Raw genomic sequence first — 57671 nt, 5'->3', positions numbered from 1 at the left:
CTATCAAACAATCTGCAGCGTCATGCCGACCAGTTCCAGGTAAAAAACGCTGAATAGTGAATATTATGTTGGATTCGATTCAACTAAACGAAAAGGAGTAAACTAAAATGGAGCATTCGCTAACGTAGCGAATGCTCCATTATTATGTTATGAAAGCCGAGCAGAGTTCACCTTTATCCGAGTAGGTGCATACATATAACCTAGAAGTGTGTATTCAAGCATCCCAGAATCATACCCGTTCTTATGATGGGGGTAGCGCCGCTGTTTTCACCTGTTTCGTATAAGAAGGATAACCTCCCGTATGCTGGAGCATTTCGATTTCACGCAAAATACGCGGCAAGTCAGCGACCGAGTTCATCACGATGTGGGCTCCTGCTCTTTTCAAACCATATACACTCTGTCTGCGCCGTTCCTCAGCCACTCTGTCGTCCGCTTCATGGCTGGTCGTTTGAGCTGCGGTCGTCACGCTTTCGTTATGGTTCAAGACACCAATCGTCCATACACCGGCGTTCCGTCCTTCTTGCATATCGGCTGCTGTATCTCCTACTTTCACAATATCGCTCAGCGGAAATACCTGCAAGCGATGTGCAATTTCATAGATCATCCACGGATATGGCCTCCCCTGCGAAACTTCACAAGGGGCTACCATACAATCCAGCGTATAGGGTGACTGTGCAGGCGTAAATACGTGACTGAGCATCTCCATCGGACAGGATGCAGTGGCACCTGACTGAATACGACGATCCTGCAACTCCTGCAGCGCCCTGTCTATACCGATAGCAGGCTCAGCCCCTTGGATCAAGGAGCGGAGAACAGGGACAAGCTCGAGATAAATATGCTCAATATCCACTCTGCCAGGATGCGCACCAAAGCACTCCAGCCATTTTTTCCGAACCTCTGAAAGTCCCAGCACATTCGCAATATGATCCCGGATCGGCATTCCTCGCCCATGAGATACCTGTTCTTCAGTTACCTGTATACCTTTCCATCTGAAAATGTCACGCATTCCCTGGGTTAAGCCTCGTCCTCCGGGGTCTAACAATGTACTTTCGAGATTAAAAACAACCGCCTGTATCATGCAATCCCCGCCTTTCCGTACCGCGGCTATCCGCAATCTTTATTTTGCTTAGGAACATGATACACAGCTAACGTAAACTGAAATGTCGTAAACGGTAAGCGGATTGTAATTGAAAATAAATTCCTTGATTGGTTGTGAATACCGAGTGTGATAAGAGGAGGAGTCGCAACATGAGACAGCCTTGGAATGAATTTAATTCCAAAATGCCTTGGCGGATGGAGCTTGGTTGTTATGCGCTGAATAAACTAGCCTGTGGAGGATTAGTTTTTGGTCTCTTATGGATCTACTGCTATCTGACAGAGGAAATAACAGGAATTCCTCTGACTATAGCAGGCAATAGTGGTGAACTGACCGCGCAGCTGTGGGCCTATGGTTTTGCCCTTCCTGCCGCTCTTGCCGCTGATGCGCTACGCGATCTTTTACCCTGGCTTCGCAAGCCCGAGCAGCTCACCCTATACCTCGCTGCAGGATTCAGTGTCTTTCTCCTACTAGGTTCTTTGATGTCGCCTGCCGGAACGGGCATTTTATGGAGCAACGGCATAGCAGGTGCAGGGATTACACTGCTGTATTATGGAGGAAGGCACTGGCTGAACCGTGAATATGGATTACAGATCATGCTGGCCTTCCTCCTGCCACTGCTGCTATGGCCTATAGGGCTTCAATAATGTCGCCAGCGATCACAGAGGCAGGATGCTGGCGATGACGTGCGGCTGTTTCTCCAGCCGCACCATGCAGATACACGCCAAAAGCTGCTGCCTGCGAAGCATTCAAGCCCTGAGCCAGCAAACCTGCGATGATGCCTGTTAGCACATCGCCCGCACCGCCTGTCGCCATCCCAGCATGGCCTGTAGTATTGACGTAGGCCGTTCCGTCGGGACAAGCGATGACCGTGCGCGCTCCTTTGAGCACCAGCGTGACCCCACGTGTCCGGGCGTACTCCCGGGCATGGGTGATGCGGTCACGCTGCACCTCTGCTGTCGGTATGCCCAGCAGACGAGCCATTTCACCGGGGTGCGGCGTCAGTACGACCGCTGCACTTCTCGGCTTCCAAGCCTCCAGCTCAGGCCCCGCCGAGGCGAGGATGTTCAAGGCGTCCGCATCAAGCACGAGCGGACCGCCGTATTCCTCCCACAGGCGGCGCAGCCAGCCGGTGTCCCCTGCAAAGCGGCCGAGGCCGGGGCCGACGGCCAGTACATCACGTGCCTGCGCGAGCTGTAGCAGCTCGTCTGCGGAGTCCGCATTCCATTCGCCGTATCCGCCTGCTGCTGCGGCAGCGAGCATCAGTTCCGGCGCGGCGCCAATGACACGTGGCAACAACGCCTCGGGCACCGCCCACGTGACAAGGCCGCTGCCGATGCGCAGGGCGGCACGTGCGGCCAGCAGGCCCGCGCCGCTCATGCGCAGGCTTCCGGCCGCGACCAGAACGTGGCCGTAGGTGCCCTTGTGCCCGTCCGGCACGCGGCTGCGGCTTACATCCACGTCCAGCGCAGCGCGCAGCGTGTCACGGGTCAAGAGCCGCAGCTGCACGCCGCACTCACGGGCAAGGCCGGGTGGAATACCGATGTAGCGTACCACCACATCGCCTGCGGTCCCGGCGCCCGGATATTGGACGAGCCCACGCTTCAAGTAAGCGAGGCATACGGTAACGCGCGCACGAATGCATGGCTCGTGCAGCGCACCCGTGTCGGCGTCGAGGCCGCTAGGCACGTCTACCGACACGAGCGGCGCGCCGCTGGCATTGGCCTCGCGGATCAGCGAGGCGTAGGGTTCGCGCGGCGGGCCTTGCGTGCCCGTGCCCAGCAGGGCATCGACGATGCCGGAGGCACCGCGCAGGTCGAGGGTATCCCGGCCATAGAGAATCACCGGGATACCCAGAGCCGCGATAATATCGCGTTGCGCAGCCGCTTCATCGCGTAGCGTGTCTGGCGACTCGACGTACACAACGGTGACGCGTAGCCCTGCATCGGTCAGATGGCGGGCTGCCACCAGTCCGTCACCACCGTTGTTGCCTTTGCCTACGAGGATATACCAGTGTTCTCGTTCCCGTAAGTCATGTCGTCCTTGACTCCACGTCTCTGTCCGTATAACACCGCCATGTCCCGGTATATCCCCCGGACCTGTGTGTGTAACCTCTTCTGTCCACTGCAAACCCAACACTTCAGCACGATCATTTCCACGTGTTAGATCAGCAGTGCCTACTGAGAAGCCGCCGCCATTGCTCTTCCCACTTCTTTCGGCACATAGCTTCAACACCTCGTCAGCTACCGCGCGCCCGGCATTTTCCATCAAGGTAAGGACCGGAATACCCAGCTTGTCAATTGTATAGCGATCCAATTCTCGCATTTCTTCGGCGGTCACCATATACATGCTTTTCGCCTCCCGTATGGCTGTCCCTGCTTATTAATATCCAACCGTAAAACGGGAATTGACAAACTCCCCTTCTACTAACTCATCAATCAGGGCTACCGCATAATCTTCGACCGAGATACGGCTATGGCCTAATTCGTCAACCACCAAATGATCCAAACCAATACGGAACTGCCCTGTACGTTTTCCCAATTCAATTATTCCGGCAGGACTACAATAGGTCCAGTCTACATCCGCAGCGCGGTACAGCTCCAGTGCATCTGCATGGGCAGCCGCCAGTGGCTTCACTTCCTCCGGAAACTCGGCGGTATCCATGAGGCGTTCACCGTTTTCTGTTTTCAGACTTCCCGCTCCGCCAACGACAAGTATGCGCTCCGCGCCGGACCGCCGAGTTCCTTCCAGCAAAGAACGAGTCGCTTCGAGCAGTTCTTCCTCTTCTCCAAACTTGGGACCGTATGCGCTAATGATAGCATCGTGCCCTTTGGCCACATCCGTAACGGAATTCGGATTTAGAATATCCGCTTGAACCACCGTCAAATATTCACTTTGCTCCGTCACACGTTGCGGGTCGCGCACCGCCGCCGTCACCTGATACTTACGCTTGATAGCTTCCTTTACTAACGCTTTGCCGATTGTCCCTGTTGCCCCGAAAATAATAACCTTCATATTCACTGCCTTCTTCCTGTCTATAATTTTCTTACTGTTATTTATCCGTTTTATGTTCAACTCAAACTCGTACAGGATTTCAGTTTACAGTCCTCCCGGCTGTCGCCAGTACATCCCTTCTGACCTCGGGCTAACCAACTGGAAGCCGAACTGTGCATACAATTGATCGGCTGGTTTATCCGCAATCAGCGTTGCAAAGCTGCCCGCCGGAACCTCCCGTCTTAAATACTCCATAATCTCTTCCATAAGCTTACGCCCATAGCCTTTTCCCTGATGGGAAGGCTTGACTGCAATATCCGTAACCAGAAAAAAGACACCGCCATCACCGCTCACACGGCCCATCCCGATCAATTCCTGTCCAAGCCGCAATGTCACAGCAAATAAACTGTTCGGCAGGCCCTTGGCTGCCGCTTCTTCTGTAATTTGCGACAAACCAGCTTCCTTGCGCAAAGCCCGATATTCCTCGACGGATGGAATGGAGTAATCTACACGAAGAAGCTCATACGGTTGATTCGATGTCTCATGATGTTCTGTTGCATTTTCTATATTTTTATTCATACCGAATCTCCTCTTCCTGCTTGTAATCTTGTCTATTTTACCAAAAAATACTTCATATATCTTGGTCAGAGATATACAAGCCCTTGAAATGCCTGTGTGGTCTGTGCAATAGTGTAGAAAGAACAATGGAAGGAGGGATTGCGGGTGTCCCCGACGGACTTCGCGGCGTTAGCCGCATATATCTCACCCGGTCTGATTGCCTTCCTGCTGGCGTTGTCTTTGCTGGTATGGCTGTATGTTCACAGTGCAGCCCAGCTTCGAAATTCACGTCAGCAGCGGCTGGAAGAATTACAGGAATCGCTGCGTATCTATGGACGATTAGCTGGTTGTCTCCAAACCGCTACCCAGAACGGGTTCAATAACAGCGAAAAGCAGTACCAGAACGGACTCATCCACGCTCTTCAGGAAGCCAAAGCTGCTCCCTATTTGACCCCTCACCTTCAAGAGCAGGTTCAAGCATCCCTTCGGGAGTGTGATACATTCCGCAGAGAATTGCTTCTCAAATCACTGGAGCGTGAAATGAACAAACTCATCGAGGAACGGCGTCTTGTTCTGCTGGAATCTCATGCTCCGGGCTGGGGAACAGCATTGTGGAAGCTATTGCGCCCAGCAGCTGGTCCGTTGGCGCTGGCAGGAATCGTCTGGTTGGTCACAAGGCTGGTTATGGAACTAATAGCCTCCAGCCATGTCGATGTTAGTCTGCCCGATACTGCACAATCTGCCTCATGGCTCATAGGGTGTGCATGGATGAGGTTCGTTTCCGGCTTGATCGCCCTACTGTATGTTTACCGGCTGATGACCCTGCGTAGGCAAAATGATCTGGACGTGACGGCATCCCATTTTCCAACAAGCCTGTTGTGCTTAGTGATCGCCGCTGTCGCTCTGTTTCAATGGATCGGACCGGAAGCATCTCCCTACATACTGGCTGTTCAGCTTGTGCTGTTCTTGATTGGCTTCCGACTTACCCGAGGCCGCTCGCGCAGTGATCGTCCTTATGTTGGTCATCCCGGCTTGATCAAGGCAGATGCTTCTCAACATCAGGATTTACACGCAGCAGATAAAGATAAAACGGCTGACTCTTCTTTGGCAGAAGAACATATCCGGTCCTAAACACCAATGGCACAGGATTCTATTCCCGTATCCACCCTGCATATCACATACCATCACAGGACATCCCAACAACAAAGAAAGAGTTTATGGGGTGTCCTGTTTTTTGAACAATTTTTGGCTTTTTGAGGGGTTAGGCTTGTGCCAGTGATCAAGGAAAGGGTATATTGTTTATATAAATGTAAATCATATCGTTTTTTATGTATGAATATTGAAAAAAATCCATATATGTTAAACTACCATCAATTTATGATGTGCGTTAGAATTGGAGGAACTATGCAACTGGACATTTCTGAAAAATCACTTCCCGTTTATGAAGCGCTGGCCAGTGAGGTTCGGCTAAACATGATTGTTCTGCTTGCGGAGAAGCCTATGAATATACGTGAGCTGGCGGAAGCGTTGGGGCTCAGCAGTGCGATTATGACGATGCATGTCAAGAAACTGGAGAGAGCGTCCATTATTTCGACCAAAATGCTGCCTGGGCGAGGCGGAGTACAGAAAGTGTGCTCACTGGCTACAGACAAAATTGAAATCGCCATGCCACGCTACCAGCAGGATGTACGACAATTCCATCAGACGGAGATTTCTGTGGGACACTTTACAGATTTTGAAATACAGGCGACCTGCGGACTGGCTACCGTCGAAAAAATCATTGGTGAATTCGATGAGCCTCGTTCGTTCTTGGACCCTGAGCGCTTCAATTCCAAAATTCTATGGTTCAGCCAAGGATATATGGATTATAAGGTGCCGAATTTCCTACTGTCCAGCCAAAAAGCCGAGGAACTGGAAATTTCGATGGAACTATCATCCGAGGCCCCTTTTACCAATGATAATTGGCCTTCAGATATCACTTTTTTCCTAAATGATGTGAATTTGGGTACATGGACCAGCCCAGGGGATTTCGGGGATAACCGGGGTAAATACACACCTGCATGGTGGCCTGATTTTATCAATCAATATGGTCTCCTTAAAAGACTTCGCGTTACCTCCGAAGGTACCTTTATGGATGGCAAGCAAATATCCGACGTGACTTTAAGCCAAGTACTGATTGATCAGAAGCAATGGAAATTCCGTATTGCCATATTGGATGATGCCCAGCATGTTGGAGGGGTTACTCTGTTCGGTACCGGATTTGGTAACTACAATCAGGACATCCTGTTCCGTTTGTACTACAAACATGCAGAAAATCATACCAAAACAGTAACGGTAGAAGCTGGCGATAACAGCAAATAGCTTTTAGACCACTTCAAGACCTGAACACGGCGTTTTGCCCATGCCTTTCATGGGAAACAAAGCGCCGTGTTTTATTTTTTTATCCACTTATATCGTACTCTTTTGCCACATGCTATGCGATTAGCGTATAGGTTCAATACACACAGGTGAAGGAACCTCCAGCACATATCCCGTTCGGGTCAGCCGTCCATCCTCACTATGGATGGCAAAGGATACGATGTTGTTCCCATCCTGATTCGCTACTACCAGATAACCGGACAAGATGTTGAAGTTACGCGGTGTGCTGCCCAAGGTTTCCACCCATTCCACCGTCTTCAGCTTGCCGCTGTCCAGATCGACATGGTATAGCACGATGCTGTCATGACCGCGGTTTGACACATACAAAAAGCGTCCACAGAGCGTAATCCGAATATCGGCTGCTGTATTTTCTACATCTATAATGCCTTCTGGCAGTGTGGACAGGCTTTGCATCAATGTAAGCTCACCATTACGTTCGTTATAACTAAATACAGCGACTGTATTGTTCAACTCATTGGCGACAAAAGCATATGGACGCGAAGGATGAAAAACCAGATGACGCGGTCCAGAACCAGGTGGCAAATCTGTCTCACGATGGGTCACCAGTTTTCCATCCTCTGTCAAACGGTATACCACAATCTGATCCAGTCCCAGATCACATACCAGGGCATACTGTCCTGAAGGATCTGGAATAATCGAATGCGGATGTGCCGCATCCTGGCGGTCCTGGCGAATACCTGAGCCGGTATGCTGAACTTGCCCCGACATGTCTCCTAATCCTCCAGCTTCCGTCGCAGGGAACACAACGGCATTGCCGCCTGAATAGTTGGAAGCCAGCACATATCGTCCATCGGATGTTACGGAAACATAGCAAGTATGCGCTCCCTCCGTCCCTTTTCGATCCAAAGGGTGTAATTCCCCCGTCTGGGCTTTTACCTGATACGCATACAGCTCGCCTCCTTCTGTTTCACTGGCAGCGTACAGCTTCGTCCCATCCGGGTGTAGCGCGAGAAAAGAAGGCCTTTCAATCCCTTCCACACCACCAACAATGCGCAGATCACCATTGGTCACACGCAAAGCACATACATATATTCCTCTTTCCTGACGAGACGCATAAGTTCCTGTATAAAATAACTGCTCATTTCGTTCATTCATTCAGCTTACGCCTCCCTCCGATTGCTGCTTTGTCTTGCATTATTACCCATAATCGACTCCAAAGTGCACTTTGATTCTCTTTACACAAACTTCTCGTTTTGTTATATTGTTAAAGTTAATTGTCAACCATATTAAATTCTATTTGGTTGACAATTAAAATAATAGATTGGCGAAGGATGGTGATCATCATTACGCACTATGAACGTCTCGCCGCCATGAATAAGGCGCACTTATGGCTTCCCTTTACTCAAATGAAAGATTACAACAAGTTGGACCCTCTTATTATTGAACGTGGTCAAGGTGTCAAACTGTATGATATCCAGGGTCGGTCTTTTTATGACGGATTCTCGTCTGTTTGGCTTAATGTACACGGGCACAATGTACCGGAACTGAATCAGGCAATCACTGATCAGTTAGATCGGGTCGCCCACTCTACACTGCTGGGAATGGCGAATATACCTGCCATCGAACTGGCTGAGAAGCTGGTGAGAATCACCCCCAAGGGATTAAACAGAGTGTTTTACTCCGATTCAGGAGCAACCGGTGTTGAAATCGCAATCAAAATGGCGTTTCAATACTGGCACAACCGCGGAGTACATGAGAAAAAGACATTTATTACGATGAATCAAGCGTACCATGGGGATACAATCGGGGCAGTCAGCGTCGGCGCGATTCCCCTGTATCATGATGTGTTTCGACCTATGTTGTTTCCCACAGAGACTATTCCTTATCCTTATGCTTACCGCCACAAAGGCAGCGCAGCGGGTGCAATGGAGTCTACTTTAACCGCTTTACGCAATCTGCTTGAGACTCGTGGGGATGAAATAGCAGCTCTCATGGTGGAGCCGATCGTGCAGGGAGCGGCAGGAATGATTATCATGCCGCCAGGCTGTTTGCGGGAAATAGCCTTGCTTTGCCGTAAACACCACGTACTTCTCATTGCGGACGAAGTTGCAACAGGCTTCGGTCGTACAGGAGCCATGTTTGCCTGCGATCTGGAAGGCGTTTCGCCTGATCTGATGGTTGTCGGCAAAGGACTCACTGGCGGCTACTTGCCCGTCGCCGCGACACTTGCGACTGACGAGATATACGATGCCTTCTATGCCGATTATCAAGAGCAAAAAACATTTTTCCACGGACACTCCTTTACTGGAAACCCACTTGGCTGTGCCGTTGCTTTAGCCAGTCTAAAACGAATCGAGGAGCGGGATATGCTAACAGGCGTAATAGCAAAGGCCTCATTGGTCCAGCAAAAGCTTATGGCACTTAAAGAACGGCCACATGTCGGTGAAATTCGGCAAAAGGGTCTGATGATCGGGATCGAACTCGTACGTGATAAGGCTTCACGCGAGCCATACGATTGGGCAGATCGGATCGGCGTTCGCGCTGCCGAGCGTGCAAGAGAACTTGGAATGCTTACAAGACCGCTTGGCAATGTTGTCGTATTTATCCCCCCTCTTGCTAGCACAGAGGATGAGTTAGATGCCATGACAGATATTTTGGCAGCATCCATTATTGACGTCACCGAAAATGGATTAACGACATGAGCACACTACGGGGAATGTTTATAACCGGTACGGATACCAGTGTTGGGAAGACAATTGTGACATCGGCGCTTGCCGCTACGCTGCGTACAGAAGGCCTGAATGCAGGTGTCTGGAAGCCGGTGCAGTCCGGCGGCCTTCTTGGCAGCGGAGCAACGGATGCCGAACGTCTGCTGCAAAGCACAGGCATCTGTGAACGCCCCGAGGCTGTAGCACCTTTTACGTTCGAAGCATCGCTGGCCCCAATGCTTGCCGCCAAGCAGACGGGTGTGACGCTTAGTCTTAAGGAGATTATCGCCGCAGGAGAACCACTTATCAAACGTTATCAAGCACTGCTTATTGAAGGGGCAGGCGGGGTCGCTGTACCACTGACCGATGACGCGCTGGTGATTGACCTGATTTCCATGCTTCACGTACCCGTTCTGATCGTGGCCAGATCCGGTCTGGGTACAATTAATCATACACTTTTGACCATTTCCTCCTTACGGCAGCGCGGAATCCCGATTGTAGGCATCATTATGAACAACAGCGAATGTATTGACGCCCTGGATGATCCAAGTGCCGCGACAAATACAGAACTCATCGAACGCTACAGCGGCGGCCTGAAGGTCCTTGGACATTTTCCATACTTACATGACGAGGCAAATACCGAGATGCTTATCCATTCTGTTCGAAGAACCATTCAATTAGCACCGATCAGGCAAGCATTGTCCATATAATCCTCTCGGGGAATGATGGACATAACAACAATTGAGGTCTCAGGCTTTGAAATGGAAATGAAATTAGATGCTCTACAAGGCGGTGATGATCATCCTTTGGATGAAAAAAGAACTTGAGGCATTACACCACGCATCAATGGAACGCCGCTTGCATACCCATGTCCCTATCTCCGAAAGTCCTGGTTATGTGATGCATGGCGGACGAGCACTACTCGACTTATCCTCGAATGACTATCTGGGGCTTGCCCAGCATCCTGCCATTATTGAAGCGATGCGTGATGCACTCCTCAAGGAAGGAGCCGGCGCCGGTGCCTCCAGGCTTGTAACTGGCAATCGGCAGCCATATGCACAGCTTGAAAAAGCGTTGGCAGAATGGCAAAACTGTGATGCGGCACTTGTCTTCGCAAACGGGTATACAGCCAATGTTGGTGTCATTAGCGCGCTTGTGGGCCGCGGCGATGTGGTATTCAGCGACCAGTTCAACCATGCCAGCATAGTCGACGGCATTATTTTGAGCCGCGCCGAGCATGCACGGTATCGTCATAATGATATTGAGCATTTGCGTGCCTTATTGCATAAATTCCGTGATAAACGGCGGAAGCTAATCGTAACGGACGCAGTCTTTTCCATGGATGGTGATCAGGCGCGCCTGATCGACCTTATTGCGCTCAAACGGGAGTATAATGCTCTGCTGATGGTTGACGAGGCACATAGCGGAGGGATTTACGGTTCACGTGGCGAAGGATTGATCTCTGCACTTAGGGTAACAAGTAATGTGGATATTCATATGGGAACGCTCAGCAAATCGTTTGGGATCTACGGAGCTTATGTTTGTGGAAACGAGACGCTCATCAGATGGTTGATAAATAAGGCCAGGCCGCTTATCTATTCAACGGCACTCCCCCCTTCGCTTATAGCTGGGGCTGCCCAAGCATTGAAGCTGATACAAACAGAACACTGGCGTCGTGAACGGCTGATCGCGGCAAGCGAATTTTTTCGTTCCTCATTATGTGATGCGGGTTTTAACATCGGTAACGGAGATTCTGCAATTGTGCCCGTGATCCTAGAACATAATCATGAGGCTCTGCTATTTAGCAGTGCTCTGGAAAATGAAGGTATTGCAGCGATAGCGATTCGTCCTCCAACAGTACCCGAGGGTACTGCGCGAATTCGCTTCTCTTTATCGGCTGTACATTCCCTGGAGGAGCTGACAGATGCCGTTACGAAAATTTGCAGACTAGGACTTCAACTGGGGGTTTTGGAATCATGCCGTCAGAATTAGGTGGCACCATCCTGTGGCTGACCGGGTGGAGTATGTCGAATAAGGTCTTTGATCAGCTTCGCGGGCTTCTCCCTGATTTTCATCATATTTCTGTAGATTACAGCGCTGCCGCTTCCTCCGAGGAGATACTGAATTTGACCGAAACTGCAGCGAAAGGTCTGCTTTCCTCATGCTCCGGTCCTTTTCTGATAGGAGGCTGGTCACTGGGCGGGTTATTGGCATTGAAACTCGCGGATCAGAAACTGGCAGATGGACTTGTTCTTTTTTCAGCAACAGCCAGGTTTACCCGTCCTAAAGAACAACATAATCGCGGCTGGGCAGACATCTATGTTAGGCAGATGATCATCGGACTCCAAAGAGATCGGCAGGCTATAGAGAGCAAATTCAGTCAGATGATGTTTACGGACTTGGAAACAGCATCGGATCTCAGGAACCATCGTTCCCTCATAGGCAACTGGACAACTCCGGCACTCATCGCGGGGCTTGAAACCCTCCGTCATGTGGAATGCCTCTCTCGACTTCCGGCAATTCATTGTCCGGTTCTTCTTATACACGGTACCGAAGATCAGATTTGCCCTTACGAGGCAGCAGAGGAGTTGCTCATGCAATTGCCTCAGGCAAAACTACTAGCCATACCCGATAGCGGACATGCTCCGTTTTTGGGAAGGGAGGCAACTATGGCTGAATTAATTAGGAGTTGGTGGCATGATCAGTAGAAAAGCAACTATTGCACGGCAATTTAACCACAGCGCGGCAGGGTTGTATGATACTCATGCCCATGTGCAGCGCACCATGGCGGACATGCTTGCAGAATTTCTTATGCAACAAACAAATGCCGATATTTCCAACAAACTCAGCATGCTTGAGATCGGATGTGGCACCGGTATTCTAACTGAAATTTTGGTGAACAGATGGCCGCACTCATCTATTACTGCGCTGGATATTGCACCTGCAATGATTCTGACCGCTGAACAGCGTGTGCTGAGTACTGCAAACCCTGCAGGCTCGAACGATAGACCATCATCTGATATTCACTTTTTGCTTGCCGATGTCGAAGTATGGGCAGCCAACACTCCTGCCTCTTCGTTCGATCTCATCGTTTCCAGCGCTTGTTTCCAATGGTTGAGCCAGCCGCAGCAAACACTGAATTACCTTTACCGACTGCTTCGCCCCGGAGGGGTACTCGCATTCGCAACCTTCGGGCCAGGTACCTTCCACGAGTTGCATACGGCTTTTGAAGAGGTTTACCGTGCTGAAGATATGATGCCCCAGAGGCACGGACTCTCGTTTCAATCTGCAAATCAATGGAAAGATTCATTAACAACAGCTGGTTTCTCCAATATTCAATATAAATGTAAGCTGTTAACGAAAGAATACGCTTCACCAAGGGATTTTCTATTATCTGTAAAAGCGCTGGGAGCTAGTACTTCAGAAGCCGTTATTTCCGGCAGTCTCGGGTCGCGGCGTCTGTTTACCAGCCTGTATAAAGAGTATGAAGATCGTTTCAGCACGCCGGAAGGTGTTGCAGCGACTTATGATATTATACTTATTCAGGCATCAACAACTGAATGATCTTTAAGGTCACAAATCAAAAAAGCAGGACGTTTCGTTCAAGAAACGTCCTGCTTTTCAATAATACTACACCGCTGTGGTTTGCGTATCTCTGCTTTTCCATTTTACAGCCAGACCCAAACTAAGAATGAGAATGGCTGCCCCAAAAATGTATGGCAAATTGATATGCACCTCAAACAATGTACCCGCAAGCGCAGGTCCTAGAATATTACCAATACTCATATAAGCATTGTTCATGCCGGCTGCAACACCCTGCTCATCCCCCGCCATTTTGGATAAAGCAGTATTAATGGCTGGCCGCAGCAACGACGTAGCGGTAAAGAAGATGAGCGATACCCCGAGTACATAATAAAAGTTGCCGGAGAGCAGCATAAGCACAAGGGAAATCGCTGAAAACAGAAAGGAACCGATAATGACACCTTTTTCGCCAAAACGATTCAACATCGGGCTAATGACCACAGCTTGAATCACGGTTCCGACCAGTGCTCCTACCGTAATAATGATAGCAATATCACGCTCATTGTAATGAAACTTGCCCGTCACGAAGAAAGGAAACATCGTTTCAAAATGCGTCAGTCCAAAGGTTAACGTGAATATCATAATCAGCAGCATAAAGTAAGGCTTGCGAAAAGAAAGGGCAAACTGTTTAATCACATTGTCCCGTTTGACCTTGACATTCCGAAACTTCAACTGTTTCTCCAGCGACAAGGTTTCGGGCAGCATAATCAAGGAAATCAGTGCAGCTACGCCCGATACAGCCGCCGAAACATATAAGGGCGTACGAATCGAGATATCTGCCAGCAAGCCGCCCACACCAGGACCGATCACAAAGCCAAGAGACATGGCGGCACCCAACAACCCCATCCCTCTACCGCGATTGTGGACCGTTGTAATGTCAGCAATATAGGCCATCATCGGAGGAATCATAAAAGCTGCCCCTGCACCTCCCAGCAAACGGGAGATATACAGCATGGGCAACGATTCCCCAATCGCAAACAATACAGAAGACGCCGTCATAATTACCAAACCGATAATAATCATTTTTTTACGTCCGTATTTATCGGACCATTCTCCCGCTAGCGGCGAAAACAGGAATTGGGTTAAGCCAAACACGGCAACCAAATAACCACCCGTTTCACCACTGCCTCCCAAGGAGCTCATAAATTTGGGAAGGATCGGAATAATGAGGCCAATTCCCAGCATGGCAATAAACATATTAATCATCAAAATGACCAGCGGTCCCATTTTCAACTGTTGTGAATCTGACATGTAGCGTTTTGTCCTCCTCAGGTTCTTTATTTCGTATACGAAAATCTTATTTTGCAACCATTCCAGCAAAACTCTCCATTATATTAATAGAGTGTGAGACAAATAACAATCATAAAATACTTCCGATAACCCTGAATCTTTCCTTTGGCAGAACTGCAAAAAGGAACAACCTGAATAGACGAAGTTGTCCCTCTCATAACGAACGACCAGGGTGAATTTTGGAACGGTCTGGCGGTCCTACGATTCCTGTTGTGGATCTTCGAATAGCTCCTGTATCATCTTTTCCTTGTTATTCAGAAATTGTTTCGTGATGATAAAATGATCGGTTTCCTCCAGCGTCGGGGTGTCGATCCCTTCATGTGTCAGATGATACAAGATGGAATCTGGATAAGCCATCAAAATAGGGGAATGAGTAGAAATGATAAACTGCGAGCCCTGCTGCACCAGCTCGTGAATCCGTGCAAGCATGGCCATCTGGCGCAAAGGTGATAACGCAGCCTCCGGTTCATCCAAAATATATAATCCTTGTCCTCCAAACCGATGCACAAAGGCAGCAAAAAAAGACTCGCCATGCGACTGCTCATGCAGCGATTTGCCCCCGTAGGAGTTTCGAATCGGTGGGCCTCCACCTTCGCGATCCAGCTCGTCGATATGAGTCGCCACATTATAGTAGCTCTCCGCTCGGAAAAAGAAACCATCCCTCGGTTTTTCTATCCCTCTCACCAGCCGGATATGCTCATGTAGCGAGGAATGCGTGGCTTGGGTAGAAAAATTGAAATTTTTAGTACCGCCCTCTGGATTAAATCCCCACGCGACCGCGATTGCCTCCATAAGCGTCGATTTACCTACGCCATTTTCTCCAATAATATAGGTGACGGAAGGATGGAATTTCAGTTCGTTCCACTGGTGCAGGGCTTTTAAGTTAAACGGATATTGGCTCTCGTCAGCATCTGGAGGCCATATCAGCTCCAGGCGACGTATGAAAAGATTGCGGTCCCATATACTCATGTCCAGTTCAGCTCCATTGCCAAGCAATTCACTAGGTTTTCCATCATTATATTGGAATTATTTACAGCAATCAATCGGAAATCCCATTTCGTAACCCTTCTGTTGTTATTCAAGCGATTATTGTAGGTATAATGTATAGTAATGTTCATTGGGCATGAATTCTAAGTACTTTATTTCGTGTATATCTCATTCTTTTCAAGCAGGTGAATCTATGAAGTCAAATCACAAACCGACCCAATCCTTTAAAATCATACAGTTCTTGATGACCATCTACAGGCAGCGATTGACACGTATTCTGCTACCGTTGGCTGTACTGGCTTTTATTATATGGGAGGCCGGACGAGAACTAAATGACTTTAATCTGGCGCGTATGTTTCATGAGCTGCGGCGAATGGATGCCACGTTTCTCATCGAAATTGGCTTGTTCTCACTGGCTGCCGTGGCGGCTATGAGCGCCTACGATTACGTAATCAGGCATCATTTCAAGCTTCAGGTCAAGCCTGGGACGACATTTCGCTACGCGTGGATCTCCAATACCTTCAATAATGTCTTTGGTTTTGCAGGCTTTACAGGAGCGGGACTTCGCACCGTACTGTATAAAAAAAGCGGTGTGCCGTTAGGTGTCATCACCTCTGCCGTCGTGTTTCTTTCGCCGGTCGTCATTACCGGACTATCTTTGCTGGCTTGGGGGGCCATTGTCCATCTGTATCCGGTACAACCTGTGCTGGATGCTCATCCTTGGCTTCATTGGGCGCTGTGGGGAATGGCATTGTACCTGCCGCTATTTCTGATCATGCAGCGCTCCAAACGGTACTCCACATGGTTCAACAAGGGAGAAGGACAGCTTTCCTGGTCCACTATCTCCGCTTCCATTAGTGCTTCTCTGCTGGAATGGCTGCTGGCTGGCCTTACCTTTGCATGGATCGGCTCGCACTTGCTCCATGAACTTCCGATCCATGCTGTGTTCGGCATTTATGTGATAGCCGCGATTGCCGGATTGATCAGTCTTGCACCCGGAGGGGTCGGGGCATTCGACATCATTGCCCTGCTCGGGCTGCAAATGGCGGGAGCCAACTCAGATCGGGCACTGGCTGTGCTGCTCGTCTTTCGTATCTTTTATTACATCATCCCGTGGCTCATCGGCTTGGTATTAGCCGCGCTGGAAATGATTCCGCGTAACGAGCGCCTGAATCAGCTTGCTGAGACGGGTTGGGATTACTCCCTTAATGCCTGGCAGAAGGTATGGGGCTGGCCTGGTCAATTCCGGTTTTTGGCCGATCTAGGGGTATGGGCGCTTGGTAAGCTGGTACTCATCTCCGGCGTGGTGCTTCTTTTATCGGCAGCTACGCCCGGTCTGTTATATCGACTACGTTTTGCTGAGCATTTGCTCAGCCTGCCCGTCATGCGCTTGTCGCATGAAATCTCGGTCATCATCGGGATTATGCTTGTTGTCCTGTCCCACGGAATCTCTCTGCGTATTCGCAGAGCATTACGACTGACATTGATACTGCTGCTGGCCGGCGCCATTTTCACCTTTATTAAAGGTCTAGATTTTGAAGAAGCCTTATTCCTACTGTTTGTGGCGTTAATGCTATGGATCTCGCGTTCGCGGTTTTATCGGGTCAGTGCACCGCTGAATCGGCACAACATTTTAATATGGGGTGGATTATCTCTACTCGTAACCGGGGCTTATTTTATCATTGGGGCAGGCTCCAACACTCCTTTTATGCGCCATTTGCATGCCAAGGTCCATCTGGACTTTTTTATGAACCGCAGCGATTACGGAGTTACCGCCGTGTTTAGTCTAATTTTGGCATGGGTATTCCTAACGGTGTATTTCTTTCTTCGACCTCAGCGTAGCATCGCCAATTTACCCGACGAGCAAGAGCTGGATAAGCTAAAAGAATTTTTGGAACGGCAGGGTGGTAATCTCGTATCTCATATGCTTTTTTTGGGCGATAAATATCTGTATTGGACTAAAAATGAACAGGTGGTCATTCCCTATGCTCGCAGTCGGGACAAACTGATTGTATTAGGTGACCCACTCGGTCCAAAAGAACGTGTAAGTGAAGCCATTCAGGAATTCCAGCGGTTCGCAGATCGGTATGCGTTAACGGCAGTATTTTATCAGGCCTCGCCGGAGTATTTGTCCATCTATCACGAGAACGGCTATCGCTTTTTCAAACTGGGCGAGGAAGCACTGGTGCCGCTGGAATCATTTACACTGACGGGCAAAAGCAATCAGGCGCTACGCAGCGCCAAAAACCGCTTTGACCGCGAGGGCTACTCGTTCGAAATCATCCAACCGCCTCTCGAGGCGTCACTAATTGAGGAGATGCGGCATGTTTCGAATATTTGGCTAGACGGGCGCAAGGAGAAGGGATATTCACTCGGCTGGTTCAAAGAATCTTATCTTCAGTTGGCTCCGATTGCATTGCTAAAGGACTCTGAAGGGAAGGTCATCGCTTTCGCTACGATGGCCCCTGCCTATGATCATGGACGGACGGTCTCCATTGACCTGATGCGCCACTTGCCTGACACGCCAAATGGCACGATGGATTATTTATTCACACGGGTCATTGAGTGGGCCAAGGAGAGTGGATATACGACATTTAATCTGGGAATGGCACCGCTGTCCCAGGTAGGACAAAGCGAAAAGGCATTGCGCGAGGAAAAGCTGGCTCGACTTGTTTTCCAATACGGGGGACATTTTTACGGTTTTCAGGGGCTTCGGCGCTTTAAGGATAAGTTCAAGCCCCAATGGGAGCCGCGCTATCTGGCCTATCCGGCTTCTGTCTTTCTACCGATCCTGACGCTGGAGCTGGTATATCTCGTGTCCAAACGCTCGGACTAAACAAAGGGCCAACAACAGGAATTTTAATAGCCTAACACAACGTAAAAAAGGGTGTTCCCAACCACGAACGGTTGCAGGAACACCCTTTTATATTCACAAATGTTCTTAGAAGCTGCCTTTTACAACAACTTCAGAAAGTGGAAAACGTCCTGATGGACGTGCTGGCACTTGTGCCTTACCTACGCTAATAAGCAGGGTTGGCAGGTAACGTGCTGGAATATTGAATTGTTCGATCAATTGTGCTGGAATGAAACCGCCCATTGCGCAAGTGTCGTAGCCCAAAGATTTAGCAGCCAGCATAATATTTTGTGCTGCAAGAGCAGAGTTCAGGATGGCTGCATCGCGAGCTACTTGCGGATTTTGGTATGCGCCGTTGATTTGACCTACCAATGCGTCACGGATTTCCGCTGGCAGTGCGCCTGCTTCTACCGCTTGATCATAAATGACGGTGTTGCGGTTCGCTTCCAAATCACCCAATACGGCAATCGTAACGGAACTTTCCGCTACTTGACCCTGATTGTAGGCGATAGGTAGCAATTTTTGTTTGTCCGCTTCGCTTTCGATGACAAGGAATTTCCAGTGTTGAAGGTTCCAAGCGGAAGGAGCTTCTATCGCCGCAGTCAAAATAGCCTCCAAATCTTCCTCTGGCAATTTAAAATCCTTAACATAGCTCTTTACCGCGTGTCTTTCACTAATAGTAGATAGAGTTTCATTTTTTGGACTGCTCGACATTCTAGGCACACTCCTAATTTCTTAATATATATCTAACTTGAATCCTCATTAACTTCCCAAACTACTGCAATTATAAAAATGATAGTGAATGATGTCAATATGTTTAAGTATGACCCTGCACTCAAAATACAGTACAATACGGATTAAGACATACATATCGGCAGATGCCTGCCGATGGGACAAGACACGGGTGAGTTCATTTTGTTCTCATTTGAATTAAAAAAGGAGCGTTACTATGATTGGATCTTTTAAAAAAACGGATATTGCTTTGTTTGCCGCCTGGGTTGTAGCTTGTGTGGCAACTTTGGGCAGTCTGTATCTCAGCGAGATTTTGGGGTATGAGCCTTGTAAGTTGTGCTGGTTTCAGCGCATTCTGATGTATCCCCTGACCCTTCTGCTCGGGATCGCCTATTTTCGAGGGGATTCGGGGATACGCCGTTATGTCATGCCGTTGGCTATCATTGGAGGCGCGATTTCAGCCTATCATTTTATCATTCAGCGCATCCATGCAGCCGCCAAAGCAGCTGCGCAAACTTCAGCTTCCTGCGGCAGAGTATCCTGTGAACAGGATTACCTGAACTGGTTCGATTTTATTACCATTCCTTTTCTCGCACTGATCGCCTTTATCCTTATTATTGCAGCCATGGGTTATATCATGCGTCAGGAGAAAAAATCAGCTCAAGGAGAGGTACAAGCAAAGGAACTCGCATAAGTATGAAATAGACCTAATTATAGGACCCGTTACCACCAAGAGGCGTATAATCCGCTTGCCAGAGGAAAGACTGTAACTAAATATATCCATTGCATATGTGGTATAATGTAAAAGGTTTGCAGTCTGTCCAATAACGCTTATATTCCTTATAGAGGGGGCCAGTCCATGTTTCATATTAGCACCCCATTGCTGCAATATGGTGCAACCTTCGGTATGATCGTAATCGCTATTTCGGCTATTTTCATCCGTATGAAGACAGGTCATCGCCCGATTAATGCCAAAAAAATCATCATTCCTCCACTCGGCATGAGCACCGGTTTTATGATGTTTGTGGTGCCGGAAGTACGGGTTCCCTGGCTTTGGGGGCTGGGCGCTTTTCTGGTCGGCTGGTTTATTTTTTCTTACCCGTTGATCCGCAGCACCAAATTTGAATCGCAAGAAGGACTGGTTTTCGTCCAACGCTCACGTACCTTCTTTTTTATCCTGATCAGCCTACTGATCGTCCGATTGCTGCTGCATGAATTTATTCAGCATTACATTACCATTCCGCAGACAGCAGGGCTATTCTTCATCCTGGCCTTCGGGACCTTGTTACACTGGCGGCTTCGTATGTATTTTCAATATCGTCAGTTCGTTCCGAACGAGACGGAAGTTCGCATCTGACAAACGGGTTTTTAACATGCATGCTCGCATGTTGCTGTATAGACCAAAAAGACACGTTCTCCCAACAGGAGCCGTGTCTTTTTGGTCTTTTAGTCTATTCTACATTATGCATTCCGGGAAAAAGGAGCTACTCGATTGCGTCCCTCTGTCTTCGCAGTGTACAGCATCCGATCTGCCTGCTCGATCAGCTCTTCATGCTCACTCTGGCGTTCGGGGAGCCAGATGAATATGCCCAGACTGACTGTCATTCAACCCGTTAGTCTGTATGCTCCCGATGGGTGCCTGCTTTTATTGCTGGGTCAAAATGATCGGACCATCTGCTGTAATGGCCAGCGTGTGCTCGTATTGCGCAGACAAGCCGCCGTCCAACGTGCGTGCGGTCCAACCATCCGCATCAATTTTACTGCGGTATGTGCCTGTGTTGAGCATTGGCTCAATTGTAATGACCATACCCTCTTTTAAGCGTGGTCCACGGTGCGGAGGTCCATAATGAGGAACTTGCGGTTGCTCATGCATTTCTTCCCCGATGCCATGCCCAATGAATTCGCGTACGACCGAGAAGCCTTCCGCTTCCGCGTAGGTTTGTATCGCATGGGAAATATCTCCGATCCGGTTACCGATAACGGCTTGCTCAATCCCTTTATACAGCGATTCCTTGGTAACATCCAGCAGCTTTTGCGCCTGCTCAGACACATTACCCACCGCATACGACCAAGCGGAATCTGCCAGCCAGCCATTCAGGTTCACAACCATGTCGATCGTCACGATGTCCCCGTCCTTCAACGGTGTCTTATTCGGAAAGCCGTGGCAAATCACATCGTTAGGTGAGCCACAAGTTGCAAACTGGTAGCCGTTATAGCCCTTTTGCTCCGGTGTTGCGCCATGCTTCTTCATAAAGGATTCCGCAAAGGCGTCAATTTCCAGTGTCGTAATGCCTGGCTTGATCATTTTGGCAATTTCTCGGTGGCAAGCAGCCAAAATGTCTCCAGCTTTTTTCATATTTTCAATTTGTTCTTTGGTTTTAATGATAATCATTAAACGGTCTCCTTCTTTTCCGTGTTCGTTCCACTTTTCACTGCTTCTTTTTTCTGCTTCTATTGTAACGCTAAAAGCAGCGAAATGGAACCGATGTCAACTGACACCGTTTACAAGGATCTTAAACGGGGTATATAATATTCCATAACTTGTATACCAGTATGCAAAATTATTTCCAAGATAGGAGTATCCTATGAAATATCCAACAACCTGGTTACAGGGCGCATCGCTTGGGGAAAGGATTGCTTGTGAACTTCGGCTTCAGATTATACGGGGTATTCAGACGCCAGGCACTGTTCTATCTGAGAATCAGATTGCTGCCGATTTTGGTACCAGTCGTTCTCCGGTGCGTGAAGCCTTGAAGGCACTCTCGAGCGAAGGACTGATCCGTTTAGAGCGCATGGGTGCGATTGTCGTTGGCATGACACCCAGTGATATGGAGGAGCTATTCGATGTGCGAATGCTGATTGAGCATTTTGTTGTACAAAGGTATGTACATAGTGATAATGCCACATTGGTGACTGTTTTGAATCAGATGATTGACAAAATGGAAGTCGCTCTCAAGTACAGGGATGTCGTTGAATTTTCTCTTCAGGATTTTAATTTTCATGAGGCTCTGGTTCTGGAAGCAGGCCATACCCGTATTCTTCATACCTGGAACGGTATGAGACAGCTAATCCTGACGGTCATGTTAGCTGCGACAGAACAACGATTTGCGTCTAACATCGAAGAATCACAAGTCACGATTCACAAACATCGAACCTTTGCAAACGCTTTAAGTCAAGGGAATGCTCAGGAGTTATCGGGATTTATTGAGGATCATTACCGAGATACCCGCAACGCGGTTAACGACAGCGTCCTGTCTCCCTACAGAAAGACGTCGTCCTAGCCGCAACATGCGTGACAAAGAACCGATGTACCGCGCTTCATGCGTTTCTTGCTGGCGCGGTTCTCTTTTACATTAAAGTTGTCGACAAGTATACATTTAGCTACATTATATGAATAAGGAGGCATTACTTCATGAACACATTACTCGGCTTGAGTCATAACGCGTCCCTGCTCATATGGGCGCTAGTTACCGTCATTCTTTTGATTTTGCTGATTGCCAAATTCAAATGGAATCCCTTCGTTTCACTGCTGCTTTCGTCGGTATTTCTCGGACTGGTTAACGGGATGCCGGGACATGAAGTTACTGCCTCCATCACCAAGGGGCTCGGCAGTACGCTCGGCTCCATCGCCATCGTGATCGGTTTAGGCACCATGCTCGGTAAAATGATGGCAGAATCCGGCGGTGCCGAACGCATCGCGACCACACTGATGGATCGTTTTGGTGAAAAACGCGTTCATTGGGCGATGATGATTGTAGGCTTTATCGTGGGTATTCCCGTATTTTTTGAGGTTGGTATTATTTTATTAATTCCCATTCTGTTCACGGTTGCCCGCAAAATGAATATGTCTCTGCTGAAAATCGGTATTCCGATGCTGGCAGGACTATCGACGGTACACGGCCTTTTGCCACCCCACCCGGCTCCGATGATCGCGATTGAAGCCTTTAACGCCAATATTGGACGCACGATAGGATATGCACTCATCGTGGGCATCCCATCCGCCATTATTGCAGGCCCGGTCTTCGGTGCTTGGATTGGCAAAAGAATCATGGTCAGACCTTCCGAGAGGCTGGACGAGCAGTTCAGAAATACGACGGGACGGTCGCTGCCTCCTTTTTGGATTACTCTGTTCACCATTTTATTACCTGTTATTCTAATGCTTAGTGGATCAGTCGCTGAAATCGTAGACCCGGTCAATACACATCCGCTCACTGTATTTTTCAAATTCATTGGTGATGAGGTTATGGCATTGCTGATTGCAGCCGTGTTTTCTTTTTTCTCGCTAGGCTATGCACGTGGTCTAAAGAAAGAGGATTTGTCCCGTTTTACCAGTGAATGTCTGGCACCAACAGCCTCTATTATCTTAATTATCGGGAGCGGCGGTGCATTTAAAACGGTATTGATCGACAGCGGTGTAGGTCAGGCCATTGCAGCAGTCGCTACAGGAGCCCATATGAATGTGATTGTATTTGCTTTTCTGGTCGCTGCGCTCATTCGTGTAGCCACTGGATCAGCGACAGTCGCGATGACGACAGGCTCCGGTATTGTCGCACCTGTACTGGCACTTACACCCGGAGCGAATGTCGAACTGGTCGTCCTTGCTACAGGAGCAGGGTCGCTGATCTTGTCTCATGTGAATGACGCCGGTTTTTGGATGATTAAAGAGTTTTTCAATATGACGGTTCCGCAGACTCTAAAATCATGGACTGTTATGGAAACCATCCTCTCCCTGGTCGCTTTCGGTTTGATTATGCTGCTGAGTGTGTTAATTTAACGATAATGAGCTAATAACGGTAAGTGAAGGGGAGATTGAATATGACAGACACCCGATATATGATCGGCGTCGATATCGGTACGACCAGTACCAAAGCGGTGCTTTTCGAAGAAAACGGCAATATTGCCGCCCAGCACCATGTGGGCTATCCGCTCCATACACCTGAGCCGGATGCGGCAGAACAGGACCCGGAAGATATTTTCAAAGCTGTCATGACGACGGTGCAAGAGGTCATGAAAAAAAGCGGAGTGTCAGCCGAGCATGTGCTGTTCGTCTCCTTCAGTTCGGCCATGCACAGTGTACTGGCGGTGGATAAGAACGGCAAACCGCTGACCGCCTCCATCACTTGGGCAGATAACCGTAGCGCCAAATGGGCCGAAGCACTCAAACATGAATACAACGGACACGATATTTACTTACGCACCGGAACGCCCATCCATCCCATGTCACCGCTAACGAAACTAATGTGGATTACGCGGGATTTACCGGATGTTGCGACCCAAACGTATAAATTCATTTCCATTAAGGAGTACATCTTTGCCCGGTTGTTCCACCAATATGTCGTGGATCACTCGATTGCCTCCGCTACCGGACTCATGAATTTGCAGCAGCTGGATTGGGACGAGGAAGCGCTGCACCTTGCAGGTGTGACGAAGGAGCAGCTATCCGAGCTGGTGCCAACAACTCATGTGCTCAAAGGGCTGGATGAGACCTATGCGCATGACATGGGCCTACTGAAGACGACTCCTTTTGTGATCGGGGCCAGCGACGGTGTCTTGTCCAACCTCGGTGTGAATGCGATCAAACCTGGAGTTGTCGCTGTTACCATCGGCACCAGCGGAGCCATCCGTACCGTAGTTGATAAGCCGCTCACGGATGCCAAAGGGCGCTTTTTCTGTTACGCCTTGACGGAAAAGCTGTGGGTCATCGGCGGCCCGGTAAACAACGGAGGTATAGTCTTCCGCTGGATCCGGGATGAATTTGCAGCCTCCGAGGTGGAAACGGCCAAGCGACTGGGACTTGATCCATATCATGTGCTGACCCAAATTGCGGAACAGGTACGTCCTGGCTCCGACGGTCTGCTCTTTCTTCCATACTTATCCGGTGAACGTGCGCCCCTGTGGGACCCGAATGCTCGCGGCTCCTTCTTCGGTCTGTCCCTGCGTCACAAAAAAGAGCATATGATTCGCGCCGCTCTGGAGGGTGTGCTGTTCAATTTGTATACCGTCATGCTCGCCATGGAAGAAGTCATCGACAGACCGTCAGTCATTCACGCCACTGGTGGATTTGCACGCTCGGAGCTATGGAGACAGCTTATGGCGGATATTTTCGATCAGGAGGTCATTATCCCCGAAAGTCTGGAAAGCTCATGTCTGGGCGCAGCTATTCTGGGCTTGTACGCACTGGGACGGATTGACTCGCTGGATGCTGTCTCCGGTATGATCGGTACCACTCACCAGCACAAACCTGTAGCAGAACACGTGGATATTTATCGTGATTTACTGCCGATTTATATCCGCATTTCACGTAAATTCGAAGAAGAATTCAAGGATATTGCGGAATTTCAGGCCAAGTCCCTACAATCTTTAAATTAGTGGAACCTGTTCTAACGCTGCTGCGTATTACCGTTTTATAAAAACCTGTCTATGTCAGTTGGGCAGGGTAAGAAGGAGGATTAGACGATGCTCAAACAATTACTGCACCGCCTGCTTCATTCCACCTCTCATTCTCATAAGCGGCGATACAGCAGCTCAGACCGTTATTATGAACGTGAACGTAAACGCCATTCTTCTTCAGACGGTTACAAGAATAGTCACAATGGACACCACTATTACAAGGATAAACGCCGTCATTACTCCAGTTCTTAGCCAAACAACAAGAAGTAGCGACGGAATAGAGCGTAACACAAGAAGCATGCCACAGGCTCCTTCAAACCCTATAAAGCGAAGACCCTTCTTATCTCAAGGGCCTTCGCTTTATTGTTGTGCGCCCTTCGTTATGCAGGGCAACATCTGTGCATTTTACAGGAAATCGGCCAAGACCGAAATTACAGAAACAGGGTTTTAGAGATGATCACCAGCAAAATAAACAGAACCAGAATCGCTCCTACAGAGGTCCATGCTCCTACACCGCAACCCATACCGCCGCCTACTCCACACATATGACTCATTTACAACACTCCCTTCGCTCATTTACAGGATCATTGTATGTAGACATGGTCAAATGCGTAAGGGGGGCATTCCCCCATTTTTGCGGCGAATGCCTGTTTATTTTTAGGGACGTTATGGGTTAACCTCAAGCAGCAACAATGCTTCCTCCAGCTCTTGCATAAACTGTCGGCTATTCTCATAACGTGGCCGAATCTGAAAAAGACGCTCCAGCATATGACGCACAGGTGAACTCAGCTTCAATTCTTCCTGCCAGCTTGCTGGCGGTTGATCCGGCTGAGGCTCGTAACTGCTATACAGCATAAAAAGCATTAAATGTCCGACATCGTACAAATCGCTGTAGACGGCGACATCTTGTCGCTCGGGTGCGCGCTTTTCCAGCATGGATTCGGTAAATATATCCTCCTGTCGCTCTCCTACCGCCAGAGCAAGACCAAAGTCGATCAGGTAGGGCTTCCCCTCACGGTGAATCACATTAGGAATGCGGATATCCCGATGGATATAGCCCCGTTCATGCACATGCAGAACTCGCTCCATTAACTCCAAAATGTAGACAATGCATTCCTGTTCCGTAAAGGAACGCTCCTGTTCAAATATAAGCTCCTCCAACGTCATGCCGGAGATGTATTCCATAACCACAACTATTCCGTTCGAATGTTCGACAATTTCGAGCAGCTTCGGAATATAGGGGTGTTCCATCTGCCGCATAATATGAGCCTCGCGCTGCAATAGCTGAACTGCCTTCGCCCGTTTGCTCGGTCTGGGCATTTTCACTGCCACCTCTTGTCCGCTGTGCCGATCCAGACAGAGGTAGGTTAGACCATAGCTCCCCATGCCTAAAAGCGAACGAACATCATAACGTCCGCTCAGTAAATCGCCAGGCTGTTTCGGATAATCCATCCATGATTCATATGCGTTTCGCAACCAAGCAAACATATTTATATCCTTTCCTCTACATGCCGCAGCAACGTTTCTTATACGGCTTGTTCTCGTATTCTTGTATTCCGTTATTATACCATCCACGATAAAAGACCATCAGAACCGGGAAGGTCTGATGGTCTTTATCAGAAAAGATGCTGGTTATGCCTCTCTGCGTCTGCGCGGTGTCAGACCAAGCCAGGACAACAACGAACCGCGCGATTTGCGTTGCCTGCCCTGGTAGGTACGCAAATTAGTAATTAGCTGCCGATCTCGTTCCTCGTCAACCTTTTCTTTCATCCAGCGTTTTTGATCCTCCAGTTGGTTAGACAGGCTGATATTCTTTTCCACCAAACGGCTGTGCTCTGCTTCCAGCTCCTCCAAACGGCTCCGCATTTCCAACAATGCAGTTTGCACCATGTCCTGCATCTGCGCCAGTTCTTGCGGCTCTATAGACTCCTTTGTTTGCACGGATACAGGTGCTTGCTCCAATCTATACTCAATGGTTGGTTCCAAAGTCTGTAACTCTTCCTGCGCCTGTAGCTGCATGGGTTCCTCTGACAGTTCCTGAGCATTCATTTCATCCTGTAACTCTGTCAGTTCTACCGTAGCAGCTGCTTGCGCCTGTATGACCGTCTCATCCCTGCCCTCAGCCGCCGCCATTATTTCTTCCCAGGTTGCGGTTAGTGACTCAGCATCCGAGATGGGTGGCAAGCGGAATTCTTCATCCTCCATTTGAAAGGGAGCGGTCACTCTCTCAAGCACCACCTGAACCGCCTGCTCCATCGTCATATGCTGCTCACGCAACGCCCTCCGCATCACCTTCAAGCACTCAACATCCTCAGCACTGAACATCCTCGATTGATTCGCCGAACGCTGAAACACATACCCCTGCTCCTCCAGCGCCGCTGCATATTTACGAAGGGTACTCGCCCCGATTCCCAACTGTTTTGCTGCTTCCGTCGTCGATTTGCTTTCTTCCATTTAATCATTACCTCCCCGGATGGTATGGAAAGAAATAAGCTTGTATATGTAGAATTCGCGAAATCCATTGGAAACCCTTTGGCAAAAATGTTCTAATATTGCAGACTGCTAAGAACCTTTGTCATAACGGAATATTTGTAGATATACAAGAAACGACATTGCAGAGCACACTTCCGTTCTGTATGTCCTTGAAACTCTTTAAAGAACGTCACATAAATGTCATACTTTCATTATTTTCATGGCACTATTCCTTCCATCAATATAGTTCAGGTTATAATTTACACAGAAGTCACCTTAAAAATAAATTGAAATATGCTCTCCTATCTTCCAGTAAAAGTATTGATAATTCACGTTCATTCTATAATTAATCCTAAAAAACACCTCTATTCACAGTCATTTTTTAATTTCCCGGAATGGAGACAAAAAAATGGATATTTTCAAAAGATCAGCAATATGTTATGTTATGTAACGTAAAATGTATTTCAGGCATAATTTGTAGCATATTAACGTTCGCTGGAACGAGGAGGCAACATAGATGAAGGGGAAGGCAAGGAAAGTAGCTATTGTCGGCGCGGGAATGGTCGGTTCGAGCTGTGCCTACTCAATGGTTAATCAGTCCATTTGTGATGAGATCATGATGATTGACCGCACGTATGATCGGGCTTTGGCCCATGCACTGGATCTGTCCCATTGTATGGATTTTACGTCCACACGTACCAAGGTGCGTGCCGGCACGTATGCAGACTGCACGGATATGGACGTTGTGATTATAACGGCTGGAGCCAACCCTAAACCGGGTCAAGACCGCCTATCTGTGCTGGACGACGCAGTGCTTATTACCAGAGAGATTGTAACAGCGATTATGGAGGGTGGCTTCGATGGTATATTCGTCATTGCCGCTAATCCTGTCGACATTGTAACGTATATGGTACAAAGTATATCCGGTCTGCCGCGCAACAAGGTGATCGGCACGGGCACCTCCATTGACTCATCCCGACTCAAGACGTTGCTTTCTGAAGTATTTTCCATAGATCCGCGTAGCGTACAAGGATATGCGCTTGGCGAGCATGGCGAATCCCAATTCGTTGCCTGGTCACACGTCACGATTGGCGGCAAGCCGCTCTTGCACATTTTGCGTCAGCATAAGGAACGATTCAGCCACGTCGATTTGGACGACATTGCCCGTAAAACTCGGGATGCAGGCTGGGAGATCTTCACCCGCAAAGGGGCCACTTATTTTGGTATTGCCAATGCGCTGGCGTACATTACTCGTTCCATTTTAAATGATGATGGTAAAATTATAGCGGTCTCTGCTGTATTGGACGGCGAGTACGGGCACACCGATGTCTGCACGGGCGTTCCGGCGATTATCGGCAGCAGAGGAATCCAAGAGGTCATCGAGCTGGAGCTAAGTCCGGAAGAACAAGCGAAGTTCGACGCCTCTTGCCACCTTATCAGCAATAATATCCGTGCCATTTCAGGCTTAGTGTAAACCAATAGCACAGTAAAAAACTCCTTACCCTCATTGAGGATAAGGAGTTTTTGCAGTCCCCGTATTTCGCCCTATATCTCTTTATAACGAAATACTGTCAGTCCCGCCAACGTAAATACGACAAAGCTACCTATTATAACCGTCAACAGTGTGTCAGTTGGCACCATGAACGCCCCGAAGTTGTCTCTTCCACTCGGCATCATCGCCAATAAAGGCTGTGTCCATGGATAGTACGGACCGTAGGTTTGAGAATTGGCGACCAGAATATTCGGCACGGTGAAGACGAAATTCAACGCAAGCGGTGCGGCAAAGCTGGACCACAAGAAGGACACCATCAACTGCAACGCAGCCAGCGGCAGGCAGGCTACCCAGCCTGCGAGCAAACTTTGAGCGATCACGGCCCAAGGGATTGGTCCGTTCATGTCCTGCACAGCTCCGACACCCAGCAGCGCTCCTCCGAACAGTAGCTGGGTCAATCCGACCAAGGCCATAATGATGGTCAACTTGGCTGCATACAGACTGGTGCGGGACAATGGCAATGACATGAGTTGCTTCCAACCGCCGCCCCCATGCTCGAATCGGCAGACTAGAGATCCAAATACGGCGGTCAGCATCGGCATGAACAGCATGGCATGTAATGTAAGCATGGCAGTCAACAGCAACAGCCAGTTCCCTCCCGGATTCGCCAGCAAGCCAATCAAGACGGCAATCGCCGGGCTGACGAACGCAAGCAGCCAGACGGGCGATTTGGCCATTTTCATACGTTCAACAGAAAGCAGCCGTACATATCCTCCGAACATTACGCCACATCCTTTCGGCTAAAATGGGCCGCTGTCAGCAGACTGAGAAGCATGCCCGTTCCGCACCCGACGGACGCAAACATCCATGCTTGAGGTGCAACCCATGCGAATTGAGGCCAGGCCAACGGAAACCATTCGGACAGCTGTGAAGCAAACAAGCTGCCGATGCCTAACGTAATGCCCAGTGTTACAGGCAGCGCCTGATTATGGAACGTGACCGTTAACCACAACAATAATACGAGCATAGGCAGCGTCCCGCCCAAGGGCCAAAACCCGAGTCGTAGCAGTTCCCCTACGGGTGCAGGCTCTCCCCCAAAGCCAAGAATCATTCCCAACACCCAAGTCCCTACCGTCAGGAGTAGACAGGATACGCACAGCATCCCGATCGCTAGCGTCAGCTTGGCCATATAAACACTAAATTTGGAAATAGGCAAAGCCAGCAGCTGCTTCCAAGAGTTAGACGAATGTTCCACATTCGCCAGCATGGAAGCGACCATCGTAGCTCCTAATACCAGCGCAAGGGGGACAAAAATAGCGATGTTATCCATCAAGCCTTCCCATAAACGCCCCTTGTATCGCGGAATCAGATAGTCATAGCGGAGTCCAAAGTTCAGTCCCTGCATCGCTACCAGCCCTAGGGGACCGAGAAACACCAAGAACCAGATTCCCTTTCTGCGTGCTTTGAGCAGATCCGCCGTGAGCGCTCGCAGCATCATAAGGAAGCCCCTCCTTTGCCCACTACCTGCATGAACATATCTTCCAGCGATTTGCGGCGTTCCTCCACACGGTATACGGCATGCGTATTTTCGACCAATCTTCTGACCAGCAGCGCAACAGCCGCATCATTCATGTTCTCGAAATCCAGTGCCGATCCGTCCTTCACTGAATGGTAGCCCTGCTCACGCGCAATCAACTGGGCTGCTTCCGGTTCCGACACTACGATCCGAATCCCGCCTGCAGATTCCTGACGGAGATTGTGAATCGTGTTTTGAAAGACCAACTCTCCTTCACGGATAATACCCACGGTATTCGCCATATGCTCTACCTCGCTCAACAGATGGCTGGACACCAGTACGGTGATCCCCCGTTGCTTGGGCATCGCCTGAATCAATGTGCGCATTTCCTGAATACCCTCCGGGTCCAAACCATTCGTAGGCTCATCCAAAATGAGCACTTCGGGATTCCCAAGCAGGGCTGCTGCAATACCCAGTCTCTGCTTCATGCCCAGCGAGTAGCCTTTGACTGGGCGTTTGGCATGCTTGGTCAGTCGGACGACCTCTAACACTTCCGCAATGTTTTGCTTGGGTACATTCAAAATACGGCGAATGGCCTCCAGATTTTCAATTGCGTTCAAATGACCATAATACGAAGGATACTCCACCAACGAGCCGACTTTACGCAAAATATCGAGCTTATGTCTGCGAATATCTTTGCCGAATATACGGATCGTTCCTCGAGTTGGGCGAATAAGTCCAAGCAGCATGCGGATTGTTGTCGTTTTCCCCGCTCCATTTGGACCCAGAAATCCGTAAATATCTCCCCGAGCTATTTTCAGGTCCAGCTGATTAACCGCCGCGCGGCCTTTGTATATTTTGCTGAGACTGTTCGTTTCAATAATGTATTCGTTCAAGTTCCTCACCTCGACACCTATCGTAACGTGCCAAGTTTAAAGCCAAGGGAACTCTGAGTTTAAGTTTTGTTTAAAAAACGGATTCGGGTCCCGGCTGATGAACTGATAATCTCCCTCTCCAAATTCATTTCGCGAGCCAGCAGTTCTGTAATCGCCAAACCAATCCCGGCCCCTTTTTCACTGGACTGTTGCTCCATACCGGGCCCTTTATCTGTGATAATCAATGCCTCTGTCCCATTATCTTTCTGTACTTGAACACCGATATATCGGCCTGCGGCAGCATGGCGAACTACATTTTGAAAAAGATTATCCAGCAGACGGCGGAAGCCTTGCTCATCGACATTCCACACCATACTATGTTCGGGCAGGTCGATATCCACTTCAAAACCCTCCTTTTCCCACACCGGATACCAGCTGGCTACGCACTCCCGCACTAGCCGCAGGATATCACGCGGTGTGTTATTCATAGTGTATTTCCCACTAGCTAGCAGATTATAGGTGAGCAGATTGTCGATCAGACTCCCAAGGTCTTTTAGCTTGTTTTCCATCAGTGTAATCGACTGTTTCCCTCTGCTGCTCAGATTTTCACTATCTAGTGTATACAGATGGCTACGCACGACCGTAAGCGGCGTCCGAATATCGTGTGACAGATCCGCGACCAGTCTCTTCCGCAGCTCTTCCTCTTGACGCTCACGTCCCCGACTTTCTGCCAACTGCTCAACCATCTGATTAAATGCTTCTTCCAGCTTGCCGATTTCATCCGGGCGTCCAGTGGTAACAAGAATAGGCAAGCCATCCTCTCCTCGCTGCGACATGGCGGCCTGAAGCTGCAAGAGTCTACGCCGAATGCCTCCAAAAAACAGAAGAGATACGAATATAAAAGCGCCCAAAACCAATACGATAAAAAAGAGATAGTACATGAACATGCTGCTATCTGTAGGTGGCTGTTCAAAGAACGAACGGGGCACTTTTAACACCATATAGCCCTGATTTACATCATTCTTGCCCCCGCCAATAAAGGCTACTACCGTAAACGGCCCCTCATAGCTTGCTTGCTTCATAAAAGCTATAGCCTGCGCAGCGTTCCATTGTTTTGGCATGTTAGGTTGTGTCGGTAACTCCAACCTTGTTTTACCTGCGGTATCCACCCAAAATATTTGTGAGTTAGGGAACATATCTTGTTGTATTTTGCGCAGATGGGCTGAGATTTGCTCTGGTGTGGCTCCCTTCAAAGCTACAGCTTCGCGATGCCAGCTATTTTCGGTATGGGTAGTAGAGGGATAGTAAGCGTTTTTAGGCTTGAGCTCCGCCCCCCAATTCAATAACACGCTATATATCAAGGCTGTAGCAGGCAACACAATGGGCAATAGCATCATAGCAACCACAATAATGACCAGATAACGGAACAACAGTGAACTGCGAAACCGACCTCCCTGACCCGGCCTAGAGCTGGGGTGCAGCCTCCTCCAATTTTTGCGCGTCCTGCTCATTATGCTTTCACCCGATATCCTACACCACGGATCGTCTCAATGATGCGGGGTGCCGCAGGATCGATCTCCAGCTTTTCTCGAAGGTGTCGGATATGGACCATTAAAGTTTTGTCTCCGTCGATATATGGATCTCCCCACACCGCTTCATACATTTGCTCTTTCGTCATAATTTGGCCCAAATGCCGCAGCAAATAAGCAAAAATGTGATATTGCTTGCCTGTCAGTGTAATTTCCTCCCCGGTATCACGGTTCACAATACGGTTATCAGGAGAGAACACAGAGAGATGCCCCAGTTGTAAAGATTCTTCGGGCACGGTTCCCGATCGGCGCAGCAAAATCTCTATACGTGCTATGAGCTCGTCCGGGTGAAAGGGTTTGGTTACATAATCGTCGGCGAAATCCAGTCCTTGCAGCTTATCGTCAATGGATGTACGGGCAGACAACATGAGAATGGGAAGCTCCGGGTACTCTTTCTTGAGCCGCTTCCCCATGGTGAATCCATCCAGACCGGGTAACATCACATCCAAAATCACGAGTTGGCACGTACGGGCTGCTTCCACAGCCCCATCCCCGCTGCGAAGCCAGGTTACAGCGTAATTCCGCTCTTCCAAATACTGATGCGTCCAAGCACCAATATCCTGGTCATCTTCGATGTATAGCACATTTGTTTTCATAATAGACACCTACTTATCGTTTTTCTTTTATGTAATGGGCATTATAGCATTTATGGTACATAACCCACTTAAAAAGGTTAATAACTACCTTATACGACATACGCTTCACATTTTCAAATTTGATTGCTCGTAAAAAAGGAGGACTACCCGATGCTGCTGGAAGCGATATACCATCACCCGAAACGTAATTGGGCTTTTGGTTACAATGATGAAACGATATTTCTACGGCTACGTGCGAAGAAAAATGACCTAAATACCGTTCATGCTCTCACCGGAGATAAATACGATTGGGACCGTACTCGACAGCTTGTCCCGATGTCCAAATTCGCTACCGATAGCAGGTTTGATTACTATGAATGCAGCGTAAAACCTACTCACCGTCGGCTGAAATATGGATTTTTGCTAGAAGACGGTGAGGAACGTATTTGGATGAACGAGGACGACTTCACCACCCAGGAACCCCAAAATGCAGATAAACTGTTCCAATATCCGTTTTTGAACCCGATTGATATTCTGAAGCCACCTGCATGGGTGAAGGATGCTGTATTTTATCAGATTTTCCCGGAACGTTTTGCGAACGGTGACCCCTCTATCAGCCCAGAAGGTGCAGAGACATGGGGCGGAACACCACAAAGAGACAATTTTTTCGGTGGTGATCTTCAGGGGATTCTGGATCACCTGGATCACCTGAACGAGCTAGGGATTAACGCCATATATATGACTCCTGTGTTCAAGGCGACGACCAATCATAAATACGATACAGAGGATTATATGGAGGTGGACCCCCATTTTGGGGACAAAAAAACATTAAAAAAACTGGTCGATGCCTGCCACGACCGAGGAATTCGGGTGCTGCTTGATGCGGTGTTCAACCATTCAGGGCGTACGTTTAAACCGTTCGTTGACGTGCAAGAAAAAGGCGAAGCCTCGCCTTACAAGGACTGGTTCCATGTACATAGCTTTCCCCTGGAAGTGGTGGATGGCACACCGACGTATGATACATTCGGGCTGGAACCGATGATGCCCAAGCTGAACACCGAACATCCTGAGGTGAAAAAGTACCTGCTGGATGTAGCAAAGCATTGGATCGAAGAAATCGGTATCGATGGTTGGCGGTTGGATGTGGCAGACGAGGTGGATCACGCCTTTTGGCGGGAATTCCGCACTACGGTCAAGCAGGCCAATCCAGATGCGTACATTTTGGGTGAAATGTGGAATGAATCATCTGAGTGGCTTCAGGGGGATCAGTTCGATGCGACGATGAATTATCCGTTCACCTACGCGGTGAATGATTTTTTCGTCAAAAAAGTGACCGATGCTCAAAGCTTTGCCTTCGCCATCGGAAGACAGCTGGCCCGCTATCCACAGCAAGCATCCGAGGTTGCCTTCAATCTGCTGGATAGCCACGACACACCGCGCCTGCTGACACTGTGCGGGGATGACAAGCGGCTGATGCGACTGGCCGCCCTGTTCCAGTTTACGTACATGGGCGCACCCTGCATCTATTACGGCGATGAGATCGGCCTGGATGGAGATGCCGATCCAGGCTGCCGCAAATGTATGGAGTGGGACACCGACAAACAGGACCGCGAGTTGTTCGACTTTTACCGTGAGCTAATTGCGCTTCGTAAGGGGCACCCGGTCCTCCGTGATCAGGGAAGCATCACCTTTTTGGAGGCACAGCCAGAGGGCACCTCACTTGCCTACGAGCGCCGCAGCGAGGAAGAGGTGCTGCTCGTGCTGCTCAACCGTTCCGATGAGGATCACGTTTTTGAACTGGATATTCCTGAGCAGGAATGGCAATTAGCCTTTGGCGAAAGCCAGTGGTCCGTTAGAGAGAAGGGGCTGCTTACCAAGCTTCCACCCTACGGATACGCTGTATTGAAGGCAGCGCCTGCTCGGTCAGTAAAACCTGCTTAAGAGGACGATGTCAAGACGGGAAGCAAGGCATCCGCCTATATAGGCGGATGCTGATGAAGTTACCTGCCGAATAACGGCAAAAAAGCAAAACCACCAGGAACAAGATAGTTAACTTGTTCCCGGTGGTCTTTTTACGTTGAATATGAGCTTCTATTGTCTATTATTTGTTTTTAACATCTGTTCTTACTACCCCAACATCCGAAGCATTGATCGAAATGGGGTTACCGCCTTGTCCTGTCTGAGCTGAAGAAGGTGCTACCTGAGCCAGTACAGCAGTTTACGCGGGTAGCGTCTGTGTTTTCAATTGCACGTACAACTGGTGCGTCACCTGCTGCGGCTCAATACCCAACTCATCTTCCAGTATACGGACGAAGCTTTCATAATGCTTCTGCGCAGCGGTATAATCGCTCAGTTGGGCATAGGCGGTCAGCAGCAGACCACAGATATCGTCTGAGTACGGCTCCCGTTGCTGTAGGCTGAGCAAGCGCTGAACAGACTGCCGAGTACGACCTGAGCGAAGCTCTTCTCGCGCCAGCTCAGAAGCACATGCCAGATACATATTGCGCAGCTTCTCCCTTTTTGCATATGCCCACGGGTAATCGTGCTCCTCCAGATAGTTGCCACGGTATAGTGCCAACAGGCTCTCAATACGCGGCTTACCGCCGCTACCGGATGCAGCCCATTCGGATATTCCCCGCTCGAATAGCTCCACATCTGTAATCCAGCCATTGCGGTTCAAGCGGTAGCGATCCAGATTATATTCCAGCTTCGTATCTTGCATCCGTTCTTTCAACGCCTTGCGGATTTGGTAAATGGACGTGTGCAGGTGAACAACAGCCTTGTCCAAATGATATTCAGGCCACAGCGCATCCAGCAATTGTTCTTTGCTCACCCATTCCCCTTCATGGTGTAATAAGAAGGAAAATAGCTCCTGTGACTTTAATGTGCGCCATTTGAAGGGTTTCGCACCTACGGCTTCCTGTCCATCCTCCAAAATTTCAAGTTTTTGAAAACAACGTACCTTGGGGGATTGCTCTGCTGAAGCTCCCAAACTAGAAGAACGGGGATCAGCCAGCGTGGCTGCAATCCGATCTAACGTTTTGGATAGCCGCCGGGCATGAACGGGCTTTAACAAGTAATCCAGTGCTTGCAGCTCGAACGCTTCAATAGCATATTCCGAGTACGCGGTCACAAAGACGATATGAATATGGGAATCTAGCTGTTGAATCCACTCGGCGGCCTCCAGACCATTCATCTCTGGCATTCCGATATCTATAAAAACAATATCCGCACGTTCTGCCGCCAGATGATCCAGCCCCGCTTGTGCAGACGTATATTTGCCCATTACCGTTAACCGTCCGTCCGCCTCCAGTAACCGTTCCAAGTAGGTTAATGCCGACCTCTCATCATCAATCAAAATCGCCTTCATTTGTGTCCGTACTCCCTTCCTGCTGCAACCATTTATCATGATGCTCTATTTACATGCTATCTGCTTTATCCTTACGATTTTTAATTTCTTATATTTTATATATCGTATCATTGCGGGCGTGACTTTAGCTTTTCCGACAAATGCACTGTACTTTTTTTATTCATCGGTATTCCGGGGCGAGGTCGTTTCCGGCACACGGAAGCTTACCGTCGTCCCTTGCATAGGATTACTTTCAATTCGCAATCCTTCTCCATACATATGGATAAGACGGCGATGGATATTACGCAGTCCCACGCTGGAAGATACATGATCCTCCGACAGCAGCTGTTCCAGTCGCTCGGACGGAATCCCTACGCCGTCATCGGTCACACTGACCACAAAATCGGTTCCATCCTCCTGCACAACCACTCGCACGGTTCCACCTGTTGCCCGTTGCATCACACCATGCCGTATCGCATTTTCCACGATGGGCTGAATGCTTAATGGCGGGATGAGCGACCGGATGTTCCTTCCTACCTCTACGGTCACCTGCAAACGTTCTTCAAATCGTGCTTTTTCCAGTGCCACATACGATTCTACCAATTCCAACTCCTTGGATAATGGCACCGTATTCTCCCTGTTCTGAAAATCAAAACTGCCCCGCAAATACTGACTCAGCTCCATGAGCAGCTCCGCTGCTTTGTCCGGGTCTACGGCTACGGTCGAAACAATGACATTCAAGGCATTGTACAGAAAATGCGGCTTGATTTGTGCCTGTAAAAAGGCCATTTCCGAACGCACCGCTTCCTCCGCCGAATGACGCATGTTCAACAGCGTGCGCACACGCGCCTTTAATTCCTCAGCATCAACAGGCTTACGTAGAAAATCATTAGCTCCCGCCATAAAACCTGCGCGGATATCCCCGGGCAGGTCGCGTGCCGTCAGCAGCAACACCGGTAGCTCGGACAGGGAATACCGTTCCCGTATCCGTCGGCACAGCTCAATACCGGACATTTCCGGCATCATCCAATCCGTAATGACTAGGTCAAATCGGGAACGGCCATTCAGCATGTGAAGTGCCTCCTCGGCATGATCCACCGCCACCACGCTACAACCTGTGGTATATAATAGCTCCTCCAGCACCCGAAGATTAACCGCATCATCATCTACAGCCAGCACTTTGTAAGGAACAGGCTGAACTTGACCCAGTGCATCCTCTTCATGCGGAATCACATTCCGACCCGACGTCACACCAGGCTGCAATATCACCGCAGACGAAACATCTTTTTGAGCTTCATGTGCCAACGTTCCGGTCTGCGCTAAGGGCAGTGTAAAATAAAAGGTCGAACCCTTGCCCAATCTAGATTCTACCCGGATATGACCACCATGCAGCTCCACCAGACGACGGACTATACCTAATCCAAGCCCTGTTCCACTGTATCCTTCATCCTCAGCATTCGCCCCTCGGTTAAAAGGTTCAAATATATGCGAAAGATGCTCCTGGGCAATACCGGACCCGGTATCCTTCACACTGATTTCCATTTCACGGTTCCCCGCTTTGGCAGAGATAACGATTTCGCCTTCCTCCGTAAATTTCACCGCATTCCCCAACAAATTGTACAAAATCTGAATCAGCCGATCCTCATCCGCATCTACCTTGGGCAACGAATTGGGCCATTCTTTGACAAATTGAATCTTTTTCTTACCCACTGTATGACCCAATACCTCCAACACGGACTTCACAGCTGCCTGTACATTGACAGGCCGACGATTTAAGGCTAATCTGCCATTTTTCAAATTAGAAAAATCCAGAATATCGTTAATTAAATACGAAAGTCTGCGTCCTATATTCGCAATCAAGACCAAGTTGTGCTTTTGCGGCTCATTGAATTGTGTCCCGTAGCGGTCTAGCATGGATTGAGCGATATTAATTACTCCATGCAGAGGAGTGCGCAGTTCATGTGACGTATTGGCCAGAAATTCATCTTTTAACCCATCCAGTGTTAGCAACCGTCGTGACAGGTTCTCAACCTCCATAAACGAATGTACAAAACGTTTGGCCAGCAGGAGCGTTTGAGCCAATACGAATATAAGCATTTCATAGGCTGTCACCCCACGCACATCTCCCCAGCCCAGAATATACACAAAATTAGTCACTACAATCATAAGAATGCTCATAATACTAATGACTAGCAGTGCAGCGTCATCCGTCCGTTGAAGAAGCCCACGAATCAAGATCAGTAATACATATCCCACACTGACTACACCAAAAAGAAGAATAAACGCTTCAAAGGATGAGAGTACCAATGTAGGCAAAAATAGTCCCATACCCAGCATCAGTGCGGTTGTAATATTATAGAGGCGCAGCACGATCCGATTCATAACAATCTGCGTCGAAAGATGAACATAGCGGATCAGAAAATAGTAGAACAGGGTTGACGAGAACGACTGTATTTTCAGTATCCATTCATAAGGTAAGTCCGGTATTCCCCAAGCCAGCAGCTTTTCTCCATGTGTCAGAATATAAAATAAAGCCGCGATACAAAAGCATCCTAAGTAAAGCAATGCCTTCTCCTTTTTACGTAAAAGGTATAGCATGATAAAAAATACGGTAGGAATAAAAAATCCTGCTATCAGTATGGTGTCCTCTGCCATTGCAACTTCCCGGCTATGCGTAATACTCTCGTAATCCCCAAATAACAGTGGATAAATGATTCCACCGGAGGAGTAGCTATAATTAGCCACATGCACGGTAATATCAGCCGGATGTCCATCTATCGCTGCAAATCCAACATAGGGAACATTGCCCTGCTTGCCCTTGTCGGCAGAAACAGAGGGAATACCACTTGCTCCCACGTTTTCTCCGTCAATCCATACTTGACTGGCGCTGCGAATATTTTGCATATAGATGCCGTACAGATTTTCCGCTTTTTCAGGCAACAGCACACGGATATGATAGGTTCCATATCCGGTCGCCTGTCCCTTAGGCATCCACTGATTCCATTTACCAGGCACATCCACAATCTTGGCAGAAGAACTCGTTTCCAGCCTCAACCCCGAAGAACTCTGATGATTTTCCCACTCCTTATCTTGTTGCATTTCATGAAAGGATGAAGGTTGCACAAGCTGATTGGGGTAAAATTCCCACTCCCCTCCCAGCTGTACAGGGCCTTCCTTTTTAGGGTCCCAATTACGCAAATCAATAACACCGTTGTGAGCTTTCCAATGACTGTTTCCGGATAAAACACCCGACACTAACGGATACACCGGCAACGCAACCGCAAGCAGAAGTATAATAAAAAATAAAACCCCCTGTTTTTTCATAAATCCCCCGCTCTTTTCAATATCGTCTATCTTTTAGTATCGGTTATTCTAACCAGCTGTATTAGAAGCGTTGCCCATGCAAAAAGGGACGCCCGCCGCAGACAAAAATCTGTGCGGAATCGTCCCCTTTTATACACCCTTGTACTTCCTGCATTTCCCTTATTAAGGAATCATGCCTTCATCATTGCCACCGCCAGGAATCGAGCCTAAATCGTCTCCGCTGCTACCGCTTGGTGGCGTTACTCCTCCACTGCTGTCGCCGCTTCCTGTTCCGCTGTTGTCGCTCGGTGGTGTTGCTCCTCCAATGCTGTCGCCGCTTCCTGTTCCGCTGTTGTCGCTTGGTGGTGTTGCTCCACCGCTGCTGTCGCCGCTTCCTGTTCCGCTGCTATCGCTTGGTGGTGTTGCTCCACCGCTGCTGTCACTGCTTCCTGTTCCGCTGCTTTGTTGCTGGCTGGCTATAAAATCTTTATACTCCTGAATCGCATCTTCCAGATTCATATAATTTTTCTTGATTTCCGGCATAGGATAATACTGGTCCAGACGATTGTATGCATCCACTACTCTGTGAAAGTAGACCGTCGTAGGATCTGTACCATTTACTGTAAGCAGATTGTTCGCAATGTTCTTGAGCTCATTGATATCAAGATCAGTTACGATCCATTTGGATTGGTAGTTCGAAAGTGCTGTAATCAAATCTGTGTTAGCCTGATCTACCTGAAGCTGTGTAATATCCGGAGTATTAAGCACAAGGCTTGCCTGATTAATTTGCCCTTGAAGTTCTTCGTTATCTTGTTGGGTATAATGACGGCCGAACGTCTGAACTTCATTATTAGCTATACTTATGTTGAAATTTAAGAACATGGTATCCACTGCTATTGGTGCAGCATACTGGCTCTGTACCTGTTGCAACTCCTCGTATACAGGAACCACGTCTTGCAATTCAAAGCTAGGCAAACCTAAGAAGATGGAGGCATGCTCTGAAGCAGAAGACAAGGCTTGCTGGGCTTCAGCGCTTAATGCGCCTGAATTTTGCACCAAAATTCCATTGATCGATGCCTGCATTTCAATGATTTCGTGTCTCAATTGTAGTCTTTTCTCGTTATATTTTTCAATATAGTTCCCTTTAGCCTGACTTAATTGATTATAAGAGATCACCAATTGCTCCTCAGGAGTAAACGGCATCATGAGTGCAAAGTTGGCTTGTTCTGCTAGTTGCTCTAAAGGGAGCATTTCCGTATTCAAATAATTACGAGCGATAGGGTCAGACAGCAGTTTTAGATGAACGTCATGAACCAGCTGTTGCAGTTTTTCCCGAGTTGTAGCAGGCACTGGTGCAGTGAATTCCGCAAGCCTTTGACTCAGCTCCATGTTCAAGTTCAATACATCCAGTTGCGTCATAGCGGTGTGCATCTTCTCTGTATATTCCTGAATGAGGTTGCCCAGTTCGGCATTTTGAGAGCCACTCTGATCGTAGATAACCTGCGCTTCTTGTAAAGTATTTTTAAGCACTGAGAAGTCCGCTGCTTGCAGTGCCAAGAATGATTCTGTGGTAACTTCTATTTTTTGTGTCCATTCGTCCAACTGCTCCGTTGTAGATAATGGATTCAGATATACGTTTGATCCTTCCCTCACTACGGACTTGTAACGCGCTTTGTCTGTGTTCAAATTCTCCACATGATCCGTTACATCGAGAAAATGCCGATAGGCATCTCTAAGTCTTACCGATGCTTCGTATACTTTAATTACTCGACGCAGGCTTACTACTTCCCGATCCACTATATTTTGGGGCGCATTCCCTTCTAACACATTATTGCCAAATTGAATTGCTTGACTTAATGAATCATCCCAAAGAGGTGGGAATTCGTCGCTAACCATTCGATTTTGCTCAAGGGTAGTCGAAGCTACCTGAATCAGTCTAACTAATTCCTGTGTTCCAATCACCGGTTCTGTGGCTGAATCTGTGTACACAGAAACTTCCTGTTTCAATGTGCTGAGCGCTTGATCTACCTCTGCCTGTGTAGCTGTAGTATTGTCCAGTATCAGCGTAGCCTGATGGATTGCTGCCGACAGGCTTTCCTTTGCCGTAGCCGGGTAGAGTGCCTGATCCGGTCCACCCTCACCTGCACGATCCAGCAGATCTTTGGCTGCATGGACTTCTGCCTCCAGCTGACTGCGGTCTACGTTGACAATGTCACTGTTGTGTTTTTTCTTATCTTTGCTCTCTGTTTCCGTGACAACCGATCCAGTAGAGGACGAGTTCGTCGTGCCATTCACGAGACTAACAGCTTCTTTCATCGCATCATAGTTAATGATAACATCCTGCGGCTGTTTTTGTTCCGGCAGGTTAAGCTGGTTGATTGTAGCTCCCTTAGCCAGCGTAATAAAAGGAACGCCCACATATTGTGATACATCCAGCAAACCAATACTGCCGCTAACCAACAGCTTGCCCAGTCCCTGTTGCAACGAAACGCGGCTAATCGCGGCATTCCCCTCGGTCACGATCGATGCATCATTTTTCAGCGTCAGGTTGTCGATCTTCGTCCTCCCGGTTGCAGTCAGCTTGGCATCCTTGGAGCCAAGCTCCACACCAGACCATGCCGTATTTTCCAAAATGGCCGATACAGGCTGAGTCCCTGAGCATTTGATTTCCAATACGCCTGTGGAAGACATGTTCTTCAAGGTTACCGAGCCATTGACGATCAGGCGTCCTTCAAAAGATACACCCTTACCGTCAAAAACGCCGCCGTCTGCGTTAATTTCCAGCTTATTCACACCTGTCAGTGTACGCAAATTACGGTTAAGGTCGAATTTTGCCCCTTTTAATACAGCTTTGTTATTTTCACCAAACAAACCTTGCAAAGATCCTTCCAACTGATACGGGATATTTCCGATGCGAACGGTATTCCCCTCTGATTTCACTTCTCCTACCGGATGATCCAGCAGGCTGACGAATACTTCCGCACCACTCTCCCGGTTCAATGGATTTTTCAAATCCGTTGTAGAAGCATCCTCTGATAACAGACCATAAGAGCGGGCAACTTGAACTGCATTTTGCTGTGCATTCGCTGTGCCGGCATCCTGTAAGTCCATTGCACGTACGAGCGATACGATCAGTTCTTCCTTGGTAATGGCATCCCCCGGACGGAACAGTTCCCCGTTACCTGTCATATACCCGGCTGCACGTACAGCCTCAATATAGGGAGCGCCCCATGCATCGGACGATACATCCATAAAAGAAGTCTGCGACTGGTTGTTAACTTCCAACTGGAACAGACTGCACAAAATTTTAGCCGCTTCTGCACGGGTCAAATTTTTTTGTGCCATAAAATCGCCCTGATTACCGCCTGTCATCAAACCCAAGGTGCGAGCTTGTGTTACAAATCCAGTTTCGCTTTGCGTATCTGCTGTCGCTGCATAAGCAGTCTGGACGCCGCCCACCCAAGGCAGAGATACGATTGAACCTGAAGCAATACCCAATACCATCGCAGATGCAATCCATTTATTTCGATTTACAAGTTTCAACATTTCCACTCCTAGACACTATTTATTTGCATATATCCTGTTATATCAAAGGCTTTAGTCATGTTTAGTTCTACGATTTATGCAACCAAGGAACTATGCTAAGAGAAGTATACGAAACCCCACTGAACCGATTCTGAACAATTAGTCCTATATGAAGGCATCACGCAACAAAATCGCTTGACTTGGAGTGAACTCCAAATGTAATAATATCCGGTGTAAGTAGCTGGAGTAGACTACATTTGAAGAAAACAATATCTAGGAAAGCGAGGTATAATCAAATGGACTATGTGAAACTTGGAAATACCGGCTTGGATGTATCCCGGCTTTGTCTTGGGTGTATGGGCTTTGGGGTTGCAGAACGGTGGATTCACCCATGGATACTAGATGAAGAGCGCAGTCGTCCCATTATAAAAAATGCCCTGGAGCTAGGTATTAATTTTTTTGATACCGCGAATGTATATTCAGATGGAACTAGCGAAGAAATTGTTGGACGGGCTTTAAAGGATTATGCGAATCGAGATGAAATTGTCCTCGCGACAAAGGTTCATTTCCGTATGCATCAAGGCCCGAATGGTGCGGGGCTTTCCCGAAAGGCTATCATGAGTGAAATAGATAAGAGCCTTAAGCGACTGGGGACAGATTATGTTGATCTGTACCAAATCCATCGCTGGGATTACAATACCCCTATTGAAGAGACGATGGAAGCATTACATGATGTTGTGAAGGCCGGGAAGGCAAGATATATTGGCGCTTCTGCCATGTACGCATGGCAGTTTCTAAAGGCGTTACATGTCGCTGAAAAGAATGGATGGACCCGATTTGTATCAATGCAGAATCATTTAAATCTCTTATATCGTGAAGAGGAGAGAGAGATGCTGCCGCTTTGTAAGGAAGAAAAAATCGGTGTGATTCCATACAGCCCGCTTGCAGGTGGAAGATTGACGCGTGATGCGCAGGAAACAACACATCGTTCCGAAACCGATCAAGTTGCGAAATCTAAATACGATGCGACTGCAGATACCGATCGATTGATCGTGGAGCAGGTTGCGGCCATCGCAGAAAAACGTGGAGTTCCTCGCGTTCAAATCGCACTTGCCTGGTTGCTACAGAAAGAACCGGTAACAGCTCCGATTATCGGTGCTACGAAAACGTCTCATCTTGAAGATGCAGTAGCTGCTCTTTCGATTACGTTAACACCTGAAGAAATCGCATTGCTGGAAGAGCCGTATGTTCCTCATCCGGTTGTTGGCGCTCAGTAAATATGGATGAAATGATAGTTTCGAAATAAGAAACGCCAAGAACGCCCTATCCATTTACATAGGGCGTTTCTTGATCAGAAATCAGGAGGTGAAGTCTGCATGTTGATCGCAGAAGTAAGCAAAAAATTTGAACTATCTCAGGATACACTCCGCTATTATGAACGCATCGGACTTATTCCGCGTGTGAACCGTAATAAAAGTGGCATCAGAGATTACACGGAAGAAGATTGCAGATGGGTTGAATATATTAAATGTATGCGAGGCGTAGGACTTCCCATTGAAATTTTGATTGAGTATGTTAGGTTATTCCAGCAAGGTGATGAAACGATGAATGCTAGAAAAGAACTCCTAATAGAGCAGCGCAAGCAGCTCATTGCAAAAATGAAAGATATGGAAAATGTGTTGGAACGCATGGATTATAAAATTACAAGCTATGAACAGACAATAGGTGAAAAAGAAAAACATCTAATTTAACCCCTGCGTGCTTTACGGGACAATAGGTTCCCCAAGGACTGAACACCTTGTACAAATAAGACTAGAATGATGACGGTAATCAGCATAACCAGCGTATCAAAACGTTGATAGCCATATGCGATCGCCAGATCGCCAATTCCGCCTCCGCCGACCGCACCAGCCATAGCAGTAGCACCAATCAGACCAATGGCTGCTGTCGTTAACGACAAAATCAGAGAACTGAATGCCTCAGGAAGCAAAAAGTATCGAATGACCTGGAACGGGGTCGCCCCCATCGCATCTGCTGCCTCCAATATCCCCGGATTCACCTCCAACAGCGAGTTTTCGACCAGCCTTCCGATATATGGCGCAATATATATAATCAAGGGGACAATTGCCGCGCTGGTCCCAATGGATGTATTCACAATCAGACGGGTTAACGGAATGATCGCAATCAGCAAGATAATAAACGGTAAGGAACGAACAATGTTAATGATTGGATTCAAAATATTGTGCAGCCATTTGTTCTCCAGAATTCCGCCTGGACGGGTGATGACGAGTAAAATACCGATAGGGATACCGATCAGGGCGCCAATGAATAATGATATGCTGACCATGAGCACGGATTCATACAAAGCTTCCCACAGTTGATCCCAGGTGATCGTAGTTCCTGTAATCATCATAGACTCTCTACCTCCTGAATATGAACTCCTTTGCTCTTGAGAAAATCAACAGCCTGCTGAACGGCATACTGTCCACCGCGCAGTTGAATCGTCATATAGCCAATCGTCGTTTCTTGAATCTCCGTCATGTTGGCAAACAAAATGTTCACGTGGATATCATGCTGCCGAATCAATTCATGAACCACCGGATCAGAAGCAACCTGCCCTATAAATTCCAGCTTGTATATTCGCTGTGATTCTTGCTGTTCGAACGTTTGCAGCACACTCTCGGGTACCGTATCGTGAATGACCGTGCGTACAAAGCTCTGCGTCGTCGGGTGCTGCGGCTGCCCAAATACCTCCAGGACATTGCCCTGCTCGATGATTTCCCCCTTTTCCATTACGGCTACCTTGTTGCAAATCCGCTGAATCACCGACATCTCATGGGTGATGATCAAAATAGTGATCTTGTATTCTTTATTGATTTTGCGAAGCAAGTCGAGAATTGACTGTGTGGTCTGCGGATCAAGTGCCGAGGTTGCCTCATCACAGAGCAAAATGGACGGGTTGCTCGCAAGCGCCCGTGCAATCCCCACACGCTGCTTTTGTCCGCCGGAAAGCTCGCTGGGGTAGCTATTCGCCTTGTCCGACAATCCTATGAACGCCAAAAGCTCTTTTACACGCCTCTCTATTTCCCGTTTGTTGCGCTTAAGTAGCACCAACGGAATTGCAATGTTGTCGAACACTGTTTTCGATTCCAGCAGATTAAAATGCTGGAAAATCATTCCGATCTTCTTTCTTACCTTTCGCAGCCCAGAGGTCGAGTAGGTATTTAACTGTTCCCCCTCAACAAGAACCTCTCCGCTGGTTACTTTCTCCAGACGATTGACCAAACGGATCAGCGTACTTTTCCCTGCGCCACTGAATCCGATAAATCCGAAAATATCTCCTTTATCCACTTTGATATTTATATTTTTTAACGCTTCAATACTTAGACCTTTTCTCACATAGGTTTTGGATACATTCCTAAGTTCAATCATGAGTCCTAACTCCTTCCGTTCTCACAAGTATGTAAGATGTTCTGAGCTGATTGCTTTTCTTTGGCATGAACGATCGAATTAAATCCGAGTATTCTAGTAAGTTTTATAAAGTATACTACTTCGATTTAATATTCATGTCAATATGTGTTTTGAGTCTGGTTAGTTCATGTCCTTGCATAAATCAGCATGATATTGCAGATGGTATGAAATATGCCGAAGCATACACACCTTACCCGAACGGGACGGAAGCGGAGGAACATAGATGAAGCGAATATTTACCTTGTGGCTATGCGTTGCAGTTATAGGGATGTTGACAGTTACGGCAGAACCCGCATGGGCTACTCAGACTGTTGACGGACAGCCTTATCATTTTGGGTTTAAAAAAAGTAAGGGGGGGGAGCTACCTTCCATCGCACAAGAAGGCTTTATGCAACTAATCGAAAGGCAAGGTGGCATCTTTCTGGGGGATACGACTAAAAAAGAATTATTTCTCACTTTCGACAACGGCTATGAGAATGGGTACACTCCGAAAGTGCTGGATGTATTGAAGGCCAAAAAGGTTCCAGCCGCCTTCTTTGTGACGGGGCATTTTGTAAAAGACCAGCCTGTTTTGATGCGACGCATGGCAAGTGAGGGTCATATTATCGGAAACCATTCATGGAGCCATCCTGATATGAGCACCATTTCTTCGGCAGAGATCCGGTCTGAGCTGGATCGGGTACGAAATGCATCGGCAGAGCTAACCGGGCAAAAAGAAATGAAATACGTCCGGCCGCCTCGCGGCATTTTTAGTGAAAAAGCATTGGCTTCCTGTCGAGAAGCCGGATATACGAGCGTATTCTGGTCTGTGGCTTACAAGGACTGGGACACAAATATTCAGCAAGGAACGGACTATGCCTATCGTCAAGTCATTCGTCAGCTCCACCCTGGTGCGGTCATTCTGCTCCACTCCGTATCCAAGGACAATGCCGAGGCGCTTGGTTCCATCATCGACGAGGCTCGCAAGCAAGGGTATGAGTTTAAAAGTCTAGACGACCTTAAGGTGAAACATTATCACTAAATAGTAATTGAATTTAATGAGTCGATACGTTATCAGCCCGATCCACACCTGCCCATGGCAGCCAGTGTGAATCGGGCTTTTTAGTTTACGACCAAGAAAGGGAAGGTCACTCTATGACCTTCCCTTCCTTTTACCATTCTAAAGGTAGCAACGCCTATTTCATGGTTAGCTTATACACTCGGGCTTCATAAGGGCGCAGCTTCAAGGCATGCAGTTGTTCCCCTTGAACCGGCTTGTAGTTGGACAGCAGCAGCTCCACCTTAGCGACAGGAAAGTCCTCCTCGGGCCAGTGGTACACCGGATCACGGTCAAAGAAATTCAAAATGACCAGCAAACGCTCTTCTCCTAGTATACGAGTGAATACATACAGTTCCGTATCCAGCGGCAACAGTAGCTTGTATTCGCCATAGACTATAACCTCATGTTGTTTGCGCAGAGCAATCAACTTGCGATAATAGTGGAAAATCGAGTCTGGATTACTTCTTTCTGCCTCTGCATTAATGTGCGTGTAGTTATCATTAATCTTCATCCACGGCTCTCCATCGGTAAATCCGGCTGAGGGCCCAGCATTCCATTGCATGGGAGTACGCGCATTATCCCGACTTTTCCGCCAGATCTCTGCCATAATCTGTTCCTCAGACTCACCGAGCTTCCGTTGTTGCTCATAATAATTCAACGTTTCCACATCCCGATAATCATCAATGGACGGGAATGCAATATTCGTCATCCCAATTTCCTCACCCTGATAAATATAAGGCGTACCCTCTAGCATATGCGTGAAGGTTGCCAGCATTTTGGCCGACTCCACACGATATTGTCCATCATTCGCAAATCGCGAGAGGGCCCGCGGCTGATCATGATTGTTCAGATAATTGGCATTCCATCCTTCCTCATGAAGCACTGTCTGCCAGCTGCTCATTATTTTTTTCAGCTCCACCAGTGTCCACGGCTTGGATTTCCATTTTTCCGTCCCCAGCCCTTGGGCATCAATAAACATGTGTTCAAACTGGAAAACCATATTCAGCTCATGCCGCTGGTCCCCCACATAGTCAAGCGCCTGTTCCGGTCCTAAACCAGACGTTTCGCCAACTGTCATTAAGGGATAACGCTCCAGTAATTTTTCATTCAGCATCCGTAGAAGTACATGTACCTGTTCTAGATTGGAAAAGAGCTGATAGGCACGAACCAGGGTTCGTTTGTCAGGATTATCGGCATCCGGCAGCCCTTCGGCTTTGACAATATGGGCAATGGCATCAAAACGGAAGCCATCAACTCCCTTTTTCAGCCACCATTCCACCATACGGTAGAGTTCGCTCACCATCTCTTCATTTTCCCAGTTCAGATCTGGCTGATGCTCGGAATATAGATGCATGTAATATTCGTCTGTAAGCTTGTCATATTTCCACACTGAACCGGAAAAATACGATTCCCAGTTGTTCGGATATCCGCCATTTTTGCCTGTTCGCCATATGTAGTAGTCCCGCTTCGGATTATCCTTGGACGAGCGTGACTCCGTAAACCACGGATGCTCATCCGATGTATGGTTTAATACCAAATCCATCATGATTTTGATGCCTCGTTCATGCGCCTGGTGAAGCAGTTCGTCAAAATCCTCCATCGTTCCAAACTCATCCATAATGGCATAATAATCGCTAATATCATATCCGTTATCGTGATTAGGCGATTTATATACCGGACAAATCCAGATTACATCAATACCCAGCTCACACAAATAATCCAGCCTGGACAAAATACCTCGTAAGTCCCCTTTACCGTCTCCGTCAGAATCCTGAAAACTGATCGGGTAAATCTGATATACAACGGCTTCCTTCCACCATATTTTTCTAGGCATGTTTCCCTCCTGTAGCTTCTCTGTACATCCAATAGCTTATGCTCTTAACATACACGCAATACCTGTCTGCGAATCGTTAGTGAAGGGGAACAAGAGTCTTGTAAGCTTGCTTCCATGCATCAACAGAGCCGCTATAACCTACGGAGGTTTATTTTAAAAAAATATTTTGCAAAACAGGTTGTAAAAGTGTCTCTGGCGTTACCTATATTTATGAACGGCCCATATACATGTACTCAAAGCGGTGCCACTTTTGAATAAAAGGAGGAATTGACATGAACCATCGACCCAAGGAGCCAAAGGATCTAATTGTGGAAACTGCTGTGATCCCGCCCAACATCCATGTGGACGTGGAGTCAGCCACTGGGGGGGGAACACGCCGCCTGATGCTTAGCGATAATCCAGAGACGCTTACCCATGTGACGGTACCTACCGAGCAAGCCACCCTCTGGCATGACGTGGTTCGCACGACAACCCGAACAGTCAAACATCGCATTTTCGGCTGGCATTATAACAAAATCGGCAGCGTTGTTAAACTGGGCATCACCGTAGAGAACAGAAGCGCTGCTAAACTAGAAGTACGTCATATTGAACGTGCCCTTAAGATTGTGCCTGAGGATGGCAACTGGATTATAGATGTCGGGCAGTCTATTGCCAAAAGCTGTTTGGCGGGTACGATGGAACGTCTGAAGCCAGCAGACCGTCATAAATTCAGCAAAGGCACCGCCCTGCTGGAGGAATTTGAGCTGCCCGAAGGATCGCTGGCCGGATTCATCTATGACCTCACAGTAGAATTTGCTGAAGGCCACGGTACGCTGGATTATGTGATTCGCACCGTGATCAGCAAGGATACGGCGACCGATCTGCGCCAGATTCATACGGATGCGCTTCCTCCCGTACCTCCACCACAGGCGCATCCACGAGGGGTGTGGTCCTTTTCCGAAACGAATGCGCGGATGCCAGAGTACGTGGTGGGGCAGAGCGCCAACTATCGGGCGTGTGCCACCAAAAAGCTGAACGGCGAGACTCCTGCCGATCTGCTGTTTACCGGGGCACGCAGCGAGCTGGGGCCTGCGCTAGATAATCGCGGACAATTCGGAACCATATACAACGCGACCATTCCCATCGTTAATGACAGTGACGAGGTACGTATCGTACGAATCTACGCCAATCCACGTGGGGGTGCGTTCGCCGGATCTGTACGTGTGGATGATCGTGTATATGGTATTCCTCTGCTACGAGATAATACCAAGGTATGCCGATTGGCTGATATCAGCGTCCCTCCCGGCAAGTCCAGCTATTCTCTCAGCTTCATGGTTGCAGGGAGCGCAACCACACCGCTAGGTCTGTACGTCATTACACTATAGCTATGCTCACGATGACTGGATAAGCGAACGTGGAGCTAAAATTTTCACAGGATATGGTCTGCTCTATAGTAAATGAGCTGTCCCAAAGCTGGTTTTAAACTTTATTGGACAGTCACGCTTCGTCATTAGTACAAAAAAGCGCGAGTGCAAGGGTTATTCCCCCTATAGCTCGCGCTTTTTGGTTCATGCTCACCCATTTGAGCGGATTTGGTCAAACGAAGGCACGTAGTCCTCATCGCCGCCATACCCGGCATCGGCGATGACCATACCCGGTTACCCGGTTTGTGTCAGAATAAATATCGCTCTATTTGAACCGCTGGACCTGCTTCGAAGGCATAATGGTCAACTCTGGAATATTGACATGCTCCGGCTGCTCTAGTGCATAAAGGGCAGCTTCTGCAACATCATCGGGATGCAGCGGCAAAACGCTCGAAGCAAACGCCCGAATTTCCTGCTCGGGATATCCGGCCACCTGCGAAAATTCCGTCGCCACCGCTCCGGGGTGAATCGCAGTTACACGAATTCCTTGCGTACTGGTCTCCAACCGCAATGCAGAGGCTATAGCGCTAACGCCGTACTTGGTAGCGCTGTATAGTCCTCCTCCGGCAACCACTTCCTTCGCTGCAATAGAGGAAACAATGACAACATCCCCCTTGGCCTGTTCCCTCATTGGCTGAAGTCCGTACTTCAGTGTCAGAACAAGACCGTGCACATTCGTCTTGTAAAGCTCCTCCCACCTTTCTAGTTCCACTTCTGCCAGTGGGCTTCGATACCCGAAGCCAGCATTGGCAACGATAATGTCAAGCCGTCCCCAGCGTTCAAGAATGGCGTGGACCGCCTGCTGTACGTCTTCAGCTTTTTGGATATCGGCAGGTATTGCCATGACCTCGTACAATTCCTCTTGGTGCAAGTCGCGAACCAATTCATCCAATCGTTCCTGACGGCGTGCCAATACAGCTACATACGCGCCTCGCTTTGCCAGTTTTTTGGCAATCGATGCCCCAATGCCGCTGCTTGCGCCTGTTACCAAAGCTACTTTCCCGGCCAGGCTTTCCTTTGCTTTCCAGGATAATCTCAACTCATCCAATATCATGTTATACCCTCCCCAAGCTTATTTGTTTAAAAGCACGCGATGAACACCCTGGCTGCCTCCAGGAGCTGTACCTATATATAAATATCCGTCATGGTTCACAGCCGTGGTTACCCCATAAAGCGAGCCTTCAGGATCATGCCAGCTTCCGATGAGTTTACCCTGCGGATTAAGCTCCACAGCAAGCCCATGCTTCACAGGTGCGCTTGCACCGCTGAGCAGCGATTGAGGCAATTTGGCCATCATTCCAGCCAGCCACGGGCTTCCATGCATCTGATCTACAAAGGGAATACGTGTTGTGAAGAGACCGACCCAGAAATGGCCTTGATCATCACGCGTAATGTTATCCGGGAAACCGGCAAGATTATCCACAAAAATATCCGAAGTCCCCTTCTTCGGCCCTTTGAGCCAGTATCGGGTCAATTGGTAGTGATACGATTCTGCCACAAGCACAAAATCTTCGTCCGCAGACAAGGCAACCCCGTTCGCAAAATAAAGGCCTTCCAACAGAACTGTCGTCTGCTTGGTCACCGGATCATATTTCAGCAAACGTCCATGTGGCTTGTTCTCGGCGATTTCTTTGAAGACTACACTGCCATAATTGGAGGTGTCAGAAAAATAAATGGTACCATCTTTGGCAATATCCAGCTCGTTGGCCAAATAGATCGGTGTGCCGTCGACTTGATTGGCCAACACCGTCACTTTTCCAGAAGGATCTACCGACAGCAACCCCTTCTTAACATCCGTAACGATCAAATTTCCACTTGCATCAAACATAAGTCCATTGGGCGTTCCTTGGGTATCTGCATATAGCTGGGCCTTTTGCGGATTGCCCTTAGTATCAAAGGCAACCTTATAAATTTTCCCGTCGGAGTCTCCCGTATATAAATTTCCTACCTTGTCAAAGGTGATAAATTCCGGAAACTTAGGGGCATCTGTAACAAGCTCTGCGGAGCTGAGTTTGTTGTTTTGTTGCCATGGACCCGCTTGTTCAAATGAGGGGGCCGAAGGTGCAAACCATTTTGCAGGCTGGACAGGGGAAGGGATGAGCATAAAAACAACCACTCCCAGAAGGACTACCGCCAGCAGCGATAATCCGGTTCTGCGTACCCATTTACGCGGTTTCTTATTCTTTCTTCCTTGAGAATCTTTGACAGATAAATCAGGTTTACTGGGCATTAGATTGCCTCCTATGTGATGTGAATAATATTTATATTTGAACGACGATTTTACCGAAATACTGTTTTCCTTCAGCCAAAAGTGCGAAGGCTTCGCCGATTCGGCTGAGCGGGAATACCCGGTCAATGACAGGATGTAAACGATGGCGGGAAATGGCACGATTCATATTTTCGAAATGTTCCCGGTTACCGACTTGGCTGCCGCGAATCGTCGCAGCCTTCTGCAAAATGCTGGTGACATCGAACTCAGGAATAGTCAAGCCCGATAAGAAGCCGACCATGTTCACAGTCCCTCCGGTACGAAGTGCATTGATGGATTGCGCCATTGTTGCCGCTCCCCCTACATCCAGGACATGGTCGACTCCGCCGTCTGTCAGCTCCAGAGCCACCTTATCCCACTCGGGAACTTCCGAATAGTTGATTGTCTGCCATGCTCCGAGATCCTTTGCCCGTTCCAGCTTGTCATTGCTGCTCGATGTGATAATTACCCTTGCTCCCGCCATCAGAGAGAATTGAAGCCCAAAGATGGAAACACCGCCTGTTCCTTGCAAGAGCACCGTATCCCCCGCTCGCAGCCCACCGGATTCCATCAGCATGCTCCATGCAGTTAATGCCGCAATCGGCAAGGTGGAAGCCTCCTCCCAAGAAAGGTGATCCGGAATGGCCACGACCCCTTCTTCATGCAGAACGATATATTCAGACGCCACTCCACTGAGCGGGCCTCCCAGACTGTCCTTTAAGACCTCCGCTCTCGTGCTCCCGCCAATGAATTTCTGTTGTAAATTTGTTGCTACCCTTTGTCCAATCTGAAATTTTGTCACCCCTTCGCCCACAGCTACAATTTCACCCGCTCCATCGGATAACGGAATGAAGGGAAATTGAATACCGATCGGCATTACTCCGTTAATGATTACCAAATCCCGGTAATTCAGAGACGCTGCCCTTATGCGGATCAGAACTTCCAACCGTCCTGGCACCGGTATGTCAAGTTCCGTCAAGGTTAACTCTTCAAAGCCAAAACCATTTTTCAGTTGCACTGCTTTCATTTTGGTTGTCCTCCCTGTAATGTTAAACTTTTTACCTAGTATGGATACAGTGTATTACGAAAGAAACACTGTTTCCTATGTAATACACTGTATCCAATTGTCTTCAAAACGTCAATCTTTACTTTAAAAATAAAAATGGTCGTAAACTGTTCCAGGCTTTTAACGTTCCTTACCAAGTAAATTCGAGACTGGGTGGCTTCGCTTGTCCAGAACTTGCTCAGGTGGGCAAGCATGACCAAAAAACGCGAGTTGCAAAGGTGAGATAACCTCTGCAACTCGCGTTTTTTTTACATTAATGGTGATATAAGCACTGTCCAATAGAATTAGAATTTGCTTATGCCACAGTCTTATTTAAGCTCCAACTTTTATAAACTACGTCTACTTAAATTTGTTCCTGACTATATTACGCTACTAAGTATAAAATTAGAGGGCGGACCGGGCTCCGGCTTGCCAAACAAATAACCCTGAGCCAGTGATACACCTGCTTCACGGCAAAATTCAAAATCCTTCATCTGCTCTACGCCTTCAGCCAACACTTGGCCTCCAAAACGAAAAGCCGATTCTACAATCCCTGTAATTTGCCGCTTCTGATCACTGTTACTATGACAGCCGTCAATTATACTGCGGTCAATTTTAACATAATCCGGCTGAAGGCAATTCATAAGCTCTGTCGTAGAATAACCTGCCCCCACATCGTCCAGGGCTACCGAAACTCCTCGATTGCGATATTGATCAAAGATATGATGCAAAAAATTAAGGTCGTCTATTTCTTCCGTTTCTACGACCTCAAATACAAAATCCTTCGTATTCATGGATAACTGATCAATCGTCTCAAAGGTGTGATTCAAGCAATAAGCCGGATTATAAATGGTCGAAGGGAGAAAGTTAATAAAACGTTTAATTCCCGCCGGAAGGCATGTTGCACTTTTTTCAATAGCGGAAATACGAGCCGAGCGATCCAGATGAGCATGCAAACCAGCTTCACGGGCGATTTCAAACAGTCGGAACGGCTGAAATGGTCTCTCCGCATGTGACGGACGCAGTAAAAACTCAAACCCGATAATATCCAGCTTATGGTCAACAATAGGTTGCATATGGCTGGAAAAACTTTGATCCTTAATGATATTCACGATATCCGGATGTTGCAGTCTGGCTTGCAATTGACTAAATAAAAGCCATTCCTCATATCCTTCGACATGATGCAGGCCGGTCACCACAACTTGCATTTGGTTCAAGTATTCCTGCGGCAGACGAGCCAGTCCGTTAACCAGCTGTTCCAGCTCTGAACGGCTGTCATAGCGAAACTCTATGCCACCCTCACGCTCATGTTCCTGCTTCATTTGTTCCGATAGCTTACCCAAACCATCTAATGCTGGAGTAAGCGACACCCTGGAATGCCTAATTCTGAGCAATCCTTGATCCTTAATAGGTAATATGATGCTGCAATTGCTGCATGTCATAATGGTCCTCCTCGGAACAATTTTCCGGTTTTTTCACCATTATATCACAAATAACTAGAACAAAAGTACTATATAACTACGTGTTTTTACAAAAAAATAGCTTATTCTTAACGACAACTTAGGACTTAAGTATATATTCGACAAAAACAGAAAACTTTTTGCACTCATGATAAATTCGGGGGCTGTTGTTTTTGACATTAAAAAAAGCAGCAAATCTCTTGGTTAAAGAGACTTGCTGCTTCACTCTGATATTGATTAAAAACTAAAGTTCGAAGTTATTTGGACGCCTTTGGCTGCGTTGTTTTAGCTGGTTTAACAGTCGCGGGTTTGGTCGTTTTAACAGCTGGCTTTGCTGTTGCTTTTGCGGGAGCCACAGCTTCCTTTACAGGAGTCGTTGCTGCACTAGGCTTAGCGCCAGCTTTTAAGCTGTATTTGGCAAAGCCGTCTGCCGCGCTGCTCAAGTATGAAATTTGTTGATTTCCTGCCAGCACGTCTTTGGCATCAGGAGAGGACTCGAAAGTAACCTTTGCCTGACCAAAAGGAGCAATAGACCAGTTGCCATCCGCCGATGGATTAATCGTTCCGTTCGTACGGATATAGTCAACAATGACCTGGCGACTTTCATCCGGTGCTGCCATCACAATTCGTTTGCCATCTGGGTTGGCCAGTTTGGATGAGGAAGCACGATAGTTATTGGTGGCCACGATAAATTTCTGTGCAGGATCTATCGCTTTTCCATTGTATTGCAGATCCTTGATACGATGAGCTGAGGAATCAATAATAGTTCCCTTGGCATCATATCGTGCAGGCTGAGTTACATCAATCTGGTAATTCACACCGTCAATGACATCAAAATTGTAGGTTGGGAAATCTTTGTTGATCAGCGATTGCTCCTCAGTTTGCTTTGGATCAATGCGGTTGAA

The 57671-nt window shown here is 48.2% G+C and carries 51 protein-coding genes (2 of these 51 cut by a window edge); 22 read left to right on the top strand and 29 right to left on the bottom strand.

Features of this window, described 5'->3' with window-relative positions:
* Positions 1 to 57, top strand: the end of a protein-coding gene (locus tag NLX73_RS18170; protein WP_254326909.1) for a methyl-accepting chemotaxis protein. Its footprint begins 1695 nt before the window's first position; 57 of the gene's 1752 nt are visible here — the last part of the coding sequence; the start codon falls outside the window, past its left edge; its stop codon occupies positions 55 to 57.
* Between the two features lie 184 nt (positions 58 to 241).
* On the opposite strand, the gene NLX73_RS18165 is transcribed toward NLX73_RS18170, so the two are convergent.
* The gene (locus tag NLX73_RS18165; RefSeq protein WP_254326908.1) at positions 242 to 1078 is read right to left on the bottom strand and encodes an HAD hydrolase-like protein; all 837 of its coding nucleotides are present in this window, start codon (positions 1076 to 1078) and stop codon (positions 242 to 244) included.
* A gap of 170 nt (positions 1079 to 1248) precedes the next feature.
* Here NLX73_RS18165 and NLX73_RS18160 point away from each other — a divergent pair, with 170 nt between their 5' ends.
* Entirely contained in the window at positions 1249 to 1743 is a 495-nt protein-coding gene (locus tag NLX73_RS18160; protein WP_134903081.1) for a hypothetical protein, read from the top strand.
* Here the strand turns inward: NLX73_RS18160 and NLX73_RS18155 are convergent.
* The 3 genes from NLX73_RS18155 to NLX73_RS18145 all read right to left on the bottom strand — a co-directional run bounded on the left by NLX73_RS18155 (position 1727) and on the right by NLX73_RS18145 (position 4669).
* Positions 1727 to 3445 (bottom strand): NAD(P)H-hydrate dehydratase, encoded by a 1719-nt coding sequence (locus NLX73_RS18155; RefSeq protein WP_254326907.1) that lies wholly within the window; start codon positions 3443 to 3445, stop codon positions 1727 to 1729. The genes NLX73_RS18160 and NLX73_RS18155 overlap by 17 nt on opposite strands.
* A 33-nt stretch (positions 3446 to 3478) precedes the next feature.
* The gene (locus tag NLX73_RS18150) at positions 3479 to 4111 is read right to left on the bottom strand and encodes an NAD(P)-dependent oxidoreductase (RefSeq protein WP_254326906.1); all 633 of its coding nucleotides are present in this window, start codon (positions 4109 to 4111) and stop codon (positions 3479 to 3481) included.
* Positions 4112 to 4195: 84 nt separating this feature from the next.
* Positions 4196 to 4669 carry a GNAT family N-acetyltransferase gene (locus NLX73_RS18145; protein ID WP_254326905.1) on the bottom strand — a complete coding sequence of 158 codons (474 nt, stop codon included), beginning with the start codon at positions 4667 to 4669 and terminating at the stop codon, positions 4196 to 4198.
* A gap of 144 nt (positions 4670 to 4813) precedes the next feature.
* On the opposite strand from NLX73_RS18145, the gene NLX73_RS18140 reads away from it, so the two are divergent.
* On the top strand, positions 4814 to 5779 hold the full coding sequence (locus NLX73_RS18140; protein WP_250267296.1) for a hypothetical protein: 966 nt from the start codon (positions 4814 to 4816) through the stop codon (positions 5777 to 5779).
* 273 nt (positions 5780 to 6052) lie between these two features.
* Positions 6053 to 7009 carry an ArsR/SmtB family transcription factor gene (locus NLX73_RS18135; RefSeq protein ID WP_254326904.1) on the top strand — a complete coding sequence of 319 codons (957 nt, stop codon included), beginning with the start codon at positions 6053 to 6055 and terminating at the stop codon, positions 7007 to 7009.
* Between the two features lie 120 nt (positions 7010 to 7129).
* On the opposite strand, the gene NLX73_RS18130 is transcribed toward NLX73_RS18135, so the two are convergent.
* The gene (locus tag NLX73_RS18130; protein ID WP_254326903.1) at positions 7130 to 8182 is read right to left on the bottom strand and encodes a lactonase family protein; all 1053 of its coding nucleotides are present in this window, start codon (positions 8180 to 8182) and stop codon (positions 7130 to 7132) included.
* 176 nt (positions 8183 to 8358) lie between these two features.
* Between NLX73_RS18130 and bioA the strand changes: the two genes are divergently transcribed.
* From bioA to bioC, 5 genes are all read left to right on the top strand, one after another.
* A complete protein-coding gene (gene bioA, locus NLX73_RS18125; protein WP_254326902.1) occupies positions 8359 to 9729 on the top strand; it encodes an adenosylmethionine--8-amino-7-oxononanoate transaminase in 1371 nt (456 codons plus the stop codon).
* A complete protein-coding gene (gene bioD, locus NLX73_RS18120; protein ID WP_254326901.1) occupies positions 9726 to 10445 on the top strand; it encodes a dethiobiotin synthase in 720 nt (239 codons plus the stop codon). The genes bioA and bioD overlap by 4 nt, the downstream gene beginning before the upstream one ends.
* A gap of 67 nt (positions 10446 to 10512) precedes the next feature.
* On the top strand, positions 10513 to 11727 hold the full coding sequence (bioF, locus tag NLX73_RS18115) for an 8-amino-7-oxononanoate synthase (RefSeq protein ID WP_254326900.1): 1215 nt from the start codon (positions 10513 to 10515) through the stop codon (positions 11725 to 11727).
* On the top strand, positions 11712 to 12443 hold the full coding sequence (locus tag NLX73_RS18110; protein WP_254326899.1) for an alpha/beta fold hydrolase: 732 nt from the start codon (positions 11712 to 11714) through the stop codon (positions 12441 to 12443). Before bioF ends, NLX73_RS18110 begins: the two co-directional genes overlap by 16 nt.
* Positions 12433 to 13299 carry a malonyl-ACP O-methyltransferase BioC gene (gene bioC / locus NLX73_RS18105; protein ID WP_254326898.1) on the top strand — a complete coding sequence of 289 codons (867 nt, stop codon included), beginning with the start codon at positions 12433 to 12435 and terminating at the stop codon, positions 13297 to 13299. Before NLX73_RS18110 ends, bioC begins: the two co-directional genes overlap by 11 nt.
* Before the next feature lie 66 nt (positions 13300 to 13365).
* Here the strand turns inward: bioC and NLX73_RS18100 are convergent, their stop codons facing one another.
* The gene (locus NLX73_RS18100; protein WP_254326897.1) at positions 13366 to 14568 is read right to left on the bottom strand and encodes an MFS transporter; all 1203 of its coding nucleotides are present in this window, start codon (positions 14566 to 14568) and stop codon (positions 13366 to 13368) included.
* Positions 14569 to 14805: 237 nt separating this feature from the next.
* Entirely contained in the window at positions 14806 to 15576 is a 771-nt protein-coding gene (locus NLX73_RS18095) for an AAA family ATPase (protein WP_254326896.1), read from the bottom strand.
* A 211-nt stretch (positions 15577 to 15787) separates the two neighbouring features.
* Here NLX73_RS18095 and mprF point away from each other — a divergent pair, with 211 nt between their 5' ends.
* On the top strand, positions 15788 to 18430 hold the full coding sequence (mprF, locus tag NLX73_RS18090) for a bifunctional lysylphosphatidylglycerol flippase/synthetase MprF (RefSeq protein ID WP_254326895.1): 2643 nt from the start codon (positions 15788 to 15790) through the stop codon (positions 18428 to 18430).
* Positions 18431 to 18535: 105 nt separating this feature from the next.
* On the opposite strand, the gene NLX73_RS18085 is transcribed toward mprF, so the two are convergent.
* Positions 18536 to 19162: a nitroreductase family protein gene (locus tag NLX73_RS18085; protein ID WP_069010781.1), complete on the bottom strand. Its 627-nt coding sequence runs from the start codon at positions 19160 to 19162 to the stop codon at positions 18536 to 18538.
* A 235-nt stretch (positions 19163 to 19397) separates the two neighbouring features.
* On the opposite strand from NLX73_RS18085, the gene NLX73_RS18080 reads away from it, so the two are divergent.
* Together NLX73_RS18080 and NLX73_RS18075 are read left to right on the top strand one after the other, a co-directional pair.
* On the top strand, positions 19398 to 19874 hold the full coding sequence (locus NLX73_RS18080; protein ID WP_254326894.1) for a disulfide oxidoreductase: 477 nt from the start codon (positions 19398 to 19400) through the stop codon (positions 19872 to 19874).
* A 165-nt stretch (positions 19875 to 20039) separates the two neighbouring features.
* Entirely contained in the window at positions 20040 to 20537 is a 498-nt protein-coding gene (locus NLX73_RS18075; RefSeq protein ID WP_254326893.1) for a CcdC family protein, read from the top strand.
* A gap of 104 nt (positions 20538 to 20641) precedes the next feature.
* Here the strand turns inward: NLX73_RS18075 and NLX73_RS18070 are convergent, their stop codons facing one another.
* Positions 20642 to 20785, bottom strand: a complete 144-nt coding sequence (locus tag NLX73_RS18070; RefSeq protein ID WP_254326892.1) for a diguanylate cyclase domain-containing protein — start codon at positions 20783 to 20785, stop codon at positions 20642 to 20644.
* 40 nt (positions 20786 to 20825) lie between these two features.
* Positions 20826 to 21572: a type I methionyl aminopeptidase gene (map, locus tag NLX73_RS18065; protein WP_023986734.1), complete on the bottom strand. Its 747-nt coding sequence runs from the start codon at positions 21570 to 21572 to the stop codon at positions 20826 to 20828.
* Between the two features lie 193 nt (positions 21573 to 21765).
* Here map and NLX73_RS18060 point away from each other — a divergent pair, with 193 nt between their 5' ends.
* The 4 genes from NLX73_RS18060 (at position 21766) to NLX73_RS18045 (ending at position 25822) form a co-directional block, all read left to right on the top strand.
* Positions 21766 to 22461: a GntR family transcriptional regulator gene (locus NLX73_RS18060; RefSeq protein ID WP_165178820.1), complete on the top strand. Its 696-nt coding sequence runs from the start codon at positions 21766 to 21768 to the stop codon at positions 22459 to 22461.
* A gap of 131 nt (positions 22462 to 22592) precedes the next feature.
* Entirely contained in the window at positions 22593 to 23954 is a 1362-nt protein-coding gene (locus NLX73_RS18055; RefSeq protein WP_254326891.1) for a GntP family permease, read from the top strand.
* A 41-nt stretch (positions 23955 to 23995) separates the two neighbouring features.
* Complete coding sequence (gntK, locus tag NLX73_RS18050; RefSeq protein WP_254326890.1) at positions 23996 to 25549, top strand: gluconokinase; 1554 nt, start codon at positions 23996 to 23998, stop codon at positions 25547 to 25549.
* Between the two features lie 87 nt (positions 25550 to 25636).
* On the top strand, positions 25637 to 25822 hold the full coding sequence (locus tag NLX73_RS18045) for a hypothetical protein (RefSeq protein WP_250259646.1): 186 nt from the start codon (positions 25637 to 25639) through the stop codon (positions 25820 to 25822).
* Positions 25823 to 26001: 179 nt separating this feature from the next.
* Here the strand turns inward: NLX73_RS18045 and NLX73_RS18040 are convergent, their stop codons facing one another.
* The 3 genes from NLX73_RS18040 to NLX73_RS18030 form a co-directional block, all read right to left on the bottom strand.
* Positions 26002 to 26124 carry a YjcZ family sporulation protein gene (locus NLX73_RS18040; RefSeq protein ID WP_231109480.1) on the bottom strand — a complete coding sequence of 41 codons (123 nt, stop codon included), beginning with the start codon at positions 26122 to 26124 and terminating at the stop codon, positions 26002 to 26004.
* A 112-nt stretch (positions 26125 to 26236) separates the two neighbouring features.
* Positions 26237 to 27058 carry a serine/threonine protein kinase gene (locus NLX73_RS18035; protein WP_254326889.1) on the bottom strand — a complete coding sequence of 274 codons (822 nt, stop codon included), beginning with the start codon at positions 27056 to 27058 and terminating at the stop codon, positions 26237 to 26239.
* A gap of 144 nt (positions 27059 to 27202) precedes the next feature.
* Positions 27203 to 28024, bottom strand: coding sequence for a MerR family transcriptional regulator (locus NLX73_RS18030; RefSeq protein ID WP_254326888.1), 822 nt, complete (start codon positions 28022 to 28024; stop codon positions 27203 to 27205).
* A 535-nt stretch (positions 28025 to 28559) separates the two neighbouring features.
* Here NLX73_RS18030 and NLX73_RS18025 point away from each other — a divergent pair.
* Positions 28560 to 29516, top strand: coding sequence for an L-lactate dehydrogenase (locus NLX73_RS18025; protein ID WP_023986728.1), 957 nt, complete (start codon positions 28560 to 28562; stop codon positions 29514 to 29516).
* 71 nt (positions 29517 to 29587) lie between these two features.
* Here NLX73_RS18025 and NLX73_RS18020 read toward each other — a convergent pair whose 3' ends face one another.
* From NLX73_RS18020 to NLX73_RS18000, 5 genes are read right to left on the bottom strand one after another with little or no spacing between them, the layout of a single operon-like run.
* The gene (locus tag NLX73_RS18020) at positions 29588 to 30316 is read right to left on the bottom strand and encodes an ABC transporter permease (protein WP_254326887.1); all 729 of its coding nucleotides are present in this window, start codon (positions 30314 to 30316) and stop codon (positions 29588 to 29590) included.
* Positions 30316 to 31032, bottom strand: a complete 717-nt coding sequence (locus NLX73_RS18015) for an ABC transporter permease (protein WP_254326886.1) — start codon at positions 31030 to 31032, stop codon at positions 30316 to 30318. The genes NLX73_RS18020 and NLX73_RS18015 overlap by 1 nt, the downstream gene beginning before the upstream one ends.
* Complete coding sequence (locus NLX73_RS18010) at positions 31029 to 31946, bottom strand: ABC transporter ATP-binding protein (protein ID WP_103046757.1); 918 nt, start codon at positions 31944 to 31946, stop codon at positions 31029 to 31031. The genes NLX73_RS18015 and NLX73_RS18010 overlap by 4 nt, the downstream gene beginning before the upstream one ends.
* Before the next feature lie 59 nt (positions 31947 to 32005).
* Positions 32006 to 33436, bottom strand: coding sequence for a HAMP domain-containing sensor histidine kinase (locus NLX73_RS18005; RefSeq protein ID WP_254326885.1), 1431 nt, complete (start codon positions 33434 to 33436; stop codon positions 32006 to 32008).
* Positions 33436 to 34110, bottom strand: coding sequence for a response regulator transcription factor (locus tag NLX73_RS18000; protein WP_061831149.1), 675 nt, complete (start codon positions 34108 to 34110; stop codon positions 33436 to 33438). Before NLX73_RS18000 ends, NLX73_RS18005 begins: the two co-directional genes overlap by 1 nt.
* 150 nt (positions 34111 to 34260) lie before the next feature.
* Between NLX73_RS18000 and NLX73_RS17995 the strand changes: the two genes are divergently transcribed.
* The gene (locus NLX73_RS17995) at positions 34261 to 36030 is read left to right on the top strand and encodes an alpha-glycosidase (RefSeq protein WP_254326884.1); all 1770 of its coding nucleotides are present in this window, start codon (positions 34261 to 34263) and stop codon (positions 36028 to 36030) included.
* 277 nt (positions 36031 to 36307) lie between these two features.
* Here the strand turns inward: NLX73_RS17995 and NLX73_RS17990 are convergent, their stop codons facing one another.
* From NLX73_RS17990 to NLX73_RS17980, 3 genes are all read right to left on the bottom strand, one after another.
* Entirely contained in the window at positions 36308 to 37459 is a 1152-nt protein-coding gene (locus tag NLX73_RS17990; protein WP_254326883.1) for a response regulator, read from the bottom strand.
* Positions 37460 to 37615: 156 nt separating this feature from the next.
* Positions 37616 to 40762 carry an ATP-binding protein gene (locus NLX73_RS17985; RefSeq protein WP_254326882.1) on the bottom strand — a complete coding sequence of 1049 codons (3147 nt, stop codon included), beginning with the start codon at positions 40760 to 40762 and terminating at the stop codon, positions 37616 to 37618.
* A gap of 162 nt (positions 40763 to 40924) precedes the next feature.
* Complete coding sequence (locus tag NLX73_RS17980; protein ID WP_254326881.1) at positions 40925 to 44287, bottom strand: S-layer homology domain-containing protein; 3363 nt, start codon at positions 44285 to 44287, stop codon at positions 40925 to 40927.
* Between the two features lie 275 nt (positions 44288 to 44562).
* On the opposite strand from NLX73_RS17980, the gene NLX73_RS17975 reads away from it, so the two are divergent.
* Both NLX73_RS17975 and NLX73_RS17970 read left to right on the top strand, forming a co-directional pair.
* Positions 44563 to 45543 carry an aldo/keto reductase gene (locus NLX73_RS17975; RefSeq protein ID WP_025722907.1) on the top strand — a complete coding sequence of 327 codons (981 nt, stop codon included), beginning with the start codon at positions 44563 to 44565 and terminating at the stop codon, positions 45541 to 45543.
* A 99-nt stretch (positions 45544 to 45642) separates the two neighbouring features.
* Positions 45643 to 46017: a MerR family transcriptional regulator gene (locus NLX73_RS17970; RefSeq protein WP_025722906.1), complete on the top strand. Its 375-nt coding sequence runs from the start codon at positions 45643 to 45645 to the stop codon at positions 46015 to 46017.
* Here NLX73_RS17970 and NLX73_RS17965 read toward each other — a convergent pair.
* Positions 46014 to 46679, bottom strand: a complete 666-nt coding sequence (locus NLX73_RS17965) for a methionine ABC transporter permease (RefSeq protein WP_061831143.1) — start codon at positions 46677 to 46679, stop codon at positions 46014 to 46016. The genes NLX73_RS17970 and NLX73_RS17965 overlap by 4 nt on opposite strands.
* Complete coding sequence (locus tag NLX73_RS17960; protein ID WP_254326880.1) at positions 46676 to 47698, bottom strand: methionine ABC transporter ATP-binding protein; 1023 nt, start codon at positions 47696 to 47698, stop codon at positions 46676 to 46678. Before NLX73_RS17960 ends, NLX73_RS17965 begins: the two co-directional genes overlap by 4 nt.
* A gap of 262 nt (positions 47699 to 47960) precedes the next feature.
* Here NLX73_RS17960 and pdaA point away from each other — a divergent pair, with 262 nt between their 5' ends.
* Positions 47961 to 48758, top strand: a complete 798-nt coding sequence (gene pdaA / locus NLX73_RS17955) for a delta-lactam-biosynthetic de-N-acetylase (protein ID WP_254326879.1) — start codon at positions 47961 to 47963, stop codon at positions 48756 to 48758.
* 154 nt (positions 48759 to 48912) lie between these two features.
* Here the strand turns inward: pdaA and NLX73_RS17950 are convergent, their stop codons facing one another.
* Positions 48913 to 50610 (bottom strand): glycoside hydrolase family 13 protein, encoded by a 1698-nt coding sequence (locus NLX73_RS17950; RefSeq protein WP_254326878.1) that lies wholly within the window; start codon positions 50608 to 50610, stop codon positions 48913 to 48915.
* 272 nt (positions 50611 to 50882) lie between these two features.
* Between NLX73_RS17950 and NLX73_RS17945 the strand changes: the two genes are divergently transcribed.
* Positions 50883 to 51974 (top strand): hypothetical protein, encoded by a 1092-nt coding sequence (locus tag NLX73_RS17945; protein ID WP_254326877.1) that lies wholly within the window; start codon positions 50883 to 50885, stop codon positions 51972 to 51974.
* Between the two features lie 304 nt (positions 51975 to 52278).
* Here the strand turns inward: NLX73_RS17945 and NLX73_RS17940 are convergent, their stop codons facing one another.
* From NLX73_RS17940 to NLX73_RS17920, 5 genes are all read right to left on the bottom strand, one after another.
* Positions 52279 to 53067, bottom strand: coding sequence for an SDR family oxidoreductase (locus NLX73_RS17940; protein ID WP_254326876.1), 789 nt, complete (start codon positions 53065 to 53067; stop codon positions 52279 to 52281).
* Positions 53068 to 53085: 18 nt separating this feature from the next.
* Positions 53086 to 54243: an SMP-30/gluconolactonase/LRE family protein gene (locus NLX73_RS17935; protein ID WP_254326875.1), complete on the bottom strand. Its 1158-nt coding sequence runs from the start codon at positions 54241 to 54243 to the stop codon at positions 53086 to 53088.
* Positions 54244 to 54274: 31 nt separating this feature from the next.
* Positions 54275 to 55288 carry a zinc-dependent alcohol dehydrogenase family protein gene (locus tag NLX73_RS17930; RefSeq protein ID WP_254326874.1) on the bottom strand — a complete coding sequence of 338 codons (1014 nt, stop codon included), beginning with the start codon at positions 55286 to 55288 and terminating at the stop codon, positions 54275 to 54277.
* A gap of 398 nt (positions 55289 to 55686) precedes the next feature.
* A complete protein-coding gene (locus tag NLX73_RS17925) occupies positions 55687 to 56748 on the bottom strand; it encodes an EAL domain-containing protein (protein WP_254326873.1) in 1062 nt (353 codons plus the stop codon).
* Positions 56749 to 57023: 275 nt separating this feature from the next.
* On the bottom strand, positions 57024 to 57671 hold the 3' portion of the coding sequence (locus NLX73_RS17920) for a bifunctional 2',3'-cyclic-nucleotide 2'-phosphodiesterase/3'-nucleotidase (RefSeq protein ID WP_254326872.1). The gene runs 1455 nt beyond the window's last position; only the last 648 of its 2103 coding nucleotides appear in the window; the start codon falls outside the window, past its right edge; its stop codon occupies positions 57024 to 57026.

Origin of the sequence: Paenibacillus sp. CH40, assembly GCF_024213605.1 — a bacterium.
Classification (GTDB): domain Bacteria; phylum Bacillota; class Bacilli; order Paenibacillales; family Paenibacillaceae; genus Paenibacillus; species Paenibacillus polymyxa_B.
This window is presented reverse-complemented; position numbering and strand designations above follow the sequence as displayed.

Excerpts from the sequence above, each read along its gene's own strand:
- NLX73_RS17980 (WP_254326881.1), bottom strand. The coding sequence starts at position 44,287 with ATGTTGAAACTTGTAAATCGAAATAAATGGATTGCATCTGCGATGGTA.
- NLX73_RS18040 (WP_231109480.1), bottom strand. The coding sequence starts at position 26,124 with ATGAGTCATATGTGTGGAGTAGGCGGCGGTATGGGTTGCGGTGTAGGA.
- NLX73_RS18135 (WP_254326904.1), top strand. The coding sequence starts at position 6,053 with ATGCAACTGGACATTTCTGAAAAATCACTTCCCGTTTATGAAGCGCTG.
- NLX73_RS17995 (WP_254326884.1), top strand. The coding sequence starts at position 34,261 with ATGCTGCTGGAAGCGATATACCATCACCCGAAACGTAATTGGGCTTTT.
- bioA (WP_254326902.1), top strand. The coding sequence starts at position 8,359 with ATGGTGATCATCATTACGCACTATGAACGTCTCGCCGCCATGAATAAG.
- NLX73_RS18100 (WP_254326897.1), bottom strand. The coding sequence starts at position 14,568 with ATGTCAGATTCACAACAGTTGAAAATGGGACCGCTGGTCATTTTGATG.
- NLX73_RS18095 (WP_254326896.1), bottom strand. The coding sequence starts at position 15,576 with ATGAGTATATGGGACCGCAATCTTTTCATACGTCGCCTGGAGCTGATA.
- NLX73_RS18055 (WP_254326891.1), top strand. The coding sequence starts at position 22,593 with ATGAACACATTACTCGGCTTGAGTCATAACGCGTCCCTGCTCATATGG.
- NLX73_RS17935 (WP_254326875.1), bottom strand. The coding sequence starts at position 54,243 with ATGCCCAGTAAACCTGATTTATCTGTCAAAGATTCTCAAGGAAGAAAG.
- map (WP_023986734.1), bottom strand. The coding sequence starts at position 21,572 with ATGATTATCATTAAAACCAAAGAACAAATTGAAAATATGAAAAAAGCT.
- NLX73_RS18080 (WP_254326894.1), top strand. The coding sequence starts at position 19,398 with ATGATTGGATCTTTTAAAAAAACGGATATTGCTTTGTTTGCCGCCTGG.
- NLX73_RS17975 (WP_025722907.1), top strand. The coding sequence starts at position 44,563 with ATGGACTATGTGAAACTTGGAAATACCGGCTTGGATGTATCCCGGCTT.
- NLX73_RS17925 (WP_254326873.1), bottom strand. The coding sequence starts at position 56,748 with ATGACATGCAGCAATTGCAGCATCATATTACCTATTAAGGATCAAGGA.
- NLX73_RS17930 (WP_254326874.1), bottom strand. The coding sequence starts at position 55,288 with ATGAAAGCAGTGCAACTGAAAAATGGTTTTGGCTTTGAAGAGTTAACC.
- NLX73_RS17970 (WP_025722906.1), top strand. The coding sequence starts at position 45,643 with ATGTTGATCGCAGAAGTAAGCAAAAAATTTGAACTATCTCAGGATACA.
- NLX73_RS17990 (WP_254326883.1), bottom strand. The coding sequence starts at position 37,459 with ATGAAGGCGATTTTGATTGATGATGAGAGGTCGGCATTAACCTACTTG.
- bioF (WP_254326900.1), top strand. The coding sequence starts at position 10,513 with ATGCTCTACAAGGCGGTGATGATCATCCTTTGGATGAAAAAAGAACTT.
- bioD (WP_254326901.1), top strand. The coding sequence starts at position 9,726 with ATGAGCACACTACGGGGAATGTTTATAACCGGTACGGATACCAGTGTT.
- NLX73_RS17985 (WP_254326882.1), bottom strand. The coding sequence starts at position 40,762 with ATGAAAAAACAGGGGGTTTTATTTTTTATTATACTTCTGCTTGCGGTT.
- NLX73_RS18045 (WP_250259646.1), top strand. The coding sequence starts at position 25,637 with ATGCTCAAACAATTACTGCACCGCCTGCTTCATTCCACCTCTCATTCT.
- NLX73_RS18030 (WP_254326888.1), bottom strand. The coding sequence starts at position 28,024 with ATGGAAGAAAGCAAATCGACGACGGAAGCAGCAAAACAGTTGGGAATC.
- NLX73_RS18070 (WP_254326892.1), bottom strand. The coding sequence starts at position 20,785 with ATGACAGTCAGTCTGGGCATATTCATCTGGCTCCCCGAACGCCAGAGT.
- NLX73_RS18145 (WP_254326905.1), bottom strand. The coding sequence starts at position 4,669 with ATGAATAAAAATATAGAAAATGCAACAGAACATCATGAGACATCGAAT.
- NLX73_RS18005 (WP_254326885.1), bottom strand. The coding sequence starts at position 33,436 with ATGAGCAGGACGCGCAAAAATTGGAGGAGGCTGCACCCCAGCTCTAGG.
- mprF (WP_254326895.1), top strand. The coding sequence starts at position 15,788 with ATGAAGTCAAATCACAAACCGACCCAATCCTTTAAAATCATACAGTTC.
- bioC (WP_254326898.1), top strand. The coding sequence starts at position 12,433 with ATGATCAGTAGAAAAGCAACTATTGCACGGCAATTTAACCACAGCGCG.
- NLX73_RS18075 (WP_254326893.1), top strand. The coding sequence starts at position 20,040 with ATGTTTCATATTAGCACCCCATTGCTGCAATATGGTGCAACCTTCGGT.
- NLX73_RS18035 (WP_254326889.1), bottom strand. The coding sequence starts at position 27,058 with ATGTTTGCTTGGTTGCGAAACGCATATGAATCATGGATGGATTATCCG.
- pdaA (WP_254326879.1), top strand. The coding sequence starts at position 47,961 with ATGAAGCGAATATTTACCTTGTGGCTATGCGTTGCAGTTATAGGGATG.
- NLX73_RS18015 (WP_254326886.1), bottom strand. The coding sequence starts at position 31,032 with ATGATGCTGCGAGCGCTCACGGCGGATCTGCTCAAAGCACGCAGAAAG.
- NLX73_RS18165 (WP_254326908.1), bottom strand. The coding sequence starts at position 1,078 with ATGATACAGGCGGTTGTTTTTAATCTCGAAAGTACATTGTTAGACCCC.
- NLX73_RS18110 (WP_254326899.1), top strand. The coding sequence starts at position 11,712 with ATGCCGTCAGAATTAGGTGGCACCATCCTGTGGCTGACCGGGTGGAGT.
- NLX73_RS18025 (WP_023986728.1), top strand. The coding sequence starts at position 28,560 with ATGAAGGGGAAGGCAAGGAAAGTAGCTATTGTCGGCGCGGGAATGGTC.
- gntK (WP_254326890.1), top strand. The coding sequence starts at position 23,996 with ATGACAGACACCCGATATATGATCGGCGTCGATATCGGTACGACCAGT.
- NLX73_RS18130 (WP_254326903.1), bottom strand. The coding sequence starts at position 8,182 with ATGAATGAACGAAATGAGCAGTTATTTTATACAGGAACTTATGCGTCT.
- NLX73_RS17965 (WP_061831143.1), bottom strand. The coding sequence starts at position 46,679 with ATGATGATTACAGGAACTACGATCACCTGGGATCAACTGTGGGAAGCT.
- NLX73_RS17940 (WP_254326876.1), bottom strand. The coding sequence starts at position 53,067 with ATGATATTGGATGAGTTGAGATTATCCTGGAAAGCAAAGGAAAGCCTG.
- NLX73_RS17950 (WP_254326878.1), bottom strand. The coding sequence starts at position 50,610 with ATGCCTAGAAAAATATGGTGGAAGGAAGCCGTTGTATATCAGATTTAC.
- NLX73_RS18085 (WP_069010781.1), bottom strand. The coding sequence starts at position 19,162 with ATGTCGAGCAGTCCAAAAAATGAAACTCTATCTACTATTAGTGAAAGA.
- NLX73_RS18160 (WP_134903081.1), top strand. The coding sequence starts at position 1,249 with ATGAGACAGCCTTGGAATGAATTTAATTCCAAAATGCCTTGGCGGATG.
- NLX73_RS18060 (WP_165178820.1), top strand. The coding sequence starts at position 21,766 with ATGAAATATCCAACAACCTGGTTACAGGGCGCATCGCTTGGGGAAAGG.
- NLX73_RS18000 (WP_061831149.1), bottom strand. The coding sequence starts at position 34,110 with ATGAAAACAAATGTGCTATACATCGAAGATGACCAGGATATTGGTGCT.
- NLX73_RS17960 (WP_254326880.1), bottom strand. The coding sequence starts at position 47,698 with ATGATTGAACTTAGGAATGTATCCAAAACCTATGTGAGAAAAGGTCTA.
- NLX73_RS17945 (WP_254326877.1), top strand. The coding sequence starts at position 50,883 with ATGAACCATCGACCCAAGGAGCCAAAGGATCTAATTGTGGAAACTGCT.
- NLX73_RS18020 (WP_254326887.1), bottom strand. The coding sequence starts at position 30,316 with ATGTTCGGAGGATATGTACGGCTGCTTTCTGTTGAACGTATGAAAATG.
- NLX73_RS18155 (WP_254326907.1), bottom strand. The coding sequence starts at position 3,445 with ATGTATATGGTGACCGCCGAAGAAATGCGAGAATTGGATCGCTATACA.
- NLX73_RS18150 (WP_254326906.1), bottom strand. The coding sequence starts at position 4,111 with ATGAAGGTTATTATTTTCGGGGCAACAGGGACAATCGGCAAAGCGTTA.